Genomic DNA, 57,671 nt, shown 5'->3' with positions numbered 1-57,671 from the left:
TCTTAGCCAATTATTTCACCCCTGATTCATATTTGTATAGTTAAGAATATTCATTTTAGAGAATTTCTTTTATAACGCTTTCTTCACAGACATTTTTGCCAGTAAAAGAGTAGGGTCTATCTTGGTCATATCATTTTTAAGATAATCAAATAACAGAGGAATTTCAGTGCAACCGCCAATGAGCGATGAAATACTTTCGTTATAATACTTTTCTAAAACTCTGTTTAAATCTTTTAAATAAGGATTATCTTCTAACTTTCCTGCTTTCACACATTTAATCGTTTTATTGATGATTTTCTGTTCTTCTGCATTTGGAGTGATGATTTCGAGAGGAGTATTCTGGCATGCTTTCTGGTATAACCCGTAATCTACTGTTGTAGCTGTAGCAAGTAAAAGAACTTTTTTGTGCTTGTAGTCCCGAAGGAGTGTTTCTATTGTGAGATCAACCATACTGTAAAAAGGAATGGTCAAAGCCTCTTTTATTTCATCCTGCCATATATGAGCTGTGTTACATGGCATAATAATGAAGTCCACGCCTGCTTTTTCAAGAATCCTTGCTGAAATAACTAATTGGTTTAATGCTTTTTCAGATTCTCTTACAGCGGGGATTTTTGTGTTGTTATAAATAAATATAGGCAAGTGCTCCTGATCTGTTTCGGCTTTCGTATTCAGGACAATTTTTCTAAATAAGTCAATTGTAGCAGCCGGTCCCATTCCTCCCAGAATTCCTATTATTTTCGACATCGGCTTCTCCTCTTTCTATGATTTATCCTGAAATTACTAATATCTTATGACCTCTGAAAGAATTGGTATAAACCCTTGTCCTCACGTAAAAGCACATTTTCCACTAATATTCTCTGAGGTGGTGTCTGTAAAGAAAAAGAGCCATAAAAGCTTGTTTACATTAGAGTGTTTGCTGGGGAGTAACTGGGAAATGTCATGAAAAATAGAAAAAACCTGCAGCAGGCCGGAAATTTCCGGCCTGCTGCAGGTTTATATCAATATGACACCGGCCGTTAAACGGCGAGTTTCATCTGTTAACATTTTAGTTTTTAAAAATTGGGGAATCCTGTTTCAGCTGATTATCGAGCAGAAATGGGAACCAGTAATTACTGCACCTCAATCAGACTTAATTTAAAATTTCCGACACTGCCTTTTTCGTACAGGTTGGTTACAGAACTGGCATAGCTTGCTATTGATCCTTTAAAAGTCAGGTTTCTTTCCGGCACTTCAACATTAAAAGGACCGTTATAGAGCAGGGTGGTAATGTCATGATAATCCTCATGGGTCACTTTAAAATGAACCGAAACCATTGTTCTGCCATTCTCCGTTTTTTCTTCGTAATCTTCTAAATCTATAGACCTGTTGTTTAAAATCAGTGTTTTAACCAAAGTGTCACCACCTTAAATGAGTGTGCTGTCCGCTGTTCTCTATATGCTCTTAGTATTGTCGGCAATAACATGAGGTTAATTCGTTGTCCCTTTAAGTGCTGCTGCTTTCAAAATATGGATTTAAAGCAGGGTACTAAGAATCATGAGTAGGTCTGTTACTGTTTTTCAGTATTAAGAGTAATCCAGAAACGGTGTACCACATTTCCCTGATTATCTGTAAAATCGTCGTCCCGTATACCGCCATTTTTAAGAATCGTCTTTCTTGAAGCCGTGTTGTAATCATCACAGACAACAAGGACTTTGCGGATCCCGATTAAATCAGCTTTTTCCAGGGATAATTCAAGCAGCCTGGAAGCATACCCTTTTCGTCGTTCCGAAGGCCGTATGCCATAACCGATGTGGCCGCCTTCATTTAATAATTTCTCAGTCAGTTTGTGGCGTATATTGACACAGCCTAAGATCCGGCTTTGTTCATTAACCAGCCAGTATGTAGAGTCGGGGACCCATCCTTTTGGCAGTTTCAATTCATTTTCGTTATCATATAACGACTGAACCATTTTGCCAAACTCAAAAGGGGATCTCTCAATGACCCACGGAATCATCACTTCGCCACTTTCCTTCCATTCCTTGTAAAATGACAGGTATTCTTTTTCCAGCAGGGTAGTCGGTTTAATTAACGAGACGCGGTCCATTAATAAGATCCTCCTTAAAAAAATATCAGTTAATATATTTCTTTAGAAAATGATAAATAGCTAAGATGACTGCAAACGAGAAAATAAATCCAATGATGGCCGCTGCCCAGAGGATTTCTCCCGTTAACAGTTGGCCGAGGACAATGATAATCGCAGAGAAACTGAATGCCCCTGCCATTCCGAAAAGAACAGGGTAGGGAACAGGTGTCATTTTTTTCATTCGCACCTCCATCTTTTTAATATGTGCTTCTTCAGGGTTTTGTCAGTTTAATCATTATAACATTGATTTCTGGTTAATTATGTTAATATGAATAATAACTTATTCTTTAAAAAGGACACTTACTCTATGAAAAAATTGGATTTGTTCTCAAATTATTTATACAGGAAGACTGGCTTTAAAACATGGCTCCTGTCATTTATTATTTTTAGTTTGTTTTTAACATTTATTCTGCCGGAAACGGCAGCAACTACTGAACGTATAACTGGGACAGGAGAATCTCCTGACGGATCGTATGTGTACACTTCCGATGATATATACAGGATGGCAGAAGAATATGGCGAAGAGGGGAGAGAGTATTATATCCGTTCAAGATTTACATTTGACATTGTATGGCCGCTCGTCTATCTCTTTTTTTTATACACATCATTAACGAATCTTTACAGGTCTTTTCAGTCTGTAAAAATTATAAAATATAGTCATTTACTCCCTTTTGGCGCTGTGCTATTTGATTTTTTTGAAAACACTTCAGCTTCTGTTGTTATGGCGCGTTACCCGTCAGTTACTCCAGTGATCGCTGAACTGGCTACTGTATTTACTTTTATAAAATGGAACTTAATTTATACCAGTTTTGCAGTGCTTTTTGCAGGTTTACTGATAAAAGGTATTTTGTTAATACGCAGGTTGGCTGCTAAATGGAAATAACTTAAGAAGAGGGGGGGACATCTGAGAGGTGAGAGGAAGCTAGAGAAAAAAAGTCAGTCAGGTACAGCCCGGCTTCTTTATTCTTATAGATGATATTTATAAGCTTGACGGCAAATAACAGCCGTCAAGCATTTCTTTGTCTCGCATCTTTTAAAATAAGACGCTTGTTCTCCATACATATTAATAAATATGAACTGTTAACTTCAGCTTCAGGTTCGATATAAAAGTTAACACCGTAATGGATCTCTTTTATTTTTTCGTGAGGCAACTCGTCCAGAGTTAGCCGGAAATCGGAAGCCCCTCACCGTTTGTTTGCTTTGTACCCAATAACTGCCGTATTTTTCTTCTGCTTCTCCATTAATTGTTTAAGAAACACAGCTGCGTCCTTTGTAACCTTCATGAGGAACCTCCTTTTAGTATGATCATACACGTTTCTTAACGTAAGTAAAAGCGCTATATTTAATGAAAAAACTTATAAAATTGCATAACAAACTTAAAATTACTTAAATTAACTTATATAAATTGCAATCTATAAGTTTTTAGCTTATAATTATATTTATCATAGACTGGAGGAAATACGATGAATCAAGAAGAACGTATGGAAGCGATTAGTCACTATCTGATCGGCCATTCGTCCATTCAAATTGAAGATATTTGCGATATGTTTAACGTCTCAAAGGATACGGCGAGAAGAGATCTTGTCCGGCTGGAGGAGGATGGACGTATTATCCGTACACGCGGAGGAGCCATGAAGAGCTCCCGTAAAGAGGATATTCCAAGTTATGAGGTACGGATGGAAAATATAACAGAAGACCACCGGAAAATCGGACGGCTTGCTGCTGAAAAAGTGAGAGCCGGTGATAGAATTATACTGGACGCTTCCACAACTGTGCAGACATGTTCAGCAGCTTTAGAGGGGAAGGAATGTACCGTCGTAACTAATTCGCTGCACCAGGCAGACCTGCTCGCATCGTATCACTCTGTAAATATTCATGTGGTCGGCGGAATTCTTCATAAGAGCCACCGGTATATGTACGGGAACGAAGCAGTCAACAGTATGTCGCGTTTTTTTGCAGACAAAGCATTTATAGGCGTGGTCGGTATTTCGGAAAAGGGTCTCACTGTCGCTCATGAAGAAGACGGGGCTATGAAAAGGAAGATGATCGAGCAGGCGGGGGAAGTTTTCGTACTCGCCGATTATAGTAAATTTGACAGGAATGACTTTGTTAAAATTGGAGATCTGGAAGAAGTGGACCACATTATTACCGACCGGCCACCCGGAGAGTCATTACAAAGTTATTTTAAAATGAAAAATGTAACAGTTCACCTTGTTTAATATAATAGTATTATGTTAATAAACGGGCTGGTTTGCGTGACTGTCCGGCAGGCGAGAAAATCTTCCCGGTTTATTAAATAAAAAAACTGCTCTTTAAAAGGGCAGTTTTTCTTTTGGATAGGGGATGAGCAAATCTGCTAATCACTTAAATTGATGTATGATACGATAGAATAATATAAGACTGAGCTGTAAAGGAGAGGCATGATGAAAGAGTTGTGTGTTATTCCGTGCGGCAACAAAAAGATATGGGACAGTGAACCCTTGAGAAAGGCGGCCAGGGCAAAGCACGCCTACACCGGTGTATTTCACAAGCTGTGTAAACAATATGCCGTCCGTTTTTTCGAAGACTATGTCATTTTGTCAGCCAAGCATGGCTTTCTCAGACCGGATGATTGGGTTCCAGGCCCTTATGATGTCAGCTTTTCAATGAGAAACAGTGAGGTCATCTCACCTTCTGCTCTTAAACAGCAGTTTGAAGAGAAATCACTGGACACCTATGAGCAGCTTGTTGTTCTGACTGGAAGAAAATATGTACCGGTAATGGAGTCAGCCTCAGGTAACAGAAGCATCCTTCACTTTCCACTTCTTAAGTGCAAAGGAATAGGATACATGCAGAGGGAGCTAAAGAAGGCTGTGGAGGATAACCGTCCTTTTCATAGTCAATCCGGACAGATTGGGGAGGATGAGAGGTGAAAGAACGTCATTCTTTGGAACCGGTCGTTCAGAAAGGCGCCAGGGTTCTTATTTTAGGATCTATGCCTGGAGAACAGTCTCTTCAGCGCCGAGAATATTATGGCAACCCGCGAAATCATTTCTGGCCGCTTGTCGGAGAACTTTTAAATACTGACCTTTCCACATTCAGTTATGAGCGGAAATGCGACTTTTTAAAAACAAACCATATTGCTTTATGGGATGTGATCGGCTCGTGCAAGAGGAAAGGAAGTCTGGATTCAGCTATCAGAGACGAAAAAATGAACGATCTGGCGGGACTTTTGACCACATATCCGACGATTCAATGGGTGGGTCTTAATGGAACGAAGGCTTACGAGACATTTCGTAAATATATTAAAAACCATGCTTTTCCACCAGTACCTTATACTAAATTGCCTTCTACCAGTCCTGTTCCGGGAAGAAACGTTAAATCTTTTTCCGAAAAAGTAAAAGCATGGCGGGAGATGACTGATTATTTACAGCATAACGGGGGAGAAAAAAGATGAAAGAGAATACATTATTACTTATTGACGGCTTTAATTTATTAAGCCGGGGTTATTTTGCTACAGCTTATGGAAGAAGCGAGGAGCAGCTTTCAAAAAACGAAAAAGGCGAGTATGTGAATGCCGCAAGAGTATTTTTTCAAAAATTATTTCAGCTGACGAGAAATTATAATATTACACATCTGTCTGTTGCCTGGGACGGAAAAAGAGAAGATACAGCAAGAAATCAGAAGTACGCTTTTTATAAAGCCCAGCGGACTGATCTGCCTGATCCTTTAATTGAGCAGTATCACTTAACGTGTGAACTTCTTGATAATCTGAATATCCATCAGATGAGCGTTGCCGGCTTTGAAGCAGATGATATTATTGGCGCCTTTTCAGACAAATGGTATAAAAATGATTTAGGGCAAACGTTTATTTACAGTAATGACCGGGATTTATTCCAGCTGTTGAACGAGACGACTAATCAGATCCTGGCTAAAAAAAAGCAGGAGATCATCTATTCTGCCGATAGGTTTAAGGACGATTTCGACATCTCTCCGTCCCAATGGGTAGATGTAAAAGCACTCCTTGGCGATCCGAGTGATAACATTCCCGGCTGTCCGGGAGTAGGGGAAAAATCCGCTCTGCCCCTCATTCGCCAATACGGAAATCTTAAACAATTGTTTAAAAGTGTCGAAGAATTAGATCCTGCTTTTAAAAGATATAAGAAAAAGTTACATGAAGGACAGGAATCGTGCTGGATCAGCAGGGAGTTATCAGAAATTGTGACAGACATTGAAGAAGTTGCCGGCTCTCATCCAGATGAGCTGAAACTGGATCTGGATGAAGAAACAGTTTTAAGAGAAATGAACGGGCGGGGCATTCGTGTGAAAGTCAGATAACCCTAAAAACGGCTTAAAAGGAAGGGAAAAGACACAATGATTAAGTGGCTCTTCAAAAAGAAGACATGCGATTTTTGCAAAGGGAAATTACGTTCCCCAACGACTTATGTAAATGAACGGGGCGAGGAAATAAACGTCTGTTTTCAATGCGTCCCTCAAGCTGAAAGAAAAGTATTAAGAAAAAAACTTCGGTAGAAGGGCGGTATATTAACTTGAGAATACTTTCACTTTGTCCGAGCAATACGGAACTCGCGGTTTATGCCGGTTTAGAAGACAGTCTTGCAGGAGTGGACGACTACTCTGACTGGCCTTCTTCGATTAAAGATTTGCCGAAGCTCGGGCCGGATCTTTCGATTAATGTGGAAAAAGCGGCGGACCTTAAACCCGATTTAATATTAGCTTCAGAGACGGTGCCAGGTATGGAAAAAAATATAGAAGCCTTAAAAGAAAAAGGGCTGCCTTATATTACGTTGCCTAATCCGACGACTATGACGGAGGTAGGTGACATTCTCTTATGGCTTGGAGAGCAGACCGGGGATCGTGAAAAAGGGGAGAAAGCCTATAGAAAGTTCAATCATTTTATGGATCACTATGCGGAACTGAGCCGTAAAGTAACGGAGCGGAAAACAATTTACTGGGAATGGTGGGGGAAACCCGTTTTTACTCCGGGGAAACAGAACTGGCTGACAGAGCTTTCTGAACTTGCAGGAGGAGTAAATATTTATGAAGATTATGATCAGGCCAGCGTCCAGACGGACTGGGCCGATGTGCTGTCCAGGGACCCTGACGTAATTGCTGCCATATGGGTCGGCGTACAGCAGCATAAAGTAAAACCTGAATTCATAAAAAAACGCCCCGGCTGGGCCTCTATGAAGGCAGTAACGGACGATTCCCTGCATATTCTTGAAGAACCGTATTTCTGCCGGCCTTCGCCAAGGCTTTTAACCGGGCTGGCTCAAATGGCTGCTATTTTGCATCCTGATATTTATCCACCTTATAAAGATGGGTTTGACCCGCTATTAAATTAGTAAAAAATAGAAACTTTCCCCTCCTTGGATTCGTATGAATTATTATAGAATCTAAGGAGGGTTTCGCATGCTCGGCACATTGGGGAGTGCTGTCGCCATAGTCGCTTTAACAGCGGGTGGAATGATGCTTTACAGTCTCTACCATGGATACGGTAAAAAACGGATAGTGGTAACACTGGATAACTTTTATAATAATTTTACTGAGCAGGCACATGCAACAGCACTGGAATTAAAGAGGCAGGGGAAACAAGCGGAATACCTCGGAAAAGGAAGATTCGTAGTAGATGAAGAAGTCTATGTCCTCCACACAAGAGTAATTCCTATAAAACCTCCTGCTTTTGTCCAGAAGTCTGTACTTGTTAAAAAACCTTAATCCAGAAAGCGTTTCCGCTCATCCGGCGTAGGCATTCGGCAAGATGATTTCTTTCCGAACCACTTGTAACGGTTCTTTGCAATCAGGTCGTAAAAGAAATTCCTGATAAAAGGCGGCACGATTAAAAATAAAGCAGTCAGTTTCCAGCCGCCTTTAAGTCTCCGGGCAATACGAAGAGCTGCAGAGGACTTTTCAAATATTTTACCGCTTTTCTCAATCAGCACAATGCTGTCTGTCCGCCTGTCCACCTGATATTTCTTTAACAGAGCTTTCCCTGTATCACTTTGTAATGACGCAAAAGCAAATTTTTGCTGAGGGTCCCTTTTAATAATAAACTGAACACTTGTGTCACAAATATTACAATCACCATCGAATAAAACAATATGACTCATAGTTTGCACTCCTGTCTTATATAATCGTCGTTAGTATGTTTTATACCCGAAACGGCAAAAAAATAAAAAAGAGAGAGCGGAGGAGAATGATGGAAAAAGTGATGGTTATCGGTGTCTCTGCCGGCGTTGGTAAATCCACGTTTGCTAAGCAGTTGGGAGCTAAAACCGGTACCCCTGTATACCATTTAGATACATTATACTGGAAACCGGGCTGGGTAAAGTCAACACAAGAAGATTTCACGTACGCACAACAAAAGATTGTAAACAAAAGAGAATGGATTATTGAAGGTAATTATTCATCAACCTACGAGATACGAGCTGAAGAAGCAGATACGATTATATATTTAGAACTCCCGCTCAGAATATGTCTTTATCGGGTAATGAAAAGATGGCTCACTAACATAGGCCGCAACAGGGAAGATATGGGAGCTGGCTGCCCGGAAAAAATGGATAAGGAGTTTTTAAGTTTTATACTTAAAACTTATCATTCGAGAAAAAATAATTCCGAAGAAAGGCTCCGTTATTTTAATAATTTGGGGAAGCCAAAGACTGTGTACCGGTTAAAAACTAAAAAAGACATTTCCCAGTTTCTTAATAAGTTATAGAAAGAGAATGGATTTCCTAAAACGAAGCAGTACATATAAAAACAGTTGAAGTTGCTGGAACCAGCACTTCTTTTTTATTGTTAAATAAAAATACAATTAATCTCATTTAGTATTATAGAGATAGAAGTTTACAAATTGATCTTTTTTAAAGCCTCTTTAGCACTATTTTTTATATAAGATACAAAAAGTCGGTTACGATACTAAATGAGAATTTTAGTATTATTATTTTATTTTTAAAATACTAAATGAGAGTATTTGTATGTTAAAATAAAGCGATAGATCAACTGGCGAGGTGATGAGAATGACTGAGGAAGGACGATCAGCTAAGATAAATTATGAAAAGTATGTCCGGTTAACAGAGAAAGAGTTTCAGGCGTTGGGAGAGAAGATTGGTTTCCGGCAGACTGAAAACCGGATTAAACGATTAAATGAGTTGAAATTAAAAGGAAAAAGACCGTTAGAAATGACATCAGATTTTCAGGCATTAATTGCAATGGGGCCGAGAACGGTAGAGCCTATCAGAGAAAAAGAGGTATTGGAAAAAATAAAATCCATCCTCTCTGCTTCGTCTTCCCGTGACCATTTCCTGTTTATTTTAGGGTTAAATACAGGCCTCCGGCTGGGAGACATGCTACCATTAAAAGTCCAGGATGTAAAAGGGAAAAAGTATATAAAAATTGTTGAAAAATCAACAGGAAAGATTAAAAGATTTCCGTTAAATAAGGAGTTAAGGGAACAGATAACGGAATATACGCTGGGGATGGAGGATAATGATTATTTGTTTGCTTCCCGGAAGACGAAAAAACCTGTCCAGCGGGATAGAGCTTATAAAATTATTAAGCGTGCAGCAGAGGAAGCGGGGGTTGAGTTTGTAGGCACACATACGATGAGAAAAACGTTTGGTTACCATTTTTACCAGAAGTATGAAGATGTTAATTTTCTTCAGACGCTTTTTAACCATTCGTCGCAAAGTGTCACGCTGAGGTATATAGGAGTATCCCAAGAAGAAATAGATGAAACGATAGATGATTTCAGCCTGTGATTTGAGGAGCTTTAAAAAAGGTAAATTAACCACAGTTTATTTTATGCTGTGGATCCCGTTTTCATCATGAGGGAGACAAGGCATGTATAAGTAATAAATAAGTACTCAAAAGAAAAAGCAGCTTAAACATTATTATGCCGCCTTTTCTTTTGCCGTTTTATTAAAGTACCAACTGAGTGAAACGGGAACGAGTAAGATGATGAGAATAATTCGTGTCAACTGCAGAGCAGTGACAATAGCCGGATCAGCACCAACAATCGAGGCTGTTAATACCATCTCAACGACTCCGCCAGGAGCAGTGCTTAAGAGCGCAGTAGGCAAGTCCATTGAAGTGACAGAGTATAAAAGAAAACCTGAGATGAAGGAAATGAATATGAGCAAGAGAGCAAGCCCCGCATAAATAAAGCCGTATTTACCCGCATTTTTAACGTCTTTTAATAGGATGTTTTTCCCCAGGGCGACGCCCACGCACAACTGGGCACCGAGAAAGACAGCTTCAGGGATAGCCGGCACCTGGACAGGCCCAATATTCATCACGGCAGTTACCGACAGCGGAATAATCATAATCCCGGCAGGCAGCAAGTGGTGGAAACGGACACCTAACAGTACAGGCACCAGGAGCCATAAAACGTTCCACGATAGAAAGGCCGTTCCTGTATGCGCCATAAGGGTATCCTGGCCAGTGTTTTGGGCGGAGAATATATAAATGATAATGAATGGCACTGTAAAAAGAACAACGAGCAGGCGTATCGTCTGGAAAACCATCACATAGGCAGCGTTTCCCTTAAGTGATTCGCTGACTATGACCATCTCAGTTAATCCTCCTGGAATGGAGCCGAACACACTTGTGATCCGGTCGACCTTAATAAATCTTGAGACTATTGAGCTGTTTATTATACTGGCTGTAATAAGAAGTAAAGTAATGATAATATACGGAAGGGCATAAGGGCCGACCAGCTGAACTGTCTCTAACGTAAAATAAAGGCCAAAAGAGATGCCGAGCGTAATAAGACCGCTGCTTTTCAAAGCTTTCGGCCATATTAACTGTCTTCCTGACATTCCCTGCCACAGCATCACAAAGGCCAGAGGGCCTAACATCCATGGAAGAGGGAGGTTTAAAAGAGAAAAGAGGCCAGCGCCTGCAAGCCCGGCAATCAGTGTTTCAATAAACGGCTTAGTTTCTTTCATTTTATTCATCTCCAACTTAAACTTCTATCTCATTGTATCACAGACATAGAAAAAGCCGGCCGCGGCTAAGCGGTCGGCTGAATTTATTTATTCATCGTCGTCTTCAACTAATTCATAAACGCCTTCTTCGTTATGCGTTTCTTTACCCGTAATAGGGGGATTGAATACACATACCATTCTCATGTCAGTGTTGGCACGTAGAAGGTGCTCATCATGCTCATCAAGAGCATACAGTGTATCAGCTGAAATAGGGTGGATCTTATTATCTGAAAGTGTTTCTACTTCTCCGTCTCCTTCAATACAATACACGGATTCAAGGTGGTTTTTGTACCAGATGTGCGTTTCAGTTCCAGCTTTAATTACAGTATCGTGGACAGAGTAGCCCATTTTATCTTTTTTTAAGATAAGACGTCGACTCGTCCAGTTATCAGCTTTAATTTCCTGATCAGTACCAATAATGTCTTCTAGTTTTACTACTTTCATGTTCCGTGTCCTCCTTAGGTGTTTTCACTGCTTAGTTTGTAACAGTATCGCTTTTGAGATTCATTTGTTTGATCGCATCTTTAATACTTTTTTCGATGAGTTCAAATCCTTTTTCTAAGCCTTCTTCATCAATATTGATAGGTGGAAAGAGCTTAAATACCTGGTCCTGCCCGCCGGCTGTTTCCATAATCATGCCGTTAGTAAAGGCGTGTTCACACACTTTTTCACTGAAGCCTTCCACATCGGAAGAGATACCCTGCATAAAGCCGCGGCCTTTAAGGTGAGCCTTCATTTCAGGATATTTGTTAATCATTTCTTGAAGGAACTTTGTAATTCTGTCTGACTTATCCTGAATGCTTTTTTCAAATTTAGGATCTTCCCAATAAGATAAAGCTTCAGTTGCTGTAATGAAAGCATGGTTGTTGCCCCGGAATGTTCCGTTGTGTTCACCTGGCTTCCATTGATCAAGCTCAGGGCGGATAAGCGTCAGTGCGAGCGGAAGTCCGTAGCCTCCGATAGATTTGGAAAGGCAGACAATATCCGGCTTAATGTTTGCCGGTTCGAAAGAGAAGAACGTTCCGGTACGTCCGACACCTGCCTGAACATCATCAATGATAAGGATAATGTCCCAGCGCTTACAAATCTCATCCACTTTTTTCAGCCATTCAAAGCGGGCCGCATTGATACCGCCTTCGCCTTGGACAGTCTCAAGGATAATAGCTGCCGGTACAGAAACACCGCTGCCGTTATCTTCTAAAAATCTTTCTAGATAATCAAGTGTTTCCATGTCTTCGCCGGTGAAATTATCATAAGGCATCGTTACCGTATGGTTCAGTGGAATTCCTGCGCCATTTCGCTTCATAGAGTTACCTGTTACAGACAGGGAACCGATTGTCATGCCGTGGAAACCGTTAGTGAAACTGATAACCTCTGTTCTACCTGTCACTTTACGGGCAAGCTTTAATGCACTTTCCACAGTATTTGTACCCGTTGGTCCAGGAAACATAACCTTATAATCTAAATTTCTTGGTTTCAGTATAACGTCACTAAATTTCTCTAAAAATTCAGTTTTCGCTTTTGTTGCTTTATCCAATGAATGAGTAATTCCGTCGTCAAGAATGTACTCAACCAGTTTTTTCTTCATGTTTGGTTCGTTGTGTCCGTAGTTAAGAGCACCTGCGCCAGAGAAGAAGTCAATATATTCTTTTCCTTCGTCGTCCCAGATCTTGTAACCCCGTGCTTTAGTGAACACTGCAGGAAAACTTCTTACATAGCTTCTTACACATGATTCATGCTCTTCAATAATTTGCAGATCTTTGTTTGTCATAAGTGTCAATTCCCTCCGTCTTTTGTAATCAGTTTCTTTCAATCAGATCAGTTATTTGGAAAAAGGTCCAATACGATACGTGTACTCGGCTTTTGTTCCCTCTTCAGGAAAGACTTCTTCAGGGAAACATTCACGCACTTCGTAATCGGTATCGTGATCTCTTGCTAGTCGCTTGAATAAAGACTGAGAGGCTTTATTATCTTCAGTAATGGTCGCCTCCAAAAAGCGTACATTTTTTGATGCGTCTCGTGAAATCAGTTCATTTAACATTTTGGAGCCGATCCCTTTTCCGCGTTGAGATGAATCTACACCAACCTGCCATACGAAAATAACATCCGGATGTTCAGGCTGAATAAATCCTGTGATAAAACCAACGACTTCACCACGTTCTTTAGCAACCACACACGTTTCTGAGAAGTATTCAGCGAACATAATATACTTATAGGCTGAATTTAAATCAAGCGATGTTTTTTTAGCCAGAAGCCACATCCCTTGACCGTCTTCTTTTGCTGGCTGCTCTAACGTAACTGTATCAAGTACTGCCGTTGTGTTTTTACTCATTATGAAATTCCCACCTTTAAGTTTATTGTTTTGCAGCGTTGAAATTCCTCCTCAATCAAAAATTCATCTCAACCAATGAACATTATTAATCATAGGAAGTTCTTGTTAAATAATCAAACATGTTTAATCATCGTGAATAAGTATATATGTGTGTCAGTAGAGCTTAGTAGTGCTTAGAGCGTTCATCTTATTTATTTCTCCCGAATTGTGTGTATTTCAACGGTTTTGAAAATTTAAACGGCTAAAACCCTTGCTATGATAGGAAAAAAGAAAAAAAGATTCCAACAAAATTGTTGGAATCCCTGTCATGCAGGCAATCACAGCGTATTAGCTGTTTTTTGCTGCTAATTTTTTTCGTTTTTCTTCGCGTTCGCGGGTGCTTTTATCCAGAATTTTTTTCCGAAGGCGGATCGATTCCGGAGTTACTTCACAATATTCATCTTCATTTAAAAACTCTAACGCTTCTTCAAGTGTTAAAATTCTCGGTTTTTTCATCGTGACTGTTTGTTCTTTTGTGGCCGAGCGAATGTTTGTCTGCTGTTTCATTTTAGTAATATTGACAGTCAGGTCATTATCACGATTGTGTTCGCCGACAATCATGCCTTCATATATTTCAGTCCCGGGTTCCACGAAAAGGATGCCCCGGTCTTCAAGCTGAAGCATTCCATAAGGAGTAGCTTTTCCTTTTTCCATAGAGACGAGCACACCTTGTCTGCGTCCGCCGACATAACCTTCTGCGACAGGCTGATAACTGTCAAATGAATGGTTTAGAATCCCGTAACCTTTCGTTTGCGCCATAAATTCTGTCGTGTAGCCGATCAGGCCGCGGGAAGGGACTAAGAAATCCATTCTGACCTGTCCGTCTCCTTTATTCGCCATATTTATGAGTTCACCTTTACGCTCACCCAAGGATTCCATAACCGCTCCGGTGTATTCTTCAGGCACATCTACTTGGGCAGCTTCAAACGGTTCGCATCTTTGGCCGTCAATTTCACGGATAATAACTTCAGGCTTTGAAACTTGAAGTTCGTATCCTTCGCGCCTTAAATTCTCTATTAAGATAGACAGGTGGAGTTCACCGCGCCCGGAAACTGTCCAAACATCCGGGGAACTGGTATTTTCCACGCGCAGGCTGACATCTGTTTCTACTTGTGTTAACAGACGGGCTTCAATTTTCCGGCTGGTGACATGATCACCTTCGCGGCCGGCAAAAGGACTGTTATTAACGAGGAATGTCATTTGAAGAGTTGGTTCGTCAATCCGCACAAGTTCCATTGGTTCCGGATGGTCGACAGGGCAAATAGTTTCACCGACCATAATGTCTTCAATTCCTGCGATGGCGATCAGATCGCCTGCCTTTGCCTCTTTTATTTCTAAACGTTTTAACCCTAAGAAACCAAACAGCTTGGATATTCTGAACTTCTTAATTGATCCGTCACGCTGGACGAGGGCAGCCTGGTCGCCTACCCGGATCGTGCCGCGGAATACCCGTCCGACACCAATCCGTCCAAGATAATCATTATAATCAAGCATAGTGACCTGGAATTGGAAAGGTTCATCCGAATTGTCAACCGGGGCAGGGACATTGTCTATTACTGTATCAAATACTATTTTCATATCGCCGTCCTGGTTAGCAGGATCAAGGCTGGCTGTTCCGTTAATAGCAGAGGCATAGACAACAGGGAAATCAAGCTGGTCTTCATCAGCTCCGAGTTCTATAAACAGGTCCAGTACTTCATCAATTACTTCTTCAGGGCGGGCCATCGGGCGGTCGATTTTATTAACTACGACAACAGGGGTCAATTTCTGCTCTAAGGCTTTTTTCAGTACGAAACGAGTCTGCGGCATACAGCCTTCAAACGCATCAACGACTAAAAGCACACCGTCAACCATTTTTAAAATCCGTTCTACTTCGCCGCCAAAATCAGCGTGTCCTGGCGTATCAAGAATATTAACCCGTTTATCCTCATAATCAACTGCTGTATTTTTGGCTAGAATAGTAATTCCACGCTCTTTTTCGATATCGTTATTGTCCATTGCCCGTTCATTAACTTGTTCATTTTCACGGAATGTGCCGGACTGTTTTAACAGTTCATCCACTAAAGTTGTTTTCCCGTGATCCACGTGGGCAATAATCGCAATGTTTCTGATGTCCGCTCGTCTTGTCATTATTAAAACGCTCCTGTCCAGTCTTAAAATTGTTCAACTATACTATAGTACCACAAATTAAAAGTCATTTCATTAAATAAGAAATAAGAAGACCGTCCGGCAAATATAATGATCGTTCTTCAAAAATCTTTTATACTGAAATTAGCTGTTCCGGTGGATGATGAAGACACAAGGAGGGAGGAGAGGAGGAAAATGGTGAAGGACTCACTCATATCCATTAATGAATTATATATAGGATTGGAATTGAAAGATGATATTTTTGACCGTTTTGATCGCCTCCTTCTTAAAAAGGGGACTATTATTACGCCGGAACATTTAAAAAACTTAACCTCTCTGAAACAGTCATATTTCCTTTACAGAAGCACAGGGGAAGAGGGGCTTTTGATGGTTTATCCGGTGATCAGCAACCTTAACGGGTTTTTAAGGACTTTCACTTTCGTTGAAGAAAAAGGGCTTAACTTAAACGAAATTAAAAGAAATTATTACCCGGCGAAGGCGCATTTCAGGGAAAAAAAGTGGGAGTATGTCGTCGGGCTGGATTATATAAAAGAAGTTAATTATAAATATTTGGAAATATTTAGACGGTCGCATACTGAATTATACGGGGAAGTACCTCACCATATATTTGTTCGGGTGTGCGAACAGATCGCTTTCTGGCTCAATAAAACATACTGGAGCGGTTCCATTCAGCCGCTGGCTTTCTATGAGATGTGCCTCTACTGGATAAAAAAACATGCCGGCTATCTTCTCCCTTTTCTGGAAAACTTACTCGTTCCATTGCCGGAAGGAGCTTCAGTCCTTCTGGAGGACGGCGAAGAATACGAAGTCATGCAAACGAATGCTGAAGAGCCATTTAAACCCCTTTTAAGGAAAAAATATTCTTACGGAACATTCTATTTCGTGGAAGATATATTTACGGAAATACACTCCGTTCCGCCGGTTTCTACATTTAAACATAAATCAATCCGGCATTCAGACCGCTGGGAATCTTAAATGCCGGAAATCCCTAACACATTACTTTATTTGGCCTGTCCCGTATACTTGGTATTTCACAGTGGTCAACGCCTCAAGTCCCATTGGCCCCCGGGCGTGAAGTTTCTGGGTGCTGATTCCGATTTCTGCTCCAAAACCAAATTCAAACCCATCTGTAAACCGGGTGGAAGCGTTGTGGTAAACAACTGACGCATCGACAAGTGTAAAAAACTTCTCAACATTCCCGCTGCTCTCTGAAACGATCGCTTCTGAATGTTTAGTGCCGAATAGCTCAATGTGTTTTATAGCGTCGTCAAGCGAAGGAACGATTTTTACAGCAACAATTAAATCAAGGAACTCTTCTTCCCAGTCTGTTTGGGAAGCTGCCTGAATACCCGGCTGGATGGCTGCAGCTTGTTCATCCCCCCTGATTACTACGTGTTTTTCTTGCAAAGCCTCAATTAAATTTCCGAGATGTTTTTGCGCCCAATCTTCATGGATAATGACCGTTTCACACGCGTTACATACTGACGGCCGCTGAGTTTTAGAATTAACCACGATTGATATTGCCATCTCCGGGTTTGCCTCTGCGTCAATATATACGTGGCAGTTGCCAGCGCCGGTTTCAAGCACAGGAACACGTGAATTTTCAACGACAGTATCAATAAGCTCTTTTCCGCCGCGAGGTATTAACACATCAACCAGCCCTTTAGCATTGTATAAACTTTTCAGAAGCTCCCGGTCCGGGTCCTCAATCAGCTGGACAGCTTCAGGCGGAAGCGAGGATTCCGATAAAGCGTCATGAATAAGGGAAAGGATTGCTTTATTAGAATGGATGGTCGAGCTGCTTCCTCTTAATAAGATGGCATTACCGGTTTTAAGTGCTAAAGTAGCCGCGTCAATCGTTACATTCGGCCGGGCTTCGTAAATCATCCCAATCACTCCAATTGGAACAGCTGTCTTTTTAATAAGAAGGCCGTTTGGCCGTCTTGATTCCGATAACGTTTTTCCTGAAGGGTCTTCAAGATCTGTTAAGAGACGGATGGAGTCAACCATGCCGGTGATCCGGTCTTCCGTTAAAGTCAGCCGGTCGATCAAAGCTTTTGAAACGCTTTTGTTCTGCGCAGCCGTCACATCTTTACGGTTGGCATCTAAGATGACGCCGCTGTATTCTTCCAGTTTGGCAGCTATCAGGAGCAATGCCTCGTTTTTTTCTGTTGTCGTAACACCCGCCAGCGTAAGAGAATGCCTTCTTGCGATTTCTGCTTTACTTACTACTTCATTCATGTTCATTTCTCCTTTCGTTTATTTCATTCCACTGAAATCCACTGATCACGGTGAATGGCTTCACAGCGTTTTCCGTTTAGCCTGTTTCTTCTATTAATTAGTTCTTTTAATTTATCTGCGTCAAAATTTATTTTTCCTCTGCCGATTAAACGGCCCTGCAAATTATAAACGTCCACCACATCCCTGGAATTAAAGGCGCCCTCCACAGACGTAATTCCAACGGGCAGAATACTTTTTCCTTTTGTTAAAACGGCAGCCTCGGCGCCCTGGTCAATATAAATTTTTCCCTTGGCCAGAGAGTGAAAAGCGATCCATTGTTTTGTGTTTTTCATCATTTTACTGCCAGGAGGAGAGAGGTAAGTGCCTGATCCATCACCGGATATAATGTTAACCAGCTGTTTTTCTTTCTGCGCTTTTCCTATAAATACAGGGACGCCCATGGTGTGAGCAGTACGGGCTGCTTCAAGCTTGGATTTCATTCCTCCGGTCCCGACTTTACTGGAACTGCCTTCAGCTTGTTTAATCACTTCATCCGGCACACCTGAGAGAGAATTATATTTTTCTGCGCCTGGATTCGTGTTCGGGTTTTCCTTATAAATTCCATCGATATCCGTGAGAATAATTAACTGATCAGCGTGGAGGCAGCCGCTCACAAGAGCTGACAGCATATCGTTATCACCAAAAGTAAGCTCTTCCACAGCTGTAGAATCATTTTCATTAATAACAGGAATTACGCCGCGTTTGATGAGCTCATCCATCGTGTTATAAGCATTCTTATAGTGCTCTTCCTGCATAAAATCCTGCCTGGTGAGGAGAAGCTGGGCAGTTACAAGGCCGTGGTGCGAAAATGCCTCAGCATAGGCCTGCATGAGAAGATTCTGTCCGACAGCGGCTGCGGCCTGTTTTCCGGCTGTCGTAACTGGACGCACAGGATAGCCCATCTTCGTAAATCCTGCTGCAACGGCTCCGGACGAAATTAAAATCACCTCGTGTCCATCATTTTTTAACGCGGCTGCCGCTTTTGCGTACTGGCTGATACTGTCATAAGACAACTCACCGTTTTTTTCTGTTAGAGAACTGCTTCCAATCTTAATAACCAGTCTTTTTTTCGGCATGAGTGATCATCCTTTCGAGACGGGATAATGAATAATTTAATACAGTGTTGCTTTTTTACTTTAGTGCACCATAGTTAAAGGAAATGAAAATGCCCCCGCCCTTTAATTATTAAAGGACGGAGACATTGGATCCGCGGTACCACCTTCATTGACACGATGTGTCCACTTAATGACTCGTATCGTGAGCATACGTGCTTCCCTAAATATGAGCAGGTTCAATAATGGTTGCTAAGGAATCTTTCAGCCGGCGGATTCCATTCTCTGAGAGCACCGTATTATTTACTAATCTCATAGAAGCATCTGTTTCATTCATATATAAACTCCAATAAGTTTTTACAATTATCTGATAATATACCGGAGATGTCAATAGTTTTTTATTTAAACGCTTTATATATATAATGCCTGTATTATAAGTTTTATTCATAAATTGAAAAGAATTCCATGATTATCCGGATTATGAAACTTTTCTAAAATAAGTGCGTAATAAACTGTAGGTAATTTATTAAAGAGAAAAGATAGAGGTAATTCTTCTGAATGGGCAAAAGAGTTAACTGATAAAATTCATTTTTAAATATTTAAAATGAAAGAGGGGAGAGCATGAAACTGAGAATTAAAAAGGCTGATCAGGACGACATTGATAAAATAATAATCGTCAGCAGTGCCATTTTACTTACATTGTCCTTTTTCGCCCCCGTGGTATTAATTCAATTCGTTCAGGAAATTCTTCATTTTTCATATGATCACTGGTTATTTACTGCACCGAGGCGCGCGTTTCATACAGTTATGGGAGCGATGATTTTACTGCCTGCTTTAGCAGCAGCTTATTTCATTGTCCGGCATATGCTTTATAAGAAAAACAGCAGCTTTAAGGCAGGGGGGATCTTTCTCGCGGCAGCTTTATTATCTCTGCCAATGGTGCTGGTAGGTTTAAATCATTACTATTATTTTGATAACACTGGCCTTCATTATAATAGTCTTTCATCTATTAATGAAACGGTGTATTCCTGGGACGATATCTCAGCAATTGAGCCAGTCAGCATAAATAATGGGGGACGGCTGACATTTCAATATATTTTCATTTTCAAAACAGGTGATGAGGTAATAATAGAAGGGACTGATGAGTTTCTAAGGTACCGGGAAAAAATTTACGAGCGGGTAAAGGATAATGGGGGCGACATTTTAGAACGGAGAGAAATCAGCGGATAAAAAATAAAGCCTTCCGGAAGTCACCTTGGGAAACCAGTTTCAAAAGCGAAAGGGATTGAAGCAGAAGTTGTGGTGCTTTTTGAATGAAGGACAGAAGGCGGCGACCCAGGGAGTAAGTACCGTCTGAAGATCCAATTCAACGAAGCTCCAAGCTGAGTTGAATTTAGCTAAAGGCAAGCCCCTGGGCAAGCGTCCGCCTGGCGGACTGAAATCACTGCAATTACTATTGATCAGAGTTAAATTAAGTACAAAAGCGAAAAACCGAACAAAAATCATAAGATTTGTTCGGCTTTCTTTATGATTACTATTCTTTTGTCCCAGCCTACTTGAAACGGGCCAGCCAAGACCTGCAGGATGCTTTTCCGTGAGGAGGCTTGGCGGCTCGCCCTGTGATTCAATTTTGCAGGCTTTCTGAAATGATTAATTAATCAGGGCCTGGAGCGGGGCAGGGACACGCCCGCCTCTTGAAATAAACTTGTCTGAACTGTATGGATTGATTCCCATCACTGGCGCCCGTCCAAGCAGTCCGCCGAATTCCACCATGTCTCCCTCTTTTTTACCGGGGACAGGAATAACGCGCACGGCTGTGGTTTTTTTGTTAATCATGCCGATGGCCATTTCATCAGCAATCAATCCGGAAAGTGACGAAGGCGAGGCGTCTCCTGAAAGAGCAATCATGTCCAATCCGACCGAGCAGACACATGTCATAGCTTCTAGTTTAGGGAGGGTCAATGCCTTATCTTCAATCCCTTTAATCATTCCGTTATCTTCACTGACCGGAATAAACGCTCCGCTCAGTCCCCCCACATAGGAACTGGCCATAGCGCCGCCTTTTTTCACGGCGTCATTCATAAGTGCGAGGGCAGCAATGGTACCGTGAGTTCCTACACGCTCAAGGCCAATTTCTTCAAGGATCTCAGCCACACTGTCATTCATCGCATTAGTAGGAGCGAGAGATAAATCCATAATGCCGAAAGGGATATTCAATCTGTCGGCTACAACTCTACCGATTAATTCCCCGGCACGGGTGATCTTAAAGGCCGTTTTCTTAATCACGTCCGAGACTTCGCCAAGATCTGCGTCAGGATATTTTTTAAGAGCGTTTAAAACGACCCCCGGGCCGCTTACCCCTACATTAATAACAGCTTCGCCTTCGCCTGTTCCGTGAAAAGCTCCGGCCATAAACGGGTTATCTTCTACAGGGTTACAGAAAACAACTAATTTTGCGCAGGCTAATCCATCCTGTTCTTTCGTAAGATTGGAAGCTTCTTTAATAATCTCGCCCATCTGTTTGACGGCGTCCATATTAATACCTGTCCGGGTCGTTGCCACAGACACCGAACCGCAAACGCGTTCTGTTTTGCTTAACGCTTCAGGCAGAGCATCAAGGAGCGTTTGTTCCCCTTTAGTAATGCCTTTATGCACAAGTGCTGAATAGCCTCCGATAAAATCCACTCCAAGAGTGCGGGCGGCTTTATCAAGAGTGACAGCAAGCTGAACGGCCTGCTCTTTCGTAGCGTTGCCGAGCAGTTCAGCAGCAGGGGTGATAGAAATACGTTTGTTAATAATAGGAATGCCGTATTCTTTTTCCACTTTTTCTGCCACACTTGTTAACTGTCCGGCATAGCCGGTAATTTTATCAAATACTTTTTCGTTCATTTGATCAAAATCTGCATCGATACAATCTTTGAGGCTGATTCCCATTGTAACCGTACGTATATCCAGGCTTTCCATCTGAACCATACGGATGGTTTCCTGTATTTCCGCAAATGCTATGTTCATACTCATTCTCTCCTTATAACCTGATTAAATCCGGTGCATAGATTGGAAAATATCTTCGAGCTGTATATTTATTTTTAATCCCATCTCTTCACTGACCTGATCGAATTCTTTTTGCAGTTTATCAAGATTTTCAGCTTCTGATACATCAACCAGCATCATCATCGTAAAGAAATCCTGAAGGATCGTCTGGCTGATATCGAGCACATTCATCTGATTATCGGCTAAGATGGCAGTGACTTTAGCGATAATTCCGACTTGATCCTTTCCTACAACACTGACTATTGCTCTTTTTTGCTCCATTTCGTTCACCTCTGTTCTGAATATTAAAAAAAGATTGGATAGAAGCTCCAATCTCGTAAAAAGTAAAGGTGTACACATCTTGCCTATGTGATGTGCGCTCCTGTCCTTTTGCCTGAGATTGTGAATCCTTCGGCGCCGCAGTAGACGGACTCTCCAGAAGTGGCTCCAGCTATAGTGTGACCCATAACCCTCATTGCCGGTATATGTTTTATGAATAACGAAATCCTAACAGTTTTTAAGCAGAGAGTCAATGTTTTTGTGAAAAACATAACATACCCCTTGAAGTTAAGAACATGGTGATCGGGGGTATAAGCATGTTATATTAGTGCTGACCGGAAGAAAACAAAAGGATGATCCGTCTTGTTTAATAAAGTCATTACAGGTTTAATTATAATTATAATCCTTCTTATTGGGATGTTCATATATGTATATTTTTCCATAGAATCGGACAAAACGACGACGTGGGAGTATCATCAAGACATAGAAGAAGCAGGATGGAATCCGGAAGCCCTTGAACAGGCGAGAAGGTATTATGAATCGATCAACTCTACAGCCGCCATGGCCATATACCAGGGAAAAGTATTATTTTCCTGGGGGGATACCACCAAAAGCACAAACGCTCATTCTGTAAGGAAAAGCTTCCTGAGCGCTTTGATAGGAATTGAACGGGAAAACAACGGCACCTTTCACCTTAATCATACGTTAGAGGATTATAATATTGATGATCATCCTCCTTTAAATGCCATAGAGAAACAGGCTCAGTTCTCTCATTTAATGACTTCAACTTCAGGGGTTTATCTGCCTGCCGGGGAGGAGTCGTGGGGGATGAGAAGAGCCAGGCCGAACAGGGGAGCTAATTTACCTGGCGAATTTTATTATTACAACAACTGGGATTTTAATGTGCTGGGGACAATCTATAACGAACAAACTGAACGGGATCTTTTTGAAGATTTTAAAGAAAAAATAGCGGAACCAATCGGGATGGAAGACTTTGAGATGAGCCATACTCATTATTCTTACGAAAATCGGCGGTCGCGGCACCCGTCATATTTATTCAGAATGTCAGCAAGGGATTTTGCCAGGTTCGGCCAGTTATATCTTCAGGAAGGGAAATGGGAAGGCAGACAGATCGTTCCTGAAGACTGGGTGAAAAACAGCACCTCGGCCCATGCAGGCGTCCCTTCAAATAATATATTTGATTATGGCTATTTATGGTGGGTAGCTACTGAACCGCCTTTCAGCGACCTTGGCATGTACTCTGCTGTCGGCCGCTATGGTCAGTCAATCGATGTTATACCTGAGCTTGATTTAGTTTTTGTGCACAGGGTTGATTCAAACCGTTTCACATTTAACTTTACGCGCAGCAGTGTTAATGATTTGCAGAGGCTTCAGCTTCTGCAGCTGATTATCGATGCTAAACGGTCAAGTTAAACTTCGGCCCCTCGCCAGCTGTCAATGCCTTACTAAGCATATAACCAGTGATTTGAGTCCGCCAGGCGGACGCTTGCCCAAAGCCTTGTCTTCAGCTAAATTCAACGAAGCCTGAAGCTTCATTGAATTGGATCTTCAGATAGCGCTTAATCCCTTAGGCGTCGCCACCTTCTGTCCTTTAATCAAAAAAGTAAAAGGGATGATGGGCAAACTGGACGCCTGCATGAGGTCTTTTCCATCCGAGTACATTTATGAACTTATCTTTCAGGTACAAAGCGAAAAGCCGGAGAAATATCGTAAAATGATATTTCTTCGGCTTTCTTTATGGTTACTATTCTTTTGTCCCGTCCTCAGCTCTTTATAATGAGGTGCTTTTATGGTCGTTCCCGGCAGAAGCGGGAGGTACATAAGGAGCGCCTATTTTCCCTATAAGGAGATAACCATGTTTCCATTTATTTAATAAAAAGACCGTGCCTATTGAACTTAACAGGCTGAAAATGAACAGCAAAAGAATATAAGTGACGCCTATATCAAGAGGGTACTGCCTGAAAATAAAATCTGCCAGGAAAATGTAAAAATAATGCAGCAGATAAATACCGAAAGAGTATCGGCTGATGAATTCAAGTACTTTCGGCGGGTATTTCAAGTGGGACGTCACGTAAAATAAAAACAGACTGAACACTGCTGTATGAATAATAATATCGGTCCTTTTTGAGCTGTGGACAGTCAGAAAACCTGAGTGATAGAAATATAATAATAAAATACTTGTTAATAGGGGGCCGGCTACGATCATATAACGGTATTTTTTTAAAGCCCTCATAAATGATTCATAATATAAACCTGAATAATAACCTAACATAAAGTAAAAAATCCAGCCGAATAAAGGGACCCAGTAAAACCTTTCCCAGATGTAAGTTGAATAAGGCAGGGCAGCGGGCGGTTCCGTAAAGTTAAAAGTCGTTAAGTAAGCCATGTTTATGAGAAAGGCAGCCGGAAGCAGAATTTTTGGCGACGCCTTTTTTAAATAAGAATGGAACAGCAGGTGGAAGATATAAAACTGAAAAATAATTAATATAAAGTAACCGTGGTAATCGCCTATAAGCAGGTTCATAGATACTTTTATAAACCAGCTGTTCGGCCCTTCCAGTATGTAAGGAAGGGAGTAGAAAACAGCCATAATTATAAAAGGGATCATAATAAATTTGAATCTTTTCCTCAGGAAATTATCAGGCAGCTCCCTGTTCCTGTAGGAATAGGATATGAGAAATTCAGATATAAAAATAAACATCGGCGTCCCATAATATAAAATCATCTGCACCGAATCAAACGTAATCGCCGCAAGTTCTCCCATTTCTCTTATAGGAACGGTGGTAAGGGCTATATGGATACTGTGCAACAGCACAATTCCTAAGCAGCCTATACTCCTTAATATGAAAATTTCTTTAATCATTACACTCCACCTGTTTCTGTAGGAGATTTATAATTTAGATGCCGGTACCATTTAACACATGGATATGATTCAGATAAAAATTTTATCATGATCATTAACTAAAATCGACAGTTAAAACTAACAACACTTTGTAAAAGTGTGATACGATCATCTCATTGATTTAATTCATAGACAATTTAACGAGAGAAGGGACACATTTGAATCGTATCACTACATATTTACTGCTGATGATGGTAATGGTCATATGGGGATTGAATGTCGTTGCTGTCAAATTTTTAGTCGAACATCTTCCGCCCATTATGATGCAGGGGACAAGAATCGGTATAGCCGGTATTTGCGCGCTGGCCGTTTTATATTTTTTAAAAGATTTGAGGAAATTAACAAAAAAAGAGTGGGGGCTAACCTCTTTAGCAGCACTTTTCGGCCAGATTGGCCACCACTCATTACTCGCTGTAGGCTTAGTTGACACCACAGCCTCAAACGCTTCACTTATCCTTGGTCTTATTCCATTAACTACAGCTGTTTTTGCGATCATATTTCTTGGGGATCAATTGACAAAACTGAGGTTTATCGGTATTGTTTCCGGTTTTACAGGAGTATCTTTTGTCGTAATTAACCCGGGGCAGGGCATGGGCGGAATATCTCCTGGAGATCTGTTTGTCTTTCTGTCAATGCTGTCACAAGCTGTTTCATTTATCATCATTAAAAAAGCGACAGCGACGCTTTCATCAAAACAAATGACCGGAATGATGCTGCTGATCGGATCTGTAAGCCTTATTGTTATAAGTTTTATAATTGAGCCGGGAAGTGCTGACAATATGGTGATTTCTGATCATTTGGTCTGGATTGTCTTCTTATCGTCAGCCATTCTTGCAACAGGGCTGGGGCATATTTTGTTTAATGCAGCGATTCAGAATATTGGAGCCGGACAGACGGCTATATTTAATAACTTTGTACCATTCTTCGCCTTGATCGGTTCGTTTTTCCTGCTTGGAGAAGCGGTTTATGTCACTCAGCTGGCAGGTTTTATTTTTATAGTGGCAGGGGTTCTGTTAGGAACCGGCTATATTGAGCAGGTATGGCTGAACAGAAAAAGAAAGACTTACCTTAAATCAAAAGTTAACTAGTAAGCAGGCGGCAGAAACCGCCTGTTTTTTTACGTTTTTTGGAAACCGCTTTCAAAAATTAGTGCGTCATATTATCTGACAAGTTGGTTGTTTCAGAATTTTCTGTCTGTATACTGAGGTTTATGATCAGTTGGGAAATAAACTGACACTAAATAATTTCAAGGAGAGTGAGTAAAGATGGATGAGATTTTTTTAATGAATAATGTGTGGATTATTGTGTGTTTCGCTTTAGTCTTGCTGATGCAAGGCGGATTCATTCTTCTTGAAGCAGGATCGACAAGAATGAAGAATGCCGGACACATAGCTGGAAAAACGATATTTACAGTAGGGATAGCATCGCTTGTGTTCTGGGCAGTAGGTTACGGGTTTATATATGGGGAAGGGAATGCATTTATAGGTTTATCTGATTTCTTTTACGGCGATTTTAATTCTGTAGTAGACGGCCTTGCAGGTTCGGTTGATTTTATGTTCCAGCTTGCCTTTGCTGCTATTGCTTTAACGATTGCATTTGGCGGATTTGCCGAAAGAGCGAAATTATCAGCTTATATCATATTTGCCATTTTATTTTCAGCTTTTATTTATCCTGTTGTCGCTCACTGGATTTGGGGAGACGGATGGCTTGCAGGGCTTGGGAAACAGGACTTCGCCGGTTCAACGGTCGTTCATTTGACCGGTGCGATGGCTGCACTTGCTGCGACCATTATTTTAAAACCACGTATCGGCAAATACAATAAAGACGGTTCTTCCAATGATTTAGCCGGGCATAACCAGGTGTACACTGCTTTAGGCGTATTAATCTTATGGGTCGGCTGGTTTGGTTTTAACGGTGGAAGCACGCTTGAGGTTGACGGAGCATTCTTCGGTTATGTGGCCTTAACAACCCAGCTTGCAGCTGCAGCAGGGGCAGTTGCTGCTATGCTGATCGTGTCACTGGTGACTGGGAAAGCAGATGTTCCAACCATGTTAAACGGGGCATTAGCCGGACTGGTAGCCATTACAGCGTCTACTGCTTTTGTTGCACCGTGGGCTGCAGTTATTATAGGACTTATCGCCGGATTTATTGTCCACTTCAGCATGGTGTTCTTTGACAGAGCCAAAATAGATGATCCGATATTTGCTTTATCAGTTCATGGTGTGGCGGGTATCTGGGGGACGTTATCAACCGGCTTTTTTGCTACAACTGCTTTGGCAGAGATGAATGGAGGCTCAGCCGGACTCTTTTACGGCGGAGGTTTCACTCAATTGGGGGTTCAATTTATCGGGGTCACTGTATCAGGGGTTTACGCTTTTGCGGCGGCCTTTATCATTTTAAAAGTAATGGATAAAGTCATGGGCGGCATCCGTGTCACTGAAGAAGAAGAAATCATTGGCCTGGATCTGAGTGAACACGGAAGTTACGGTTATCCGGAAGACATTCGTAACATAGAGGACCAGAAAGAAAAGCCGAGTGCGTAATGGCTATTTCAATTATAGATGATACGGTGATGTCCTATAAAGATATTAAACGTTGGAAAGACGAAAATATTCTTAAATACCGTTTCAGCCATCAGCTGTTAAACGAGTTTCATGACGAGATCATGTGCGCTGTCGTTAAGCTTGCGGTTAAGCGGCAGGAAAGTGAGCGGGGAAAAGCCCCTGCTCACTTTGCTTTCTTTGTCATGGGGAGTGGCGGAAGGAGCGAACAGTTATACTTGAGCGACCAGGACCACGGGATCGTTTTTAGCAGTTCTGGAAACCATCAGTCTTATTTTCTAGAATTAGGCGAAGAAATTGTCCATGGATTAGCGCTTTGCGGCTATGAAAAATGTGAAGGGAAAGTCATGTCGGATAATCCGGTGTGGAATCGTTCTGAAGATGGTTGGAAAAGGCAGATTTCTGATTGGCTTGACGAGGAAGACTGGGATAGTTTAAGACATGTATCTATCTTCTTTGACGCCAGAGTGCTCTTCGGCGATCCGGAGCCGCTTCATACGTTAAAGCAGCACTTGTTTAAGAGCCTCTCTGCTAATCCTGGTCTAATAACAAGGTTAACGGATAATGTGCAGTATATAAAAAAAGGAGTGGGGATGCTCGGTAACATTTTACCCAGGCAAGCGGGAAAAGAGAAAGGGCTGCTGGATTTTAAAGAAACTGTGCTCTTTCCCTTTGTAAACGGAGCCAGGTTATTAGCCTTTTCAGAACAGCGGTTGGAAACGTCAACGATTTCACGCCTGCAGTGTCTTCCGGCACATTTAGAGCAGTTTAAATCTGTGCAGCCATTAGTTGAAAAAATGCTTAATTACCGCATGAGAAAAGCAGACCTTTCAAAAGGGTACAGCCTTATCCATTTAATAGACCAAACTGAACTTTCTAAAGAGGAAAAAAGAGAAATCAAGCTCTGGATGAAAGAAGGGACTGCTTTTATGAAAGACGTAACGGCGGCGTTAAAAAGAAGGCATCGCAAATGAATACGATGGGATCGTGGATAAAACAGCTGTCAGGCATGATGACACAAAACAGGTATACTGACGGATTGAGCGAGAGAGATCCGGCCAAAATAGCTTATATTAGGAGGCTGCAAAAAGCTCTCAAACAAAAAGACCATCTATCTATCCCTTTTTCAGACCTGCCCGTCACTGTCTTCGATATAGAAACTACCGGGTTTTATCCGCAAAAAGGGGATACCGTTTTATCTATAGGGGCACTAAAGGTAAGAGGAACTCACGTGCTGGAACATGAAACCTTTTATTCGCTCATTAAAACTGAGCAGCCTCCGTCAGATGAGGTTCAAAAGATTACGCATCTTTCACACGAAGAATTAATTAAAGCCCCGTCTCCTGAAGAAGTGCTCCATGCCTTCTTTCATTTCGCAGGAAAAGATACGCTAGTCGCACACCACGCGGGTCATGAAGCAAAGTTTATGCAGCATATGATGTGGTCCTTATTTAAAACACGCTTCGAACACCGCATACTTGACACGTCTTTTTTAACTAAATTGATCAAGCCCATGGAAAAGTTAACAACCTTGGAGGAATGCTGTACTCATTACGGGATCGATTTAACGAATCGTCACCATGCCTATCATGATGCGGTGATGGCTGCAAAAATCTGGTCGCAGTGTATCCCTAAAGTGGAAAAACAAGGTTTCTCATGCCTGAAAGATGTATACAGCCACTTGGCTAGTGTGCGATAAAACCCGTGACTTGAGTCACGGGTTTTTAATGATTTCTTTCAGCAACTGATTGGTTTCCAGTAAGTCGCAAGCTTTATCGCGGTATTTTTTTTCATGAAGGTAAGTATAACGCTTCGGTTTGATAGACGGAGCCATTTCAATCGCACGCTTAAACTCCTTCCGGCTGAAAGGAAGTTCTTTTACGTAGTCGAAAAAACCGGTCCGGCTGAATACTTTAACCATTCTTTCCACCCGGTGTTCATGGACAAGAGCCATTAAATAAGTGCATACGCCGACCTGCAGACCGTGCATCTGCGGCTCTCGCGATGTTTTATCAAGCGCATGGGAGATCATATGCTCCGAACCGCTTATTGGCGCACTGTTCCCGCTGATGACAGTTGAGACCCCGCCCATCGTTAACGAACTGACCAGCTCTTTTAGAAAGACCGGCTGCTTTAAATCGGTCATCGGAGTCCGTATAAAGCTGTTTACCGCTTTTTTGCTCAGCATCGCTGAAAAAGCATTGACCTGACTGTACCCGTGTGCTTCTTCAAATCCCCAGTCATAGAGGGCAGTAATGTTGGACATTAAGTCCCCCGTGCCTGCCAGGATGAACGGTTCCGGAGACTTTTCTATAATAGTTAAGTCCGCAATGATTCCAAATGGCACCTGGGCCGGAACGGTCGTTTTTTTACCGTTTACTTCGAGCGAGCAGTTGCTGCTCGCAAAGCCATCATTAGAGGGAGAAAGAGGGATGCTGATAAACGGGCTGCGCCTGGAAAAAGCGATATATTTCCCGAAATCTATGATGGAACCGCCGCCCATGGCAAGCACCGCATCGTATCTTTCCATCTCGAAGGCGCGGGTAACCAGATTATGAATATCAGACGACAGACCAAACGTAAACGTATCGGCATGAATATCCGTGAGGGCACCGATGATTGACGGCTCATAGTTTTTTGAACTGTACTCATCAAATAAAATGGCGACTTTACGAAAGTCATGTCTTAATAAAATCGTTTCAAGGTTCATTAAGGCGCCATGATCGATTTCCAAAATATCAGGAATTGGTATGCTCATACCTTGTTTAGCCATCGGTTAACCAGCCCTCTTCCTTCAAATACCGCTCAACATCTTTAAAATCCCTCACAGGAATACAAGGAATATTTTTTTCTCTTAATATCCTTATAAGCACGTCTTTTGCAAAAGTGATGTCTGCAAATTCAGCGGGGTGGGAATCAGGCTCGCTGTCCCCGTAGTAAAACACAAAATCATAGTCTTCCTTAATCCGCCTCAGCACGAGTGATTTATCGATACCGTAACGCTCAGAATAATGCCACTCTCCAGGATCAATATCCATAAACACATTCTTTTCTTTAAAATAGCCTTTATTCGAAAAGACGCGGACGTCAGCCACTCCGTACTTTGAAAGAATCTCATTTATATAAAAGTCCGTCCCGGCGCTTAAAATATAAAAGTCCGCACCGTTTTCCTGGACTTTATTAATGAAAGGTACCGCATGTTCGTCAATAGGAATATCGTGAATGTCTTTGAGCGTCTGTTCTTCGTCCTGATGGATCGAAGAGAATACTTGTGAAAGAAACTCGATATCTTTCAATTCCCCGTCTTTCCAGCGCCGGAAAAGATCCTTCCCTTCCGGATAATACTTCTCAATAATAATCCAGTAAAAGTCTTTTTTAGATATCGTGCCGTCAAAGTCTGAGATAAAAGCCCATTTTGTCATTTGCATATCCTCCGGATTAATTATTTTATCTGTAACGTCAGCATACCCGAGAAAGAATCACCTGAAAAGCTTAATTGAGAATTTTTGATAATTTTCCCCTTTACAGGCAAGAATACCAGTTAAGTGAGGTGAAAGGAGGCAGAAGGATGGACCGGGATAAAATTACGAGGTTATATTTAATCATTATTTTAATAACTGGTATCGGATTAAGAAGCCATGTTACTGTTCTACCTCAGCTATACGAAACAGCAGGGAGAGACGGATGGCTGTCTGTATTGTTTGCATTTTTGTTACATACTGTCTGGCTGGTGCTTATTTGGTACGTCTTAAAGAAAATGGACGGAACTTCCCTTAATGTCTGGCTTGAAGAAAGAGCAGGCAAAGCTGTATCTGTCATCATCCGTTTTTCAGCCGCGGCTGTTTTAGTGCTTCTGTCCGCCACGACTCTTATTGAAGTTGGGCAGTGGACCCGGATTACTTACCTTCCTCTCACTCCTGAACTGGTTATTATTGGAGCGTTAGCTTTACTGTGTCTGTTTACAAGTCTCAGCAGCTTAAGGACGATTGCCATTCTGGCAGGTGTTCTTTTACCCTTTATTGTTTTACTTGGCCTATTTGTTGCGGCTGCCAATATTCCCAATAAGGATTATTCTCTTATCCTTCCTGTACTGGAGCACGGGTATCCCCGTGTTTTTCTTGGGATGATTTATCCGGCCTCGGCTTTCAGTGAACTCGTCGTTATCCTGTTTATTAATCACAGAATAAAAAATCCGCTTAAATATTGGCAGCTGGTTTTGTTAACTTTAGTTCTGGCCATGCTTACGATCGGTCCGTACACTGCAGGGATAGCGGAGTTCGGAACAGACGAAGCTGCAAGGCTGCGCTTTCCTGCCTATGAACAGTGGGCATTAATCACGTTAGGCCGTTTTATAGAATCTGTTGATTTTCTGGCCATCTACCAGTGGATCTCCGGGACGTTTATCAGAGTCTCGTTTCTTATGTATTTAATTACACAAATGATCCCGATAAAAAACCAAAAAGCCAAAATTGTAATGATGACGTCTCTTTACATTATTATTCTAATTTTAAGCGAACTTCCTGAAAATGATATGCAGTATTTAGATTTTATGAGAGGTTTATTTTTTCCCGGCGTAGTGATTTATTTTGCTTTAATCACGATTGTGCTGGTTATTATTTCATTTATTCCTAAACAACAGAAGGGAGGGAAAGCCCATGAGACTGCTTAACTGGATATTACAAAACAACCAGAAAAAAATAAGTCAGGCTCCCTCCAGTGAATCAACCGGTGAAAGCAGGACAGAAGAAACGATTACAGAAGAAACGATCAGGGAAGTATTCAGGGGGTGCGGCGATGTCACTGTCCAGGGAATGTCGTTTGATAAGTCTGATGGCCTGAAAGAGACCGTTCTGTTTTTTTTCTCACAAGGTTTGGTTGACACTCAATTGATTGATGATGAAGTGGTGCCCAGACTGGATACTTTTTTCCGGTCTGCAGAGGATTATCATAAAGAAAGGTTAATCGAAGATTTAAGGCTTTCTTCTACAGAGGAAATAATAAAGAGAAAAGATTTATCACTGAAAGTATTCCGTGGCTCCCTTGTACTTTATTTTGTAACTGCCCAATTAACTCTGTCTGTCGATATTTCGAAAATACCCGGTCGGGATCCTGAAGAAACAAATACAGAAGTGTCTGTGTTGGGGCCAAGAGACGGTTTCGTGGAAAATATTAAAGTTAATTCAGCTCTTCTTAGAAAACGGATCCCTTCTGAATCATTAAAATATGAAGAGTATAAAGTGGGGGAACGAACGAACACGAGCGTCGGACTCATGTATATGGAAGATATTATTAATCCTGATGTCCTTTCGGATATAAAATCCAGACTAGCTAACTTAAAAATAGACGGGCTGTTGAATTCTAACCAGTTAACTGAAATGCTTAGGCAGAATAAGATGAGTTTACTTCCAAGCCTTGAGTACACCGGAAGACCTGATTTCACAGCAAATGCCCTTCTCAGAGGGCGGTTTCTTCTCCTTTTGGACGGCAGTCCGATTGTACTTATTGGCCCGGTCAATATCTTTTTATTGCTTAAAAGTGCGGAAGATTCGGAGTTAATTCCTTTGTACAGCAGTTTTGAACGTCTTCTTAGGGTGGTGGGCCTGTCTCTGGCGATTTTTCTGCCCGGGTTCTGGGTTGCTGTCACGACTTACCATCAAGATCAGATTCCGGTACTTTTACTGGCTACTCTTGCCAGCGCCAGAAGAGGGGTGCCTCTGCCGACGGCTATCGAAGCGTTTGTGATGCTGGGGTTGTTTGAGTTATTCAGAGAAGCGGGAGCCAGGCTTCCGCTTGCGATCGGGCAGACCCTCACTGTTGTGGGAGGGCTGATTATCGGGGACGCGGCCATTAGAGCAGGGCTCACTAACCCCGGGATCATAGTTATAATTGCCACTTCGCTTGTTGCCACGTTTACATTGGTCAATCAGTCTATGATCGGTGTGTTCAGCTTATTAAGATTATTAGTCGTAGCTGTATCCTCTCTTCTTGGTTTGTTCGGATTTTTAATCTCAGCGTTTTTTATACTATATTATGTAGCGAACATAAGGTCTTACGGACTTCCTTATTTAGCGCCTTTTTCGCCTGTCAGCTCCATCAGGGATGTATTTGATAATATATTCCGGTCATCCTGGAGAGACAAAGGGTTCCGCCCGGACTTTATGAATACAAAAGACAATACAAGGAAGTAGATGAAACGAATGAAAAAAATCTGGATCAGTTTTCTGCTGCTCATCTTGCTGACTGGCTGTCTGAATGCCAACGAACTGGAGAGAATGTATTATGTTCACGCCGTAGGACTGGATTATGAGGACGGAGAATTTCTTATTCACCTGCAAGTGTTGAACTTTGCGACTATAGCTAAAGAAATAGAGAGCCAGGAGGAAGAGGAGACAATCGTCGGAATCGGAAGGGGAAGAACGCCGGTAACCGCTATTCACAACTTATACAAGACCACCCCCCAGAGAATATACTGGGGGCATTTGGCGGCTGTCGTTTTTTCGGAAAGTGCTATTGAAAACGGGTTGAGCGAATTGCTCGACGATTTTCTCAGGTTTAGTGAAATCCGCCATACCCCATGGGTTTTTTCTACGCTGGATGATGTGTCCAGTGTGCTGGAAGTGTACCCTTTTCTTGATGCTTCTCCTATACTTGGAAAGCTGGGTGACCCGAGGGACAGTTATTCTCAGAGCTCTTATGTGGCACCAATAAGAAAGCACCGTTTTCTGCTTAATATTAATGAACCGGGTAAATCTGCAAACATTCCGTCTGTCGCTGTAGAGAAAAATTGGCATACACAGGCAGAAACTGAAACGACCCTCAGAATTCAAGGTGCTACAGTCATTTACGGAGAAGATTATAAAGGAACACTTGAAAACCTCGATATGGTAGGGCTCAGGTGGTTGCAGGACGATACACAGAGAACCCCTGTAATTGTCTCTAAAGAGGGGAAGCCTGCTGCTGTTATTATGATGAAAAATCCTGTTCATAAAATTACTCCCCACGTTGAGGGGGAGGACATCTTTTTTGATATAGAAGTGGATGCAGGCGGCGGGGTAATCGAATTGGATCAGGAGGTTTCTGAAGAGTTTCTTCATAAGGAAACGGCCAAAGTCATTGAAAAAGAAATCCGCCTGACGTATGAAAAAGCGTTAGAAATAGAAGGGGATATTTACCACCTTAATAATGAACTTTATAAAAAAGACCCCGACACGTGGCATGCGCATACGACAGATGGCGCTCTTGAGTTAACAAAAGAGAGTCTCAGAGAAGTGCAGGTAAATGTTGATATCCAGCACAGCGGAAAAAATAAACTTTTCCCTGCGCTAACGGACAGGCATTACTGATAACAGACAATATTATTTAAAACCCAGTAAAAACATTGTTTTCTCTTCCGTCAGATTATGTTACGATTAGTTTTAATATTCTGAACGTAGAAAGGGTTATGGAGATGGAGAAAACAATGAAACAGACCGTACAGGTAAAAGATATTTTAATTGCTCATCAGGTGTTAAAGGACATTGTGGTGAACACTCCTTTGCAAAAGGATCCGATCCTTTCTGAAAAATATGAAGCGAACGTGTACTTAAAGCGCGAAGATCTTCAGGTGGTGCGCTCATTTAAACTGCGCGGGGCGTACAATTTGATGCAAAGCTTATCGGAAAAAGAGCTTCAAAACGGCGTCGTGTGCGCCAGCGCAGGTAACCATGCCCAGGGCGTGGCATACTCATGCAAAGCGCTTGGTGTGAGGGGAAGAATTTTTATGCCTAGCACCACGCCCCGGCAAAAAGTCTCGCGTGTTAAATTTTTCGGAGAGCCGTTTGTAGAAGTAGTTCTCACGGGTGACACATTTGATGATTCCTTTAAAGAAGCGATGGCATACTGCGAAATCAATGAGATGACGTTTATTCACCCGTTCGATGATCTGCGGACAATTGCAGGCCAGGGAACAGTCGGCATGGAAATCCTTGAAGCGATTGATGAGCCGATCTCGCATATTTTTATGAGCGTTGGCGGCGGAGGGCTCATTTCCGGTGTCGGCTCTTATATTAAAAATATCAGTTCCAAAACAAAAGTAATCGGGGTAGAGCCTGAGGGAGCCCCGGGGATGAAAGCGTCGTTAGATCAAGGGGAAGTCGTTTCCCTTGATAAAATTGATAAATTTGTTGACGGAGCTGCAGTCAAAAAAGTGGGCGACATTACTTTTGAAGTGGCAAAAGACGTGATTGATGATATAGCTGTCATCCCTGAAGGCAAAGTATGTTCAACCATGCTTAACCTGTATAATGAAAACGCGATAGTTTCTGAACCTGCCGGTGCGCTCCCTGTTTCTGCACTGGATAACTACCGGGAAGAGATTAAAGGAAAAACGGTCGTCTGCATTGTGAGCGGTGGTAATAATGATATCGACAGGATGCAGGAAATTAAAGAAAGGTCGTTAATCTATGACGGCTTTAAACACTATTTTATCGTTAACTTTCCGCAGCGGGCCGGGGCACTGCGCCAGTTTATGGCTGAAGTGCTCGGTGAAACGGATGACATTACCCGGTTTGAATATACAAAGAAAAATAACAGGGATAAAGGGCCTGTCCTTGTGGGGATAGAGCTGAAAAATAAAGAAGACTATTATTCCCTCACTGAGCGGATGGAAAAGAACGGTTTTTCTTATATTGAAATAAATAAGGATCAGAATCTGTTTAATTTGCTGATTTAATCGGCACAAAAAGAGGAGAGCTCGGCTTTCCTCTTTTTTAATGTCTCTATATCGTTTAAAATGGGAAAAGTGTTAATGACTATATCAGGAAAGCAGGTAGGATGAATATGAGCCAATTAAAACCTGGAACGATCGTTGATTTAACCGTAAAAAAAGATGCGAAAACAGCTTATATTCTGGAAAATGACGTGCGTCTCCCAAAAGAAAGAGGTTCCGATGCGCTGAATTCCGGTGATAAAGTAACTGTGTTTCTTTACGAGGATAAAAAAGGCCAGTTAACTGCCTCCTCAACTCTTCCCGACGTGAGCCTTAATTCATACGGCTGGGTGGAAGTGGCAGATGTGGTTGACAGGCTTGGTGTGTTTATCCATATCGGCCTTCCAAAAGACGTGCTCGTGTCAAAAGATGATTTGCCGCTTCATACGTCAGTATGGCCGAAGCGGGGAGACCATCTTTTTGTGCGCCTTGACCACGACCGAAGGGGAAAGCTGACGGCTAAACCGGTCACAGAAGAAATTATCGATCAGGAAAGAGACCGGGCTCCGAAAGAGCTTATGAATCAGCCGGCAGGCGGGCATGTGTACAAAGCGGCTAAAATTGGTTCCTTCATTATTACAGAAGAAGGTTACAGAGGGTTTATCCATCATTCAGAAAGAAAAGAGGAGCCCCGGCTGGGCCAGTGGGTGAAAGGAAGAGTTATTGCGGTCAAAGAGGATGGCACACTTAACATCTCCCTCAGACCGCTTATATTAGAGAGCCGCGATGAGGATGCCGAATTCCTTTTGACCCGTATAAAAGAAAACGGCGGGAAAATTCCTTTGACAGACAAATCTTCTCCCGAGGATATCAGGGATTATTTAAACCTTAGCAAAGCAGCCTTTAAACGGGCGATGGGAAAACTGTTAAAAGAGAAAAAAGTGACCCAGAACGATGGATACACGTATCTGGTGAAAGAGCAGGAAGATTGAAGAAGCTGTTACAAAAAGAATAGCAACCATTTAGATCCGGAGAGTATTTTTCTTCGGATTTAAATTTTGTATTTAAAGAGACTAACTCTAAAAAAACAGTAATTTCAGTCCGCGAGGCGGACTCTTTCCCAGGAGCTTGTCTTCAGCTAAATTCAACTCAGCCTTGAGCTTCGTTGAATTGGATTTTCAGACGTCGCTTATCCTCTGGGTGTCCTCACCTTCGTTCACAAAAGCATTTATTTTATAGTACGCGTTGCTTGTACTGTATGATTCATAAAAAGTAAGTTAAATTGAATTTTGAGGAGGTACTTAATCCATTAAGTCTTTTCATTTAGATTCTTCAATCAAAGAAGCTATTTAACGATCTGTTATTTTTAGTTTTTTTACACCTTTTTTTCCTTTCTTTTCCCGGCCTGGCTGTGCTAAAATAAAACGTACGTTCCCCTTATTCCTCTCCAGTTTCCTCCAAAAGTTTACATACCACAAAACTAGAAACAGGTGATAATTCATGAAGTTAATCATCGCTGAGAAGCCTGATCAGGCAGCGAAACTTGCTGCGCCTTTTCCTTCGAGCAGAAAAAAAGAGTATATCTCAATAAAGTCATGCCCGCTTTTTCCGGAAGGGGCGGCCGTTACGTGGGCGGTAGGCCACCTTTGTGAGCTCGTACCCCCGGAGGAATATACTCAAAAATGGAAAAAGTGGCAGCTCGAAACCCTGCCGATCGTGCCTCCTGAGTTTAAATACCGTGTAAGTAAAACCAAATGGAAAGCTTTCAAAGTCATAAAAGAATTTGTCCACCGTCCTGAAATTTCTGAGGTGATTATTGCCGGGGATGCAGGGCGGGAAGGGGAAGCGATTGTGCGCCTCGTCCTGCAGCAGGCGCATAATAAAAAACCTTTAAAGAGGCTCTGGATCTCATCACTTACGCCCAAAGCCGTTACAAAGGGGTTCGAACAGTTAAAGAATGAAGAAGACACAAGGCCGCTATTCCACGAAGCAATCAGCAGAGCATACGCTGACTGGCTGGTAGGAATGAACGCATCAAGAGCCTACACTCTCCTTCTACAGCAAAAAGGAGCACAAGATGTTTTCTCTACAGGAAGAGTACAGACACCGACGCTCGCATTAATTGTTAAAAGAGAAAAGGAAATTGAGATATTCAAACCAGAACCTTTCTGGGAAGTGAAAGCTGTTTTTTCAGTAGAAGGGAAATTATATGAAGGGATTTGGCATAAAGAAGGGGAAACGCGGCTGGATACACCTGAAACAGCTGATAAAATCGCTCGTTTCTGTAAAGGAAAACGTGCCAGAGTGACTGGGGTCCATACAAAAGAAAAAGAGATTCATCCCCCTTATTTATTTAATTTATCTGCCTTACAGGCGGCTGCTAATAAACGATTTAAATATTCACCAAAGAAAACACTGGATATTGCCCAAAAACTTTATGTGAAAGGGTACATTTCCTACCCGAGAACGGACTCCAGCTTCGTAACAAAAGAAGAAGCGGCGATGTTTCCCGGTCTTCTGGATAAATTTTCAGGAATGGCCGAATTTAAGCCGTTTTTTCCTGTACCGGTCTCATCACTCCAATCTTCTAAAAGATACGTCAACGACAAAAAAGTGAAAGACCATTATGCCATCATACCTACTGAACAGGTTGTCTCACCTGACACCTTGCCGGCTGAAGAGAAAAATATTTACCGTATGATTGCAGAACGGCTGATTGCGGCCCATCATCATCCTTGCAAAATGAATTACACAACAATCGACACCCTTGTTGACGAAAGAGCAGCCTTTCGTTCAAAAGGCAAGCAGGTAATTGATGAAGGATGGAGAAAAGTTATTCCTGCCTCCAAAGAAGCAAGCGGTGAAGAGAAAACCCTGCCTGTATTAGCAGAAGGAGAGACAGGGGTTGTTAAAGATGCTTTTTCTAAAGAAAGCAAAACTCAGCCGCCTAAAAGGTATACAGAGGGCGATTTAATCACTCTTATGAAAACAGCAGGAAAACATATTGATGATGAGAATTTAATTAAAGTCATGAAAGAGACAGAAGGACTCGGCACCGAAGCGACACGGGCAGGGATTATTGGTGTATTAAAAGACCGCGGCTACATTCATGTCACTAAAAACCAGGTGTATGCGACGGAAAAAGGAAAAACACTCATCCAGGCCGTTGGCGAATCTATTCTTGCTTCCCCTGAAATGACTGCTAAATGGGAGCAGCGACTCGCTGAAATTGGGCAGGGGAAGGCAGATATGAACAGGTTTTTAGAGCAGGCGAAAGCCCTGTCTTCCTCAATCATAGAAGATGCGAAACAGCGGTCGTCCGCGTGGAGTTTCAATCCTGAAACTCTGGGTGATATTACCTCTTCAAGAAAAGGCAAAAGGTATAAAGGAAAAGCCGAAAGCCTTGGTGTCTGTCCACAATGCAACGGTAAAGTAATTGATAAAGGAAGTTTTTACGGATGCGCCAATTACCGAAACTCAAAATGTCCGTTTACCGTATCTAAAAGAATTTTAAGCCGGCCCATAAGCGGTGCCCAAATGAAAAAATTACTAAAGAACGGAAAGACAGACGTTATTAAAGGATTTCAAAACAATGGAAAAACCTTTGATGCGTCACTAGTCTGGGAAAGCGGCCAAAATAAACTTACATTTTCTTTTCAGAACAATAATTCTGAGAACCGGTAAAAGTCACGTCAATTTTCATAACTTCTGACCGGCTGCCGATTCTGACCGGCGGCCCCCAGAATCCGAATCCTGACGACACAAAAACATGAAGCTGGTCTATCTGTTTATATCCGTAATCGACGTCGAACAGTCTCCTGGTAACCCACTGATAGGGAAAGATCTGTCCCTTGTGTGTGTGACCGCAAAACAGCATTTCGGCGTTGTTTTCTTTAATTGAGTGGATGTCAACAGGCTGGTGGTCCATAATAAGCTTTGGGAGATCGTTTCCGGCAGTATTAAGCAGATCGCCTGCCGGAAGGCGGTTCCGGTCTGTTTTGTCTTTACGCCCGATAATATAAGCGGTGCTGTCCAATTTAATGATCTCGTCTTTCAGTATATTTACCCCTGTATCGTCCATGATTCTGGTCAGCTCATTAATTTTTCCTCCGTAATATTCATGATTACCGAGCACGGCGTAAATGCCGAGACGGGCGTTTAACTTTTTAAGTGTCCTGTCCATCTTTTTTTCTTTAAACAAGTCAGGGTCGTCGTCAACTAAATCACCGGGAAACAAGATCAGGTCCGCCTCCATCCGGTTGATGGTACTTACAAGCCTTTCAGCATGCTTTTTACCTGACAGGCCGCCAAAATGCATGTCCGACGCCACAGCTATACGCAGAGCGCCGTCATGGGCCTGAGGATGGTCTACAGTGAGTTTGTACTCTTTAACGGCAGGCATATAAGCATTAAACAGTCCTGTTCCTGTATAAACTGAAAATAATATTAATGTGGCGTAACCGGCCGTAACAATTACCCCTTCACCCGATAGGCCTGCAAAACCGAGCAGCCAGACAACGAGGTTTACAACAGGAAAGATAAAAATAGCGAAGTGGAAAAAGGCCATCCAGCAGGAACCGATGTTTTTAAGCAATGGAAAACTTTTTAACCGGTAGCCTAACATATAAGTGTATGACAAGAGTCCGATCAGTATGGCAAGTGTCCACGGCCGGTTAAAGTCCCCGGCCGCTTCAAGAAATTTGTATACATTCCAGCCGATATAGCTATTTAAGGCTGTGTAAGTTAATATAAAAAAACCTAAGCTTAATAACAGGCGTATATTCAATCCAGATCCACCTCTGTTTAAATTATGTTATCAGTGATTGATGAAGAGTCCTTTCTATTTTATTATTAAGTAGATTGGAATACAAAAAAAACGGGTAATTGGAATTGGAGGATGAGCCATGGCAGGTGAATTAAGGGCAATTTGGATAAAAAGAATGGCCCGGGGCCCAATGGATCCAGTGGACAAAGGGACATTAATTGAAAACCGGGGCTTACATACAAATAAAGACCAGGGGGGCAAAAGGCAGGTAACCCTCATAGATGAAAACGTCTGGTCGGAACTTATGGAGCAGCTTAACGCTGATCTGGACCCTTCTGCACGGCGTGCAAATCTAATGCTTAAAGGAATTAACCTTGAAAAATCCCGCGGCAGGCATCTGCAGGTTGGCAGAACAGTGATTAAAATTTACGGGGAAACGAAACCGTGTGAACGGATGGATGAAGCCCTGCCCGGCCTTAAAGACGCGATGTATGAGAACTGGAAAGGCGGCGCATACGGAGTCGTCGTTAAAGGAGGGGAAATCAGCACAGGAGATAAAGCCGAGTGGGTCAAAATATAAAATTTCCCGTCCGATCTGGTAGCTTCTTACTGAAACCATGTTAAAATAAAAGCGGAAACAGAATTTTCTGAAAAGGTGATAGATATGAAAAGAATTGATTTTGTTAATGGACAGCTCTATACGGAGACGCGCTTAAAATTTCAAGGTAAAGTGCAAACGACCGAACGAATGATGATTGACACCAGTGCGCCTCAAACAGTGATTTCTGAACAGCTCGCTTTAAAACTCGGTATTGAAAAGCTGGATATAAACCAGCAGGAAGAGATGGACTCACTTAGCGTCGGGCCATTGAAAGTCAGCCAGTTCCCGGTAATTATTTCGGACGTTCATGAAGAAGGCGTCCTCGGTCTTGATTTTTTGAAAAAAGTAGGGGCTAAAATTAATCTTGACGCTATGACCATTTCCAGTTCAAGAACTTAAAAGTTGGCGAAATCTCTTGACCTTAAGCTGAACAAGGGTTATTATCACTTTCGGTAGCAATTACTATTAATTTAAATGATAACTAACAGCGAAGGAGGATTCAGCATGGCAGAACAAGAAGAGCCGTTGTTAAACTCCGGTGACACTGTAGAAGTTGTGGCCGGCGAATATAAAGGAAAGAAGGCAAAAGTTATTTCTGCTTATACGAATTCCATCTCAGTGGAACTCGAAATGAAAGATGAAGACGGCAGTAAACCCCGTACAGTCTTAAAACATTCGGAGTATAAGACAGCCGGAAATTAATTAACAGCCCTGCAAATGTTAAGCGCATTTGCAGGGCTTTCTTCATTCCGCCCCCTTATTGCATTGTCATTATTTTCTCACTTTTATACGTTTCTTTTATTTAAAAAAGAAAGATAATGGAATTAACAAGCTGTTTTTAAGCCGGCTGACTCATTGAAGGAGAGTGGAGTAGATGAAAGGGCTCATTATTTTTTCCACCAGTCACGGAACAACAGAAAAAGCCGCAGAATACGTAAGTTCACACGTTAATCTTGAAATGACCCGGGTGAATATTAAGAAAGAAAAAGTTCCATCCTTAGATGGGTTCGATGTCATAGTGATCGGCACGTCTATCCATATTGGCCAGATTCCAAGAAAAATGCGCCGTTTTTTAATGTCTAACGAAGATGTGCTCCTTACAAAAAAACTGGCCCTTTATTTGTGCTGTATGCATGAAGGGGAGGAGAGGCAGAAACAGTTCGAAGCCAGTTTCTCGAGCCGGCTTAGAAACCATGCTTCTGCATGCGGATTATTCGGCGGAGAACTGATCTTTTCCAAAATGTCTTACTTTGAAAAACTTATGATTAAAAAAGCAGCGAAGGTGACTGAAGATCAATCGACGTTTGATGAGAAAGCAATACAGGGGTTTACTGCCAAAATAAATCAGTCCCTTAAAAGCGATCCGGCTCCTGTTTAAAAGAGCAGCTTGAGACCTATTCCCGTAGGAGAAACTTTCTTGAGAAGGTGAAAGGAAATTCGTTAAAGGGAACAACTATTGGATAAGAAGAAAATCCCCCCCCCGGTATTATCTGATGCTTTAAAGATACCAGGTGAGGCGATTTCTTTATTTCAGTCAGGATATTTCTTTTGATCACCCAGAGCTTATAGCCAGCCGGTAAAATGGAAACTGTAAAGAACTAACGACAATATGACAAAGCAAATACTGATAAAAGGCGCGTTTTGCCTTGCAATCACTGGAGCAGGTGTGTTCATTAATTTAGATGACATAAGCACCTGTCCTGAGAATGGCGATAATTGTGTGGCCATCGTCCACGCAAGAAGAAGTGTAAGTGCGATATACTGGGGACTTACGCCGAATGTAGACGGGGTCAGCGAACTTCCAATTCCGATTACGATTATAATCGGGTGGATCCCTATCTGTGCCAGAAGAATGGCGATTAACATGACAAAAACAGTAAAAAGATAGACAGAACCAAATGAGATTTGGAAAAGGACAGAAGAAATAATCTCTCCAAGCTCTGTATAAGCAAGAGCAAGCCCAAAATAACCGGCACTTATAAAGACGGCTAATTCATTTTTTAACCGGGAGAAAGAACCTTCGGCCTGTTCGTAGACATCCTGTATAAACGCTCTCAGAATCTTTGAGAAAGCAGCCCATATAAATGGGAGCACCACTGCCAGCAAGGAAACAACCGTCAGCATATTAACAGCTAACAGATAATCAAGTAAAAATGACAGGCCTACCAGCACAATTGAAAAAATAAACAATGAATGTAAAGAAGCTCCTGTATAGCTTGCAGAAACAGTGCTTTCCTGAGACACATAAGGGTCATCTGCAAATGAAATATGCGGAAGCATCACTACGCTTACAGCCATATAGATGACTCCAAGAATCATTCCATACCCGCCTATATCAAACCAGGAGACGTCAAACAGGACAAGAACGAGCCCGACATTTACAAAATAAGGGGACCAGAGCATACAAAAAGCAAAAGCTCTCATAATATGCAGAGTCAATTTTTTTTCCTGAAAGGAAGAAAAGCTTTCATCAGCGATCCGTTTAACAATCGCCAGAGAGCCGAAGTTTAATAAAGCCCCGATAGTGGCGATAAGTAAATAACTTAAACGGTAAGGGTGTCTTCCCCCTTGCCTTTCCCGTTCCTTCACTTTCTCCTTTAACGCAGATAAATAGCCGGCGGTCGACATAAACGTTCCTATTAAAGGAATTAATAAAAAAAGCGTTAAGAGGTTCATGTTCTGTCCGAAACCGTGCAGCACTGGCTGTAAACCTGTTTCAGAAGTAAAAAAGACATATGAACCTGCTGCTAAAAGTGTTAACACAACCACACGTGTGAGCCCTGTGATTGCCAGAACAGCAAAGAACAGGAGTACGGCACCAAACACGCTGTACGTATGGACCAGCCATACATTTGGATAAAACTGGCTGATTAAATAAATGATGGACGTTATGTAACAAAGGATTCCCAATAATCCGAAAAGTCTGCTGTAAATGGCCATAACCACCTCCCTGTCTGACGCTGTCTTCCTTAATTCTATCATATACGTGGTTTTTCTAAAGGGAGCCCTGTATTATACTTGTAGTATCCAGGTGTAAATCATGAGAGGAGAGAGGAGTTATGAAAATACGCACGCCATTAACCCGGCTGCAGCCAAGCCAGTTATATATTAACCGCACCAAACTGAGAAAGCTGATTATGGACGGTTTTACAGGGGACGATTTAAATTACGATCCCCTTCCGGTCATTAAACTAAATGGCGAACTCGTCCTTATTAAAGACCACACGAAAGCTTTTCTTACTTACCAGCAGGGCATTCAAACGATCGAAGTGGAATATTACCCGGAAGTAAGTGACCTGTACATTTATAAGAAGTGTGTGGAATGGTGCAAGGAAGAAGGGATTACCTCTGTTTCTGATTTAGGAAAACAGATTCTTCCTGACGAGGATTTTGAAAGAGAATGGCAGCTTCGAATCGATACATATAAAAGGCTCCCGGATGACTAAACAGATTGTTTTGATTACCGGGGCGAACAGCGGGTTCGGCCGAGGAATAGCCATGTCTTTAGCCCAGCAAAACTATGTTGTCATCGCAGGAATAAGGAATATGTCCAATAAAGCTAATTTGTTAGAGGAAGCGGACAAGCTTGGAATTTCTGAGGGCAGCTTGACTGTTAAAAAACTCGACGTGACTTTAAACAGCGATATACGGGACATATACGCATTTATAAAAAAGAGATTCGGGCGGATAGATATTCTTATAAATAATGCAGGTTACAGCCAGGGAGGGGTATTAGAGTCGGTGTCTGATACTGAATGGGAAAAGCAGTTTCAGACAAATGTACTGGGCGTTGCCTCAGTGACAAGAGCGTTTATTCCCATGATGCGTGAAGCGAGAAACGGAAAAGTAATTAATATCGGGAGTATCAGCGGGAAAGCCGGCTTTCCAGGTCTTGCGCCTTATGCCGCTTCAAAGCATGCTTTGGAAGGATTGAGCGAGTCACTCCGTCTTGAATTAAAGCCTTTTAATGTTTATACGTCGCTTGTCGAAGCAGGTTCCTTTAAGACGGGCATTTGGGAAAAAGGTATCGCCGGCGCGCCCAAAACAGATATAGAAGACTACAGGCGGCTGATGGCCTATATGGAATCTTACGCGAGGCAAATGACAGAAAGAGCAGAGGCTCCAGAAAAAGTTATCAAACTTGTGACGGACATCTGCCGCCATTCTGCCCCGCGGTTCCGCTACCGGACGGGTAAAGGCATCACAGGCGCGATTCTTATAAAAACACTTCTTCCCTGGTCTCTATATGAGCGTTTTGTCTTAAGGTATATGCAAAAATCTTAATTGTTAATGAAAGGAAAGAGGAGGACAACGGAAATGAAAGCAGTTATTTTTGATTTGGACGGCGTCCTTGCTGACACCGTTGAGTTTCATTATCTGTCCATTAAAAAGGTGGCAGAAAGAGAGGGCGTGCCCTTTACAAGAGAAATGAACCAGCAGCTCCAGGGTATGAACCGGAAACATATTATGAAGGAAATCTTAAAACCTTCCAGTAAAAGCTACTGCGACAACGAAATTGATCAGCTTGCTGAGCTTAAAAATAAGTATTACATAGACTATATTCAGACGCTTGCCCCTGGGGATGCCCTGCCTGGAATGGTTGATTTTCTTGAAGAACTGAAAAGCAAAAAGATCAGAACGGCCATTGCTTCTTCCAGTTCAAATGCCCGGACTGTGCTTGAAAACCTGGGCATTACCGGTTATTTCGACATCATAATTAACGCAAAAGATATTACCCGTATGAAGCCTGACCCCGAAATTTTTTTGAAAGCTGCAGACGAATTAGAAGCCGACTACAGAGAGTGCGCGGCGATCGAAGACAGTGAAGCAGGATTGAAAGCTATTAAAGCGACTCCTATGTTTTCTGTCGGCATTGGTGAGGAGCCTTTTTTAAAACACGCTGACCTGTATTTAAAAAATACGAAAGAAATAAGTCTCGAACGACTGTCCACGGCATTTATAAACTCTATGAAAAGGAATTAAAAGGGACTTCTGCGTACAAAATAAGAAGGAGACTTCAAATTCTTACCGACTTCAGGTAAACTATATATCAGATATTAGGACCATGTGATAATTTTTGCAGTTTAAAACTATGGTATAAGAGCCTGCTTGAATGATAACAAGAAGGGGAGAAACGAATTGAATAAACGAGTGGCAGTTACAGGGGTCGGCGCTGTTAGCCCGTTAGCTAACGACGCTTTTACATCATGGGAAAAAATTAAAAAAGGTGAATCAGGTATAGACACCATTACTAAATTTGATATGGAGAAGTACAGTGTGAAAGTGGCCGGCGAAGTAAAAGGCTTTTCAGCTAAAGACTATATGGACTTTAAAGAAGCGAGACGAATGGCTCGTTTTACTCATTTTGCAATCGCTGCGAGCAAAATGGCAGCAGAAGACGCCTCACTTAAAGTCGGCGAAAACGTGGATGCTGAACGAACCGGTGTATGGATCGGTTCGGGGATCGGCGGCTTAGATGAATTTGAAGAACAGCATAAGAAGTTTTTAAGTAAAGGGCCAAGACGTGTCAGTCCGTTTATTATTCCTATGTTCATTCCGGACATGGCTTCAGGAAGAGTATCGATTGAATTAGGCGCAAAAGGTATGAATAACTGTTCCGTAACCGCCTGCGCATCAGGGACGAATTCGATTGGTGATGCTTTCCGTGTCATACAAAAAGGAGACGCGGATGTGATGATCGCAGGAGGAGCCGAGGCGTCGATTACTGAAATGACTTTGGCCGGCTTCTCAAACATGACTGCTCTCTCAACAAATGACGATCCTAAGACCGCGAGCCGCCCATTTGATAAAAACCGGGACGGATTTGTCATTGCTGAAGGGTCAGCTATATTAATTTTGGAAGAGCTGGAGCATGCGTTAGCCCGTGGAGCGGAAATTTACGGTGAACTATGCGGTTACGGAGCGACTGGCGATGCCCATCACATTACAACTCCTGCTCTGGACGGGGAAGGCGGCCAGCGAGCGATGAGAATGGCTCTAACCGATGGGGGCTTATCTCCGGAAGACATAAGCAGCATAAACGCCCATGGCACATCAACGCCATACAACGATCTCTATGAAACGAACGCTATTAAAAAAGTTTTCGGCCCTCACGCTTATAATCTTGGTGTGAGCTCGACGAAATCGATGACAGGCCATATGCTGGGAGCAGCCGGTGCTATCGAAGCTGTATTTTCAGTACTGTCATTGAAAGACGGGGTTTTACCTCCGACAATTAATTATGAAACGCCGGACCCTGAACTTGATCTGGATTATGTGCCAAATGAATCGAGAAAAGCCGATGTCCAGGCGGTGATGTCTAACTCTCTCGGATTTGGAGGTCATAATGCCTCTCTCGTTTTTAAAAAATACAATTAAGGTTTAAGCCGAAAAAGACTCTTATTATGGAAGCTTCCATATGAGGGTCTTTTATTATTGGAAAAAGAAAAGCGTCAATTTTTATAACTGTGCTTTTGAAAAAAATATAGAGCGCTTTCCTTAGAATTTGACTACTTTCCTTCTCATTTTTTCGAAAATTCGTTATTATAAAAAGATGTAAGGAAGGTGGATATGATGAAAACGACTGGAGAGAAACAGACTGAAAGCCAAAATGAGTTAGTGTTTACCGAAGAGGAACGAAGCCGTTTAGAGCGGATCGGAGATAAAAGAGAGAGCGGCACATTTGAAATTGCTTTTTGCGGGCATTTTTCAGCGGGGAAATCCACGCTGCTGAACAGATTAGTGAGTGCTGATATACTTCCTGTCAGTCCAATCCCTACAAGCGCAAACGTCATAAAAATCAGACAAGGGGAAACAGGGCTTAATTTACATACAAAAACAGGCGGGGACGATATCAGATTTGACAATGATATTCCCTGGGATAAGGTCCGGAACTGGGGGATGGACGGAGACGAGCTTGCCGGTATGACGATTACAGCGCCGCTTGCCTTTTTAGGTGAGAACGGATGTATTGTGGATACGCCGGGAGTGGATTCGACAGACGAAAGCCACGAATCAGTCACACTTGAGCAGCTTTACACAACAGACGCCATCGTCTATGTGATGGATTATAATCATGTCCAGTCAGAAACAAATTTGTATTTTTTAAAGCAGCTGACAGAGGAAAATAAACCAGTGTACATCGTGATTAACCAGATAGATAAACATAATGAGGAAGAGATTTCTCTTGCTGATTATAAACGGTCTGTGGAGGGCGTGTTTAAAAGCTGGGGCATCCGCCACTACGGCATTTATTTTACAACGATGAAAAAAATGGATCATCCGGCTAATGAATTCAGCCGTTTGGAACAGCATATTAAAGGGCTGCTTTATAATAGCAGTAAAATTGCAGGCGATTCATACGCCCAGGTAAAAAAAGGGTTCTATAAATCAGTCATGAGCCGTGTCCAGGAAGAAAAACAGGAGGCTGTGGACGCCGTTTTGCAGGAGATTGACGACAAAGGGTACAAGTCTGAAGATTTGGCAAAACAGGAGACTCTTGAAAAAGAACTGGAATTCCTGCGTCATTACAGAACAGAGATGTTCGAAGCGTACCAGGAAGAGATGGGGAGTTTTTACCGGAACGTGACATTATTCCCTTACACGACGACTGAACTGGTCCGCAGCTGGCTTGAGAGTCAGCAGAAAGGGTTTAAAACAGGCTTCTTATTCTCAAAGAAAAAGACGCAGGAGGAACAGGAAAGGCGGTTAGCTAAATTAACCGAGGAGCTTCAGGACAAAATCAAAAGCCAGCTGCTGTTCCACGTCAAAGCCTATTTTCAGAACACAGACCGGCACCTGCTCTCAAATAAAAATGATTTTGAGAAGGCGCTAGGTGAACTGGATGTTACTATTACGGCCGACAGGCTCAAAAATAATGTAAACAGCGGGCCTGTAAACAGGGATTATGTGTATAATTTTACGAAAGAGATGACAGCACAAATCGTCAGAGACGTGCAGTCGCAAGCGGAACGGCTCCTGTCTGTAAAACTTGACGGGCTGGAGGCTCATTACAAAAAAGAAGAAGAAACGGTTTTGGAACGTCTATTTGCTTTAAACGAACTGGAACCGTATAAAGAACAGATTACGGCTATTGAGGAAAAATTTGAGCGGCAGCTCGTGTATCTTGAAAATGAACTCCAAAACCTGCCTGCCGATTCAGCTTTTAAAGATAAGGCGGCCCAGACAGCAGAACTGCCATATCCATCTTCTCAGGATGAAGCATCCTTTATCACTGTTTCTCTTCCTGAAGAATCAGTGATTGATGAGGAGTTCAGCGAGGCGGAGGTGGAAACTGAGAGTTTTTCGGAACAGGACATGGAGACGTCTGTTACAGCCTGGAAAACCCAGCTGTTAGAGGGCAGCCGTTCACAGCTGTTTGAAAAAGACCGGAAGCAGCTGTTAGACCGGATTGAACGATTTGAAAACCAAACATTTATCATATCCTTGTTTGGAGCGTTCAGTGCAGGGAAATCCAGTTTCGCTAATGCGCTGCTTGGCGCAAAAGTGATGCCTGTTTCCCCTCATCCGACGACGGCCGCGGTAAATACGGTCCAGAAATCGACAGACCGCCATGAGAATGAAACCGCTGTTGTCACCTTCAAAACAGAGGAAGCGTTGTCAAAAGAAGTCGCTTTTGTTGCTGAATCCCTCGATCTCAAACTCGATCTGAAGTCGTTGGCCGGATGGAAGCCGTCTTTGAAACAGTTTGTGACGAGTTATCAGAAAACAAATGCGGACTATTTGATGACAATCAGAAAAAGCCTGGAAAAAATGGAGCACAGTTTAGGGGAAACCCTCACGGTGTCCTTCGAAGAAATGAACAGGTTTGTGGCGGATGAAACGCACGCCTGCCTTGTTGAAAAGGTGGATATGTATTATGACTGCCCGCTGACAGAGAAAGGGATTGTGCTGGTCGACACCCCCGGGGTGAATTCAATTCATGGCCGCCATACGAATTTAGCTTTCCAGCAGCTCCGGCAATCTGATGCTATTTTCTATTTAACGTATTACAACCATGCTTTTTCAAAAGCAGACCATTATTTCCTTCAGCAAATGGGCCAGGTGAATGAAAGTTTTAACGAGGACAAACTCTATTTTATTATTAATGCTTCTGACCTGGCAGGAAGCAGAGGCGAGCTTAACGGTGTCAGACAGCATGTCAGAGACCAGCTCGTAAGTAACGGGATTACCCGTCCGAGGCTGCACCATGTATCAAGTAAGGAAGGGCTCGCCAATAAATTGTCAGGTGAAGGGGAAGAGTCAAGTTTTTCAGAGTTTGAGGCGCATTTTTATGATAAAACAATCCTGGAACTGAAATCTCTCAGCTTTAAACTGCTTTCGAGTCAGCTGAATCATTACACCGGAAAAATGCTTGATACGATTCAATTTATGAATGAAGAACATACCGTCCAGGTTGAAAAACAGGCTGAGTTAAAGCAGGCGGCTCAGCAGGAAATGGATCGGGTGGAAGAAGCCCCGTTCAGTCATGCGGTAAGAGATATATTTCATGAGCTGGAACAGTTTACGCTTTATTTAAGGCAACGTATGACGTATGTACTGAATGATTATTATCCGACAGCGGTTAATGTGACTGTTTTAACCGGATCCAGTAAAAAAGAGCTGCAGAGCCAGCTGGCAGGCGCTTTACAGGAATGGCGCAGTTTAGGCGAACAGTTTTTAAAACAGGAGCTTGAAGCTGTCGCCATAAGACTCGAAAATGCGATGAAACGCATCAGTCTTCATTGGTTTAAAATGGAACAAGAAACATCAAGAGCCCGGCTTCCTTATTTATCTGTAGAAGAAAAGGTTCCGCCGTTCCGTTTAGAAACCGGCAGCGGGGAATTGTCGCTTAATTTAGAGGTTGATCCGTTTCTCCTTTATATCAAATCGAAAAAAGATTTTTTTGAAGAGGGAAAAATAAAGGAATTAAAGGAAGCTGTGGTCGAAGCAGGAGCAGAACAGGCCTCCGGAATCATCCGGTCTTATGAAAGCCAGCTGGAAAAACAAGCCGAGGAGGAGCTTAGCAAACTGGAAAAATCTTTAAAAAATCTGCTCATTAAAGGGATTGATGAAGAAAGCAAACGGTTTGATATTCTGCTTGACCCGGCTGAAAAGACCGTTTTACAAAAAGAATATGAAAAAATGAGCGGGCTTTTGCGAGAGCAGCATTAAAGGTGTAACGAAACAGGACGACCGATGTAAAAAGAGTTTGAACAGTAATAAAAGTCAGTCCGGTTGGTTATCTTATCACTTAATGGAGGTGTTTAAAATGGGAAAACAAAGAAAGCATCGAAGCCAGAACCAGGCTTCCCCAAGCCGGACCGTGAGCGTTAATCCATTAGGTGAATCTCCTGATAAAGAGGAAAAAGGGCAAGTATTAACGGATTTACATGAAAAAGCCAAAAAGGAAAACACGAAATAAAAGGTTTAAGGGCTTTCCCAAAAGGAATACTTTTGAGGAGAGCCCTCTTTCATTCAGCAATACAAATAAATCACTTTAGGACATAGATGGTTAGTGGGTGATACTTCTCTGCTACTCCGGTAACACCCGCGTAGCACCCACCCTTCACACACTCCTGATTTCATGCGTTTTCTCTTGTTTTCCACCTGATACGTTAGTGGGTGATACGTCTCTGCTACTCAGGTAACACCCGAGTAACACCCACCACTCCCACCTTCATATATCTTAATTTAAAAATTGTTTTTTATCGTAACACCTCTCTCTCTTCTGTGGAATAAATTATGGGAGGAGGAGAGGACAAATGAAAACCTATTCTTATATGGATATGCTGGCAGCATTTAAAATAAATTTTGCTCATCCTGGCGGCGGCACTTTAACTAACAAATTACTGGAAGAGGTAACAATTGATTCAAAAAGCAGGGTGCTTGATGCAGGCTGTGGAACAGGTGAGACAGCTCGGATCATAGCCGACACGTTTCATTGTGTTGTGGATGCGATAGATGCACATTCGGCGATGGCCAAGGAAGCAGTAAAGCGATCTGAAAATAATGAAAGAGTTAACGTCCAGGAAGCGTCTGTTGAAAATCTCCCTTTTGAGTCTGATACGTTTGACCTCGTACTTTCAGAATCCGTCCTTGCGTTTACCGACCGGAAAAAGGCTTTAAAAGAACTGCGCCGGGTGCTGAAAAAAGGAGGCTGCCTTCTTATTAACGAGATGTCGGTGATCCATCCTTTAGAGGATAAGGAGCGGGAAAAAATACAGTCTTTTTACGGCGCTTCTTCATTATTTACGGTTAATGACTGGATTAATGCGATTCGCGGGGCCTCATTTAAACATATTGAGTTAATAGAAGCGAAAGAAACAGGGGCATTTAACGAGGAAGCGATGGCTATTCCTATTCCTGTAAATGCAGAAGCCGCCTTACTGGATGTCCTGGATGCCCATATGGAGCTTACAGACCGCAACAGGGATAAATTAGGGCATGCCGTGATTCTATGCCAAAAATAAACAAGATTTATTGGATTTAAAACGATTTAAAAAGGGAAAGTAACGTAAAGAACAGAGCCAAAAGTCCGGGTATACCGGGCTTTCTCTTTTGACTTGGCGAGCCTCAAGCAGGCAATTATTTTTATGTGTAGACATTTTAAACGTAACTTAATTCATTTAGGAAAGGTGAAGAATATGCCGTATATCCGTATTCTTATGACAGCGATTGCTAAAACACTCAGTAAAGTATTCAGTATGGCCACCCTTACCTTTTTCGGCCGCCTTCCAACACAGGATGATGCAAAAATGAGTTTTATGGGGCTTGTTTCTTTATACTGGATTTATATTGTTGTGTCAGTTATCTTTCCAGATTTAGCCGAAATGTTTATTCCGTTCATTCCGGACGATGACTTTATCATACGCCTTGTTTCCATCAGTCTGGCTATTCTTTTGCCAATGACAGTCGGCTACACGTCTTTAAAGCTGGAAAATCGAGACCCCGAGGCATCGACCATTAAGCAAATCATGATGGGATTTCCTTATGCAGGCATTCTCGGCTCGTTATCCATGCTTCTCATTATTGTCATCCCTTTGGTTAGATTACCGAGACTGTTAAAAATGCATACTCAGGAACAGTTTGCCATTATGATCCGTAAAGGGAAATATGATGAGGTGCTTGACGAAGTCAAAGATATTTTAAATGACTATGACTTTGAGCCGGAAGTGCATAACCCGAGAAAACCGGTATGGTATAGTTTTATCGCTTTGTCTTATGTGCTGGAACATATTTTTAACAGAAAAATAGCCAAAAAAATGAAATATTTAACAGTGGATGTGGAAGGCGAAGAGGTAGAAGTGACTGTGCATGCGACTGACATTTCTCTTATAGGCCCGAAAAATGAAGTTCTTCAAGTGAAGCATATTTTGGCAGAAGAGATTGAGCCGGATAATCTGTATTTCTCTTGGGACGATTCCACTCAAGAGATAGAAGAACAAATTATAGACTTGAAACAGCAGGTGGAGGCTGGTGAAAATATCAATTTGGATCGTTTAACTGACATAACTGTTAAGTTAAGAAAATCTTCTCTTGAAAATGAAGATTGGGATGCGATTAGAAGGCAGATTTACAAACTGGAAATTGATTATTACAAGAAGAGGACGTCAGCTACTTCGAAATCATCTTAAATCAATGTGTCTGCAAAGAAGCTTGGACAAAACCTGGTTAATAAGAGTAAGGCTGAGATAAAAAAATAGGAATCTTTAAGAACATCTGAACAATCTTTTAAAGGTTGTCCGGATGTTCTTTTTAATAGAAGCGGGCCTAAAAGTCTACTCAAGGTTTACTGTTAAGCTGCCGGTTCACTTCCGGCGAAGGCTTATTACTTGGATTCAGAACAAATTCCTACCTTTCCTGTAGGTTTTATAAAAAATATGATTGACACATGCAGGTCACCGGCATATACTTATACTATTATTAATTCCGACTAAATAGGTAAGATAAATAAACTAGTATTTTGAGGGTGATGGGATTGGAAAGGGTTGTTATTGAAGAGGTTGAAAAGACCTTCCCTAATAAAGAGAAGGACGGATCATTTACTGTATTTAAAGATATATCATTAACCGTCAATCCAGGGGAATTTGTATCTTTGCTTGGACCGTCGGGGTGCGGTAAATCCACCTTGCTGAATATTGTGGCTGGGCTTGACCAGTCTTCAGCCGGAGAAGTTAAAGTCGGCGATAAAAAAATAAAAGGGCCTGGATCTGACAGGGGAGTAGTCTTTCAGGAAGCGGCTCTTATGCCGTGGTTAAATGTATTGGAGAATGTGACGTTCGCGCTTCGTAAAAAAATGAAAAAAGAAGAAGCCAAAAAGCATGCCGAAAAGTATTTGAAACTGGTTCACTTAAGTAAATTTATGCATTCCTATCCTCACGAACTTTCCGGAGGAATGAAGCAGAGAGTGTCTATAGCAAGAGCGTTATCAATGGACCCTGCAGTGCTTTTGATGGATGAACCTTTCGGGGCTCTCGACGAACAGACCCGGATGATGCTTCACAGGGAAGTTCAGTTCATCTGGCAGGAGACTCAAAAAACAATATTATTCGTCACACATAATATCCGGGAATCTATTTTATTGTCAGACCGGATTGTGTTAATGGGGACACGTCCGGGCGGCATCAGAAAAATATTTACTGTTGACTTGCCACGGCCCCGAAAGCCCTCTTCTCCTGAATTTATCAAACTGGAAGAAGAAATTATGTCTATTTTAGCCGGTGAGATTGAAAAAGTAATGAAGGAGGAAATGGGTGATGACTTCAATAGTAAGAAGGCTAGCCTTCTTTACGGTACTGATCGCAATATGGGAAATCATATTTAGAATTTATTCACAGGAAACGACCTTATTTCCGTCTCCATTGGGAGCTGTCGAGCAATTATATATCGGGTTATTTGATACAGGCATTCTTCTTGTGGCGTTAACAGAAAGCCTTCAAAGAATTGTGATCGGTTTTAGCCTTGCCGTTATAATTGGCGGGATCCTGGGTATATTACTTGGCGTCTCTAAAATTGCTGATGAAACATTAGGTTCCTTAGTAATTGCACTCCAGTCTGTCCCAAGTATTGTCTGGCTGCCGATTGCATTAATTGTCTTTCAAGGAGGCGCAGGTGCCATATATTTCGTTGTGATCCTCGGAGGAACATGGGCGATGACCTTAAATATCCGCATGGGCATTAAAAATGTGCAGCCCATTTTAATAAGAGCGGCGAGAACAATGGGGTACAACCATACAGAGTTAATCTGGCGAGTGATGCTCCCCGCATCCATTCCTTCAGCATTAACAGGAGCCCGGTTAGCCTGGGCCTTCGGCTGGCGGGCGCTTATGGCTGCTGAACTGATTGGCCGGGGAGGACTTGGACGAACACTGATGGACGCCCGTGATTTCTTCAATATGGATTTAGTTGTAGCCATTATGATAATCATTTCAATTATCGGTTTAATCGTGGAATATTTCTTCTTCAGTAAGATTGAAAGAAAAGTTCTTTCACGCTGGGGATTGGCAAAAGCTTCATAGAAGAAACTTGAGGAGGAGAAAAATGAAAAAGTTATTAAGTACAGTCTTTTTATCGGCGGCAGTCATGGCAATGAGCGCTTGCGGAACAGAAGAAAGCAGTTCAAGCGGAAATGCTTCAGGTAATGAAGGCCAAGACAGAGAAGTTAATATCGGTTATTTTCCAAACCTTGACCATGCGGCCGGTATTGTAGGGAAAGAGAAAGGCTACTTTACTGACGAGATGGGAGACGATGTAAATTTTCAAAATTTCCCTAATGGAAATGATTTTATAGAAGCTTTGGATACCGGGATCATAGATTTAGGATATGTCGGTCCCGGGCCTGCTATTAATTATTATTTATCAGGCGGGGACGTGGTCGTCATCGGCTCGGCAGCAAACGGAGCGACACTAATCGTATCAAGAGAAGATTCAGGTATTCACAGTTTAGATGATTTCCCCGGCAAATCATTCTGTACACCAGGCAACGGATGCACGCATAACGTCCAGCTTGAAATTATGCTTCAGGAAAAAGGGATGAAAACAAACCGTCTTGGCGGGGAAGTAGAGCATCAGTCGCGAGTCAATCCAGCCAGTATGGTTGCGATGTTTGAACAAGGCCAGATCGATGCAGCAGCGGCGCCTGAACCTTGGGGAACACTGCTTGTAGAAGAACATAATGCGAATGTGGTCACAGAATGGAATGAGGTCTTTCTTGGTGAAGAACTGGCAAGTGTCGTCATGGTGACCACGGAGGAATTCCTTGACGAGTATCCGGATAAAGTCGAAGAAGCGTTACGTGCGCATAAGCGTTCTGTTGATTTTGCTCAGAATAATGAAGAAGAGACGCTTGAAACGGTCAATGACTTGATTTACGATTTGACCCAGACGAGACTGCCTGAACATGTGCTTGAAAAAGCGTGGCAGCGTATGGCAGTGACAACAGAGACCCATGCTGATGCGTTGCAGGCCTGGGCAGACGCGTCCTATGAATTAGAATTTATGGATAAAGATCCTGATCTGGATGGATTCGTCGATACAACGATTCTTGACGGGATACTGGAAGAAGAATAAGGCGAGAATGTTCAGCTTGCGGGAGACTCCCCGCAAGCTTTTTTTATAAGCTTACAGCCCAATCATTCATTTTTAAAGAGAATATAATAAGGAGCACTAATCATTTAAGTCCTGCGGTGGTATGTCAATTGACAATTAATCAGGTATTAAATTATTAAGTCCCATTTTTCCTGAAAAAGGCCGTAAGAAACTAGCCTAGTAATAAAATGGAAATTACTAGGAGATTTAAAAGGGTGTACACTGACAGCTTTTTGTCAGCTCTCCACGCTCCTTTCCGGCGAGAAGAGTTGATGGCTGCG

56 protein-coding genes and 1 riboswitch are annotated in these 57,671 nt (G+C 42.2%); of the genes, 37 read left to right on the top strand and 19 right to left on the bottom strand.

The features are described 5' to 3' along the window. Positions 1-69 precede the first annotated feature (69 nt). The 4 genes from cuyB to BMW59_RS14560 form a co-directional block, all read right to left on the bottom strand. On the bottom strand, positions 70-744 hold the full coding sequence (gene cuyB / locus BMW59_RS14575; RefSeq protein ID WP_093053747.1) for a cysteate racemase: 675 nt from the start codon (positions 742-744) through the stop codon (positions 70-72). 365 nt (positions 745-1,109) lie between these two features. Further along, positions 1,110-1,391 carry a DUF3219 family protein gene (locus tag BMW59_RS14570; protein WP_093053743.1) on the bottom strand — a complete coding sequence of 94 codons (282 nt, stop codon included), beginning with the start codon at positions 1,389-1,391 and terminating at the stop codon, positions 1,110-1,112. 155 nt (positions 1,392-1,546) lie between these two features. Beyond that, positions 1,547-2,083, bottom strand: a complete 537-nt coding sequence (locus BMW59_RS14565) for a GNAT family N-acetyltransferase (RefSeq protein ID WP_093053739.1) — start codon at positions 2,081-2,083, stop codon at positions 1,547-1,549. Positions 2,084-2,108: 25 nt separating this feature from the next. Beyond that, a complete protein-coding gene (locus tag BMW59_RS14560; RefSeq protein ID WP_093053736.1) occupies positions 2,109-2,303 on the bottom strand; it encodes a hypothetical protein in 195 nt (64 codons plus the stop codon). 126 nt (positions 2,304-2,429) lie between these two features. Here BMW59_RS14560 and BMW59_RS14555 point away from each other — a divergent pair, with 126 nt between their 5' ends. From BMW59_RS14555 to BMW59_RS14525, 7 genes are all read left to right on the top strand, one after another. Further along, complete coding sequence (locus tag BMW59_RS14555; protein ID WP_093053733.1) at positions 2,430-3,005, top strand: hypothetical protein; 576 nt, start codon at positions 2,430-2,432, stop codon at positions 3,003-3,005. Positions 3,006-3,585: 580 nt separating this feature from the next. Further along, entirely contained in the window at positions 3,586-4,341 is a 756-nt protein-coding gene (locus BMW59_RS14550) for a DeoR/GlpR family DNA-binding transcription regulator (protein WP_093053730.1), read from the top strand. A gap of 204 nt (positions 4,342-4,545) precedes the next feature. After that, the gene (locus tag BMW59_RS14545; protein ID WP_093053727.1) at positions 4,546-5,034 is read left to right on the top strand and encodes a DUF6884 domain-containing protein; all 489 of its coding nucleotides are present in this window, start codon (positions 4,546-4,548) and stop codon (positions 5,032-5,034) included. After that, the gene (locus BMW59_RS14540) at positions 5,031-5,558 is read left to right on the top strand and encodes a DNA-deoxyinosine glycosylase (protein WP_093053724.1); all 528 of its coding nucleotides are present in this window, start codon (positions 5,031-5,033) and stop codon (positions 5,556-5,558) included. Before BMW59_RS14545 ends, BMW59_RS14540 begins: the two co-directional genes overlap by 4 nt. Next, the gene (locus tag BMW59_RS14535; RefSeq protein WP_093053721.1) at positions 5,555-6,439 is read left to right on the top strand and encodes a 5'-3' exonuclease; all 885 of its coding nucleotides are present in this window, start codon (positions 5,555-5,557) and stop codon (positions 6,437-6,439) included. The genes BMW59_RS14540 and BMW59_RS14535 overlap by 4 nt, the downstream gene beginning before the upstream one ends. Positions 6,440-6,651: 212 nt before the next feature. Next, complete coding sequence (locus BMW59_RS14530) at positions 6,652-7,467, top strand: cobalamin-binding protein (RefSeq protein ID WP_093053719.1); 816 nt, start codon at positions 6,652-6,654, stop codon at positions 7,465-7,467. Positions 7,468-7,534: 67 nt separating this feature from the next. Then, positions 7,535-7,840 (top strand): hypothetical protein, encoded by a 306-nt coding sequence (locus BMW59_RS14525; RefSeq protein WP_093053716.1) that lies wholly within the window; start codon positions 7,535-7,537, stop codon positions 7,838-7,840. Here BMW59_RS14525 and BMW59_RS14520 read toward each other — a convergent pair. Further along, positions 7,837-8,232, bottom strand: a complete 396-nt coding sequence (locus BMW59_RS14520) for a thiol-disulfide oxidoreductase DCC family protein (RefSeq protein WP_093053713.1) — start codon at positions 8,230-8,232, stop codon at positions 7,837-7,839. The genes BMW59_RS14525 and BMW59_RS14520 overlap by 4 nt on opposite strands. An 89-nt stretch (positions 8,233-8,321) precedes the next feature. On the opposite strand from BMW59_RS14520, the gene BMW59_RS14515 reads away from it, so the two are divergent. Together BMW59_RS14515 and BMW59_RS14510 are read left to right on the top strand one after the other, a co-directional pair. Further along, positions 8,322-8,837 carry a P-loop NTPase family protein gene (locus tag BMW59_RS14515; RefSeq protein WP_093053709.1) on the top strand — a complete coding sequence of 172 codons (516 nt, stop codon included), beginning with the start codon at positions 8,322-8,324 and terminating at the stop codon, positions 8,835-8,837. 301 nt (positions 8,838-9,138) lie between these two features. After that, complete coding sequence (locus BMW59_RS14510) at positions 9,139-9,879, top strand: site-specific integrase (RefSeq protein ID WP_342740255.1); 741 nt, start codon at positions 9,139-9,141, stop codon at positions 9,877-9,879. Positions 9,880-10,011: 132 nt separating this feature from the next. On the opposite strand, the gene BMW59_RS14505 is transcribed toward BMW59_RS14510, so the two are convergent. The 5 genes from BMW59_RS14505 to typA form a co-directional block, all read right to left on the bottom strand. Beyond that, a complete protein-coding gene (locus tag BMW59_RS14505; RefSeq protein WP_093053706.1) occupies positions 10,012-11,067 on the bottom strand; it encodes an AbrB family transcriptional regulator in 1,056 nt (351 codons plus the stop codon). An 87-nt stretch (positions 11,068-11,154) separates the two neighbouring features. Continuing rightward, positions 11,155-11,550, bottom strand: coding sequence for an ectoine synthase (locus BMW59_RS14500; protein WP_093053703.1), 396 nt, complete (start codon positions 11,548-11,550; stop codon positions 11,155-11,157). A 31-nt stretch (positions 11,551-11,581) separates the two neighbouring features. Next, positions 11,582-12,877 (bottom strand): diaminobutyrate--2-oxoglutarate transaminase, encoded by a 1,296-nt coding sequence (gene ectB, locus BMW59_RS14495; RefSeq protein WP_093053699.1) that lies wholly within the window; start codon positions 12,875-12,877, stop codon positions 11,582-11,584. A gap of 51 nt (positions 12,878-12,928) precedes the next feature. Next, entirely contained in the window at positions 12,929-13,438 is a 510-nt protein-coding gene (gene ectA / locus BMW59_RS14490; RefSeq protein WP_093053695.1) for a diaminobutyrate acetyltransferase, read from the bottom strand. Between the two features lie 327 nt (positions 13,439-13,765). Continuing rightward, a complete protein-coding gene (typA, locus tag BMW59_RS14485) occupies positions 13,766-15,607 on the bottom strand; it encodes a translational GTPase TypA (protein WP_425441279.1) in 1,842 nt (613 codons plus the stop codon). Between the two features lie 192 nt (positions 15,608-15,799). Here typA and BMW59_RS14480 point away from each other — a divergent pair, with 192 nt between their 5' ends. Next, a complete protein-coding gene (locus BMW59_RS14480) occupies positions 15,800-16,600 on the top strand; it encodes a hypothetical protein (protein ID WP_093053689.1) in 801 nt (266 codons plus the stop codon). A 21-nt stretch (positions 16,601-16,621) separates the two neighbouring features. Here BMW59_RS14480 and BMW59_RS14475 read toward each other — a convergent pair whose 3' ends face one another. Then, positions 16,622-17,866 carry a glutamate-5-semialdehyde dehydrogenase gene (locus BMW59_RS14475; RefSeq protein WP_093053686.1) on the bottom strand — a complete coding sequence of 415 codons (1,245 nt, stop codon included), beginning with the start codon at positions 17,864-17,866 and terminating at the stop codon, positions 16,622-16,624. A gap of 23 nt (positions 17,867-17,889) precedes the next feature. Then, on the bottom strand, positions 17,890-18,981 hold the full coding sequence (gene proB / locus BMW59_RS14470; protein WP_093053683.1) for a glutamate 5-kinase: 1,092 nt from the start codon (positions 18,979-18,981) through the stop codon (positions 17,890-17,892). A gap of 597 nt (positions 18,982-19,578) precedes the next feature. On the opposite strand from proB, the gene BMW59_RS14465 reads away from it, so the two are divergent. Next, a complete protein-coding gene (locus BMW59_RS14465) occupies positions 19,579-20,187 on the top strand; it encodes a hypothetical protein (RefSeq protein ID WP_093053680.1) in 609 nt (202 codons plus the stop codon). 420 nt (positions 20,188-20,607) lie between these two features. Here BMW59_RS14465 and BMW59_RS14460 read toward each other — a convergent pair whose 3' ends face one another. Beyond that, positions 20,608-21,969, bottom strand: coding sequence for a PFL family protein (locus BMW59_RS14460; RefSeq protein WP_093053677.1), 1,362 nt, complete (start codon positions 21,967-21,969; stop codon positions 20,608-20,610). Positions 21,970-21,993: 24 nt separating this feature from the next. After that, positions 21,994-22,269, bottom strand: a complete 276-nt coding sequence (locus BMW59_RS14455; RefSeq protein ID WP_093053674.1) for an ACT domain-containing protein — start codon at positions 22,267-22,269, stop codon at positions 21,994-21,996. 90 nt (positions 22,270-22,359) lie between these two features. Continuing rightward, positions 22,360-22,436: riboswitch (glycine riboswitch) on the bottom strand. A gap of 193 nt (positions 22,437-22,629) precedes the next feature. Between BMW59_RS14455 and BMW59_RS14450 the strand changes: the two genes are divergently transcribed. Then, positions 22,630-23,700 (top strand): serine hydrolase domain-containing protein, encoded by a 1,071-nt coding sequence (locus BMW59_RS14450; RefSeq protein ID WP_093053671.1) that lies wholly within the window; start codon positions 22,630-22,632, stop codon positions 23,698-23,700. 358 nt (positions 23,701-24,058) lie between these two features. On the opposite strand, the gene BMW59_RS14445 is transcribed toward BMW59_RS14450, so the two are convergent. Continuing rightward, a complete protein-coding gene (locus BMW59_RS14445; protein WP_093053668.1) occupies positions 24,059-25,150 on the bottom strand; it encodes an acyltransferase family protein in 1,092 nt (363 codons plus the stop codon). Positions 25,151-25,347: 197 nt separating this feature from the next. Between BMW59_RS14445 and BMW59_RS14440 the strand changes: the two genes are divergently transcribed. The 4 genes from BMW59_RS14440 (at position 25,348) to BMW59_RS14425 (ending at position 29,449) form a co-directional block, all read left to right on the top strand. After that, a complete protein-coding gene (locus BMW59_RS14440) occupies positions 25,348-26,277 on the top strand; it encodes a DMT family transporter (protein WP_245733125.1) in 930 nt (309 codons plus the stop codon). 177 nt (positions 26,278-26,454) lie between these two features. Continuing rightward, positions 26,455-27,732, top strand: coding sequence for an ammonium transporter (locus BMW59_RS14435; RefSeq protein WP_093053665.1), 1,278 nt, complete (start codon positions 26,455-26,457; stop codon positions 27,730-27,732). Then, the gene (locus BMW59_RS14430) at positions 27,732-28,724 is read left to right on the top strand and encodes a DUF294 nucleotidyltransferase-like domain-containing protein (RefSeq protein ID WP_093053662.1); all 993 of its coding nucleotides are present in this window, start codon (positions 27,732-27,734) and stop codon (positions 28,722-28,724) included. The genes BMW59_RS14435 and BMW59_RS14430 overlap by 1 nt, the downstream gene beginning before the upstream one ends. Continuing rightward, a complete protein-coding gene (locus BMW59_RS14425) occupies positions 28,721-29,449 on the top strand; it encodes an exonuclease domain-containing protein (protein ID WP_093053659.1) in 729 nt (242 codons plus the stop codon). Before BMW59_RS14430 ends, BMW59_RS14425 begins: the two co-directional genes overlap by 4 nt. A gap of 15 nt (positions 29,450-29,464) precedes the next feature. Here BMW59_RS14425 and BMW59_RS14420 read toward each other — a convergent pair whose 3' ends face one another. Next, positions 29,465-30,523: an iron-containing alcohol dehydrogenase family protein gene (locus tag BMW59_RS14420; protein ID WP_093053656.1), complete on the bottom strand. Its 1,059-nt coding sequence runs from the start codon at positions 30,521-30,523 to the stop codon at positions 29,465-29,467. After that, positions 30,516-31,172, bottom strand: a complete 657-nt coding sequence (locus BMW59_RS14415; RefSeq protein ID WP_093053654.1) for an MtnX-like HAD-IB family phosphatase — start codon at positions 31,170-31,172, stop codon at positions 30,516-30,518. The genes BMW59_RS14420 and BMW59_RS14415 overlap by 8 nt, the downstream gene beginning before the upstream one ends. Positions 31,173-31,318: 146 nt before the next feature. On the opposite strand from BMW59_RS14415, the gene BMW59_RS14410 reads away from it, so the two are divergent. From BMW59_RS14410 to BMW59_RS14385, 6 genes are all read left to right on the top strand, one after another. Continuing rightward, positions 31,319-32,419: a GerAB/ArcD/ProY family transporter gene (locus tag BMW59_RS14410; RefSeq protein WP_093053651.1), complete on the top strand. Its 1,101-nt coding sequence runs from the start codon at positions 31,319-31,321 to the stop codon at positions 32,417-32,419. Next, positions 32,406-33,938 carry a spore germination protein gene (locus tag BMW59_RS14405; RefSeq protein ID WP_093053648.1) on the top strand — a complete coding sequence of 511 codons (1,533 nt, stop codon included), beginning with the start codon at positions 32,406-32,408 and terminating at the stop codon, positions 33,936-33,938. The genes BMW59_RS14410 and BMW59_RS14405 overlap by 14 nt, the downstream gene beginning before the upstream one ends. 9 nt (positions 33,939-33,947) lie before the next feature. Beyond that, positions 33,948-35,093: a Ger(x)C family spore germination protein gene (locus BMW59_RS14400; protein ID WP_177174357.1), complete on the top strand. Its 1,146-nt coding sequence runs from the start codon at positions 33,948-33,950 to the stop codon at positions 35,091-35,093. Positions 35,094-35,191: 98 nt separating this feature from the next. Further along, positions 35,192-36,460, top strand: a complete 1,269-nt coding sequence (ilvA, locus tag BMW59_RS14395; RefSeq protein WP_425441278.1) for a threonine ammonia-lyase IlvA — start codon at positions 35,192-35,194, stop codon at positions 36,458-36,460. 107 nt (positions 36,461-36,567) lie between these two features. Next, positions 36,568-37,428, top strand: a complete 861-nt coding sequence (locus tag BMW59_RS14390; RefSeq protein WP_093053639.1) for a CvfB family protein — start codon at positions 36,568-36,570, stop codon at positions 37,426-37,428. A 508-nt stretch (positions 37,429-37,936) separates the two neighbouring features. After that, entirely contained in the window at positions 37,937-40,120 is a 2,184-nt protein-coding gene (locus tag BMW59_RS14385) for a DNA topoisomerase III (protein ID WP_093053636.1), read from the top strand. Here the strand turns inward: BMW59_RS14385 and BMW59_RS14380 are convergent. Continuing rightward, positions 40,080-41,222, bottom strand: coding sequence for a metallophosphoesterase (locus BMW59_RS14380; RefSeq protein ID WP_093053633.1), 1,143 nt, complete (start codon positions 41,220-41,222; stop codon positions 40,080-40,082). The genes BMW59_RS14385 and BMW59_RS14380 overlap by 41 nt on opposite strands. 118 nt (positions 41,223-41,340) lie before the next feature. Here BMW59_RS14380 and BMW59_RS14375 point away from each other — a divergent pair, with 118 nt between their 5' ends. From BMW59_RS14375 to BMW59_RS14360, 4 genes are all read left to right on the top strand, one after another. Further along, positions 41,341-41,781: an MOSC domain-containing protein gene (locus BMW59_RS14375; protein ID WP_093053630.1), complete on the top strand. Its 441-nt coding sequence runs from the start codon at positions 41,341-41,343 to the stop codon at positions 41,779-41,781. An 84-nt stretch (positions 41,782-41,865) separates the two neighbouring features. Beyond that, on the top strand, positions 41,866-42,201 hold the full coding sequence (locus BMW59_RS14370; RefSeq protein WP_093053627.1) for a retropepsin-like aspartic protease: 336 nt from the start codon (positions 41,866-41,868) through the stop codon (positions 42,199-42,201). Between the two features lie 105 nt (positions 42,202-42,306). Continuing rightward, positions 42,307-42,504 carry a KOW motif domain-containing protein gene (locus BMW59_RS14365; protein WP_093053624.1) on the top strand — a complete coding sequence of 66 codons (198 nt, stop codon included), beginning with the start codon at positions 42,307-42,309 and terminating at the stop codon, positions 42,502-42,504. Between the two features lie 172 nt (positions 42,505-42,676). Further along, positions 42,677-43,180, top strand: coding sequence for a flavodoxin domain-containing protein (locus tag BMW59_RS14360; protein ID WP_093053621.1), 504 nt, complete (start codon positions 42,677-42,679; stop codon positions 43,178-43,180). A 185-nt stretch (positions 43,181-43,365) separates the two neighbouring features. Here the strand turns inward: BMW59_RS14360 and BMW59_RS14355 are convergent, their stop codons facing one another. Further along, the gene (locus BMW59_RS14355; RefSeq protein ID WP_245733124.1) at positions 43,366-44,742 is read right to left on the bottom strand and encodes a hypothetical protein; all 1,377 of its coding nucleotides are present in this window, start codon (positions 44,740-44,742) and stop codon (positions 43,366-43,368) included. A gap of 119 nt (positions 44,743-44,861) precedes the next feature. Between BMW59_RS14355 and BMW59_RS14350 the strand changes: the two genes are divergently transcribed. The 11 genes from BMW59_RS14350 (at position 44,862) to BMW59_RS14305 (ending at position 57,372) form a co-directional block, all read left to right on the top strand. Beyond that, positions 44,862-45,248, top strand: coding sequence for a hypothetical protein (locus BMW59_RS14350; protein WP_093053618.1), 387 nt, complete (start codon positions 44,862-44,864; stop codon positions 45,246-45,248). Continuing rightward, positions 45,241-46,086, top strand: coding sequence for an SDR family NAD(P)-dependent oxidoreductase (locus BMW59_RS14345; protein ID WP_093053614.1), 846 nt, complete (start codon positions 45,241-45,243; stop codon positions 46,084-46,086). Before BMW59_RS14350 ends, BMW59_RS14345 begins: the two co-directional genes overlap by 8 nt. 33 nt (positions 46,087-46,119) lie before the next feature. Beyond that, positions 46,120-46,785, top strand: coding sequence for a beta-phosphoglucomutase (gene pgmB, locus BMW59_RS14340; RefSeq protein ID WP_093053611.1), 666 nt, complete (start codon positions 46,120-46,122; stop codon positions 46,783-46,785). 156 nt (positions 46,786-46,941) lie between these two features. Next, complete coding sequence (gene fabF, locus BMW59_RS14335) at positions 46,942-48,180, top strand: beta-ketoacyl-ACP synthase II (protein ID WP_093053608.1); 1,239 nt, start codon at positions 46,942-46,944, stop codon at positions 48,178-48,180. Between the two features lie 192 nt (positions 48,181-48,372). Then, positions 48,373-51,975: a dynamin family protein gene (locus BMW59_RS14330; RefSeq protein WP_093053605.1), complete on the top strand. Its 3,603-nt coding sequence runs from the start codon at positions 48,373-48,375 to the stop codon at positions 51,973-51,975. A gap of 97 nt (positions 51,976-52,072) precedes the next feature. After that, complete coding sequence (locus tag BMW59_RS21810; RefSeq protein ID WP_177174356.1) at positions 52,073-52,225, top strand: hypothetical protein; 153 nt, start codon at positions 52,073-52,075, stop codon at positions 52,223-52,225. 340 nt (positions 52,226-52,565) lie between these two features. Further along, complete coding sequence (locus BMW59_RS14325; RefSeq protein ID WP_093053603.1) at positions 52,566-53,273, top strand: class I SAM-dependent methyltransferase; 708 nt, start codon at positions 52,566-52,568, stop codon at positions 53,271-53,273. A gap of 174 nt (positions 53,274-53,447) precedes the next feature. Continuing rightward, a complete protein-coding gene (locus tag BMW59_RS14320) occupies positions 53,448-54,437 on the top strand; it encodes a hypothetical protein (RefSeq protein WP_093053600.1) in 990 nt (329 codons plus the stop codon). Positions 54,438-54,775: 338 nt separating this feature from the next. Next, the gene (locus tag BMW59_RS14315) at positions 54,776-55,627 is read left to right on the top strand and encodes an ABC transporter ATP-binding protein (protein WP_425441277.1); all 852 of its coding nucleotides are present in this window, start codon (positions 54,776-54,778) and stop codon (positions 55,625-55,627) included. Next, a complete protein-coding gene (locus BMW59_RS14310) occupies positions 55,560-56,321 on the top strand; it encodes an ABC transporter permease (protein ID WP_093053594.1) in 762 nt (253 codons plus the stop codon). The genes BMW59_RS14315 and BMW59_RS14310 overlap by 68 nt, the downstream gene beginning before the upstream one ends. Before the next feature lie 22 nt (positions 56,322-56,343). After that, positions 56,344-57,372 carry an aliphatic sulfonate ABC transporter substrate-binding protein gene (locus tag BMW59_RS14305; RefSeq protein WP_093053591.1) on the top strand — a complete coding sequence of 343 codons (1,029 nt, stop codon included), beginning with the start codon at positions 56,344-56,346 and terminating at the stop codon, positions 57,370-57,372. Positions 57,373-57,671: the final 299 nt, after the last annotated feature.

Source organism: Salipaludibacillus aurantiacus (genome assembly GCF_900111295.1).
In the GTDB taxonomy this organism is placed as follows: domain Bacteria; phylum Bacillota; class Bacilli; order Bacillales; family Salisediminibacteriaceae; genus Salipaludibacillus; species Salipaludibacillus aurantiacus.
The sequence above is the reverse complement of the archived record's forward strand: the minus strand, read 5'-3'. Positions and strand labels throughout refer to the sequence as shown.

What these genes read in the sequence shown, in the direction of transcription:
- cuyB (WP_093053747.1), bottom strand. Translation starts at nt 744, where the DNA reads ATGTCGAAAATAATAGGAATTCTGGGAGGAATGGGACCGGCTGCTACA.
- BMW59_RS14565 (WP_093053739.1), bottom strand. Translation starts at nt 2,083, where the DNA reads ATGGACCGCGTCTCGTTAATTAAACCGACTACCCTGCTGGAAAAAGAA.
- BMW59_RS14560 (WP_093053736.1), bottom strand. Translation starts at nt 2,303, where the DNA reads ATGAAAAAAATGACACCTGTTCCCTACCCTGTTCTTTTCGGAATGGCA.
- BMW59_RS14555 (WP_093053733.1), top strand. Translation starts at nt 2,430, where the DNA reads ATGAAAAAATTGGATTTGTTCTCAAATTATTTATACAGGAAGACTGGC.
- BMW59_RS14550 (WP_093053730.1), top strand. Translation starts at nt 3,586, where the DNA reads ATGAATCAAGAAGAACGTATGGAAGCGATTAGTCACTATCTGATCGGC.
- BMW59_RS14545 (WP_093053727.1), top strand. Translation starts at nt 4,546, where the DNA reads ATGAAAGAGTTGTGTGTTATTCCGTGCGGCAACAAAAAGATATGGGAC.
- BMW59_RS14535 (WP_093053721.1), top strand. Translation starts at nt 5,555, where the DNA reads ATGAAAGAGAATACATTATTACTTATTGACGGCTTTAATTTATTAAGC.
- BMW59_RS14525 (WP_093053716.1), top strand. Translation starts at nt 7,535, where the DNA reads ATGCTCGGCACATTGGGGAGTGCTGTCGCCATAGTCGCTTTAACAGCG.
- BMW59_RS14520 (WP_093053713.1), bottom strand. Translation starts at nt 8,232, where the DNA reads ATGAGTCATATTGTTTTATTCGATGGTGATTGTAATATTTGTGACACA.
- BMW59_RS14515 (WP_093053709.1), top strand. Translation starts at nt 8,322, where the DNA reads ATGGAAAAAGTGATGGTTATCGGTGTCTCTGCCGGCGTTGGTAAATCC.
- BMW59_RS14510 (WP_342740255.1), top strand. Translation starts at nt 9,139, where the DNA reads ATGACTGAGGAAGGACGATCAGCTAAGATAAATTATGAAAAGTATGTC.
- BMW59_RS14505 (WP_093053706.1), bottom strand. Translation starts at nt 11,067, where the DNA reads ATGAAAGAAACTAAGCCGTTTATTGAAACACTGATTGCCGGGCTTGCA.
- BMW59_RS14500 (WP_093053703.1), bottom strand. Translation starts at nt 11,550, where the DNA reads ATGAAAGTAGTAAAACTAGAAGACATTATTGGTACTGATCAGGAAATT.
- ectB (WP_093053699.1), bottom strand. Translation starts at nt 12,877, where the DNA reads ATGACAAACAAAGATCTGCAAATTATTGAAGAGCATGAATCATGTGTA.
- ectA (WP_093053695.1), bottom strand. Translation starts at nt 13,438, where the DNA reads ATGAGTAAAAACACAACGGCAGTACTTGATACAGTTACGTTAGAGCAG.
- typA (WP_425441279.1), bottom strand. Translation starts at nt 15,607, where the DNA reads ATGACAAGACGAGCGGACATCAGAAACATTGCGATTATTGCCCACGTG.
- BMW59_RS14480 (WP_093053689.1), top strand. Translation starts at nt 15,800, where the DNA reads ATGGTGAAGGACTCACTCATATCCATTAATGAATTATATATAGGATTG.
- BMW59_RS14475 (WP_093053686.1), bottom strand. Translation starts at nt 17,866, where the DNA reads ATGAATGAAGTAGTAAGTAAAGCAGAAATCGCAAGAAGGCATTCTCTT.
- proB (WP_093053683.1), bottom strand. Translation starts at nt 18,981, where the DNA reads ATGCCGAAAAAAAGACTGGTTATTAAGATTGGAAGCAGTTCTCTAACA.
- BMW59_RS14465 (WP_093053680.1), top strand. Translation starts at nt 19,579, where the DNA reads ATGAAACTGAGAATTAAAAAGGCTGATCAGGACGACATTGATAAAATA.
- BMW59_RS14460 (WP_093053677.1), bottom strand. Translation starts at nt 21,969, where the DNA reads ATGAACATAGCATTTGCGGAAATACAGGAAACCATCCGTATGGTTCAG.
- BMW59_RS14455 (WP_093053674.1), bottom strand. Translation starts at nt 22,269, where the DNA reads ATGGAGCAAAAAAGAGCAATAGTCAGTGTTGTAGGAAAGGATCAAGTC.
- BMW59_RS14445 (WP_093053668.1), bottom strand. Translation starts at nt 25,150, where the DNA reads ATGATTAAAGAAATTTTCATATTAAGGAGTATAGGCTGCTTAGGAATT.
- BMW59_RS14435 (WP_093053665.1), top strand. Translation starts at nt 26,455, where the DNA reads ATGGATGAGATTTTTTTAATGAATAATGTGTGGATTATTGTGTGTTTC.
- BMW59_RS14430 (WP_093053662.1), top strand. Translation starts at nt 27,732, where the DNA reads ATGGCTATTTCAATTATAGATGATACGGTGATGTCCTATAAAGATATT.
- BMW59_RS14425 (WP_093053659.1), top strand. Translation starts at nt 28,721, where the DNA reads ATGAATACGATGGGATCGTGGATAAAACAGCTGTCAGGCATGATGACA.
- BMW59_RS14420 (WP_093053656.1), bottom strand. Translation starts at nt 30,523, where the DNA reads ATGGCTAAACAAGGTATGAGCATACCAATTCCTGATATTTTGGAAATC.
- BMW59_RS14415 (WP_093053654.1), bottom strand. Translation starts at nt 31,172, where the DNA reads ATGACAAAATGGGCTTTTATCTCAGACTTTGACGGCACGATATCTAAA.
- BMW59_RS14410 (WP_093053651.1), top strand. Translation starts at nt 31,319, where the DNA reads ATGGACCGGGATAAAATTACGAGGTTATATTTAATCATTATTTTAATA.
- BMW59_RS14405 (WP_093053648.1), top strand. Translation starts at nt 32,406, where the DNA reads ATGAGACTGCTTAACTGGATATTACAAAACAACCAGAAAAAAATAAGT.
- BMW59_RS14400 (WP_177174357.1), top strand. Translation starts at nt 33,948, where the DNA reads ATGAAAAAAATCTGGATCAGTTTTCTGCTGCTCATCTTGCTGACTGGC.
- ilvA (WP_425441278.1), top strand. Translation starts at nt 35,192, where the DNA reads ATGGAGATGGAGAAAACAATGAAACAGACCGTACAGGTAAAAGATATT.
- BMW59_RS14390 (WP_093053639.1), top strand. Translation starts at nt 36,568, where the DNA reads ATGAGCCAATTAAAACCTGGAACGATCGTTGATTTAACCGTAAAAAAA.
- BMW59_RS14385 (WP_093053636.1), top strand. Translation starts at nt 37,937, where the DNA reads ATGAAGTTAATCATCGCTGAGAAGCCTGATCAGGCAGCGAAACTTGCT.
- BMW59_RS14375 (WP_093053630.1), top strand. Translation starts at nt 41,341, where the DNA reads ATGGCAGGTGAATTAAGGGCAATTTGGATAAAAAGAATGGCCCGGGGC.
- BMW59_RS14370 (WP_093053627.1), top strand. Translation starts at nt 41,866, where the DNA reads ATGAAAAGAATTGATTTTGTTAATGGACAGCTCTATACGGAGACGCGC.
- BMW59_RS14365 (WP_093053624.1), top strand. Translation starts at nt 42,307, where the DNA reads ATGGCAGAACAAGAAGAGCCGTTGTTAAACTCCGGTGACACTGTAGAA.
- BMW59_RS14360 (WP_093053621.1), top strand. Translation starts at nt 42,677, where the DNA reads ATGAAAGGGCTCATTATTTTTTCCACCAGTCACGGAACAACAGAAAAA.
- BMW59_RS14355 (WP_245733124.1), bottom strand. Translation starts at nt 44,742, where the DNA reads ATGGCCATTTACAGCAGACTTTTCGGATTATTGGGAATCCTTTGTTAC.
- BMW59_RS14350 (WP_093053618.1), top strand. Translation starts at nt 44,862, where the DNA reads ATGAAAATACGCACGCCATTAACCCGGCTGCAGCCAAGCCAGTTATAT.
- BMW59_RS14345 (WP_093053614.1), top strand. Translation starts at nt 45,241, where the DNA reads ATGACTAAACAGATTGTTTTGATTACCGGGGCGAACAGCGGGTTCGGC.
- pgmB (WP_093053611.1), top strand. Translation starts at nt 46,120, where the DNA reads ATGAAAGCAGTTATTTTTGATTTGGACGGCGTCCTTGCTGACACCGTT.
- BMW59_RS14330 (WP_093053605.1), top strand. Translation starts at nt 48,373, where the DNA reads ATGATGAAAACGACTGGAGAGAAACAGACTGAAAGCCAAAATGAGTTA.
- BMW59_RS21810 (WP_177174356.1), top strand. Translation starts at nt 52,073, where the DNA reads ATGGGAAAACAAAGAAAGCATCGAAGCCAGAACCAGGCTTCCCCAAGC.
- BMW59_RS14325 (WP_093053603.1), top strand. Translation starts at nt 52,566, where the DNA reads ATGAAAACCTATTCTTATATGGATATGCTGGCAGCATTTAAAATAAAT.
- BMW59_RS14320 (WP_093053600.1), top strand. Translation starts at nt 53,448, where the DNA reads ATGCCGTATATCCGTATTCTTATGACAGCGATTGCTAAAACACTCAGT.
- BMW59_RS14315 (WP_425441277.1), top strand. Translation starts at nt 54,776, where the DNA reads ATGGGATTGGAAAGGGTTGTTATTGAAGAGGTTGAAAAGACCTTCCCT.
- BMW59_RS14310 (WP_093053594.1), top strand. Translation starts at nt 55,560, where the DNA reads ATGACTTCAATAGTAAGAAGGCTAGCCTTCTTTACGGTACTGATCGCA.
- BMW59_RS14305 (WP_093053591.1), top strand. Translation starts at nt 56,344, where the DNA reads ATGAAAAAGTTATTAAGTACAGTCTTTTTATCGGCGGCAGTCATGGCA.